The 57,671-nt window shown below is 60.7% G+C and carries 48 protein-coding genes (1 of these 48 only partly in view); 24 read left to right on the top strand and 24 right to left on the bottom strand.

Features of this window, described 5'->3' with window-relative positions:
* Both malF and malE read right to left on the bottom strand, forming a co-directional pair.
* Positions 1 to 1,485, bottom strand: partial view of a maltose ABC transporter permease MalF gene (malF, locus tag B2J69_RS12470; RefSeq protein WP_081139609.1) — the 5' portion only. The gene continues 48 nt to the left of window position 1, outside the view; only the first 1,485 of its 1,533 coding nucleotides appear in the window; the start codon lies at positions 1,483 to 1,485; the stop codon falls past the left edge of the window.
* 58 nt (positions 1,486 to 1,543) lie between these two features.
* A complete protein-coding gene (malE, locus tag B2J69_RS12465) occupies positions 1,544 to 2,734 on the bottom strand; it encodes a maltose/maltodextrin ABC transporter substrate-binding protein MalE (RefSeq protein WP_143806283.1) in 1,191 nt (396 codons plus the stop codon).
* Positions 2,735 to 3,096: 362 nt separating this feature from the next.
* Here malE and malK point away from each other — a divergent pair, with 362 nt between their 5' ends.
* From malK to malM, 3 genes are all read left to right on the top strand, one after another.
* Complete coding sequence (malK, locus tag B2J69_RS12460; RefSeq protein ID WP_081139607.1) at positions 3,097 to 4,206, top strand: maltose/maltodextrin ABC transporter ATP-binding protein MalK; 1,110 nt, start codon at positions 3,097 to 3,099, stop codon at positions 4,204 to 4,206.
* Positions 4,207 to 4,247: 41 nt separating this feature from the next.
* A complete protein-coding gene (locus B2J69_RS12455) occupies positions 4,248 to 5,549 on the top strand; it encodes a maltoporin (RefSeq protein ID WP_081139606.1) in 1,302 nt (433 codons plus the stop codon).
* Positions 5,550 to 5,666: 117 nt separating this feature from the next.
* Complete coding sequence (gene malM / locus B2J69_RS12450; RefSeq protein ID WP_081139605.1) at positions 5,667 to 6,572, top strand: maltose operon protein MalM; 906 nt, start codon at positions 5,667 to 5,669, stop codon at positions 6,570 to 6,572.
* Positions 6,573 to 6,858: 286 nt separating this feature from the next.
* Here malM and B2J69_RS12445 read toward each other — a convergent pair whose 3' ends face one another.
* The 3 genes from B2J69_RS12445 to malP form a co-directional block, all read right to left on the bottom strand.
* A complete protein-coding gene (locus B2J69_RS12445; protein ID WP_081139604.1) occupies positions 6,859 to 7,785 on the bottom strand; it encodes an Rpn family recombination-promoting nuclease/putative transposase in 927 nt (308 codons plus the stop codon).
* A 128-nt stretch (positions 7,786 to 7,913) separates the two neighbouring features.
* Positions 7,914 to 9,977, bottom strand: a complete 2,064-nt coding sequence (gene malQ, locus B2J69_RS12440; RefSeq protein WP_081139603.1) for a 4-alpha-glucanotransferase — start codon at positions 9,975 to 9,977, stop codon at positions 7,914 to 7,916.
* A gap of 8 nt (positions 9,978 to 9,985) precedes the next feature.
* Positions 9,986 to 12,388 carry a maltodextrin phosphorylase gene (gene malP, locus B2J69_RS12435; protein WP_081139602.1) on the bottom strand — a complete coding sequence of 801 codons (2,403 nt, stop codon included), beginning with the start codon at positions 12,386 to 12,388 and terminating at the stop codon, positions 9,986 to 9,988.
* A 280-nt stretch (positions 12,389 to 12,668) separates the two neighbouring features.
* Here malP and malT point away from each other — a divergent pair, with 280 nt between their 5' ends.
* Positions 12,669 to 15,371: an HTH-type transcriptional regulator MalT gene (gene malT / locus B2J69_RS12430; RefSeq protein WP_081139601.1), complete on the top strand. Its 2,703-nt coding sequence runs from the start codon at positions 12,669 to 12,671 to the stop codon at positions 15,369 to 15,371.
* A gap of 6 nt (positions 15,372 to 15,377) precedes the next feature.
* Here malT and B2J69_RS12425 read toward each other — a convergent pair whose 3' ends face one another.
* The 5 genes from B2J69_RS12425 to B2J69_RS12405 form a co-directional block, all read right to left on the bottom strand.
* Complete coding sequence (locus tag B2J69_RS12425) at positions 15,378 to 15,911, bottom strand: DUF1120 domain-containing protein (RefSeq protein WP_081139600.1); 534 nt, start codon at positions 15,909 to 15,911, stop codon at positions 15,378 to 15,380.
* Complete coding sequence (locus B2J69_RS12420; RefSeq protein ID WP_081139599.1) at positions 15,908 to 18,238, bottom strand: fimbria/pilus outer membrane usher protein; 2,331 nt, start codon at positions 18,236 to 18,238, stop codon at positions 15,908 to 15,910. The genes B2J69_RS12425 and B2J69_RS12420 overlap by 4 nt, the downstream gene beginning before the upstream one ends.
* A gap of 20 nt (positions 18,239 to 18,258) precedes the next feature.
* The gene (locus tag B2J69_RS12415; protein WP_081139598.1) at positions 18,259 to 18,942 is read right to left on the bottom strand and encodes a fimbria/pilus chaperone family protein; all 684 of its coding nucleotides are present in this window, start codon (positions 18,940 to 18,942) and stop codon (positions 18,259 to 18,261) included.
* A 52-nt stretch (positions 18,943 to 18,994) separates the two neighbouring features.
* On the bottom strand, positions 18,995 to 19,681 hold the full coding sequence (locus tag B2J69_RS12410; protein WP_158083434.1) for a DUF1120 domain-containing protein: 687 nt from the start codon (positions 19,679 to 19,681) through the stop codon (positions 18,995 to 18,997).
* Between the two features lie 449 nt (positions 19,682 to 20,130).
* On the bottom strand, positions 20,131 to 21,567 hold the full coding sequence (locus tag B2J69_RS12405) for a purine-cytosine permease family protein (protein ID WP_081139596.1): 1,437 nt from the start codon (positions 21,565 to 21,567) through the stop codon (positions 20,131 to 20,133).
* Positions 21,568 to 21,877: 310 nt separating this feature from the next.
* Between B2J69_RS12405 and rluF the strand changes: the two genes are divergently transcribed.
* Positions 21,878 to 22,741: a 23S rRNA pseudouridine(2604) synthase RluF gene (gene rluF / locus B2J69_RS12400; RefSeq protein WP_236722720.1), complete on the top strand. Its 864-nt coding sequence runs from the start codon at positions 21,878 to 21,880 to the stop codon at positions 22,739 to 22,741.
* Here the strand turns inward: rluF and B2J69_RS12395 are convergent.
* Entirely contained in the window at positions 22,738 to 23,556 is an 819-nt protein-coding gene (locus tag B2J69_RS12395; RefSeq protein ID WP_201789477.1) for an arginase family protein, read from the bottom strand. The genes rluF and B2J69_RS12395 overlap by 4 nt on opposite strands.
* 130 nt (positions 23,557 to 23,686) lie before the next feature.
* Here B2J69_RS12395 and B2J69_RS12390 point away from each other — a divergent pair, with 130 nt between their 5' ends.
* A complete protein-coding gene (locus tag B2J69_RS12390; protein WP_081139593.1) occupies positions 23,687 to 24,292 on the top strand; it encodes a TetR/AcrR family transcriptional regulator in 606 nt (201 codons plus the stop codon).
* A 95-nt stretch (positions 24,293 to 24,387) separates the two neighbouring features.
* A complete protein-coding gene (locus tag B2J69_RS12385; protein WP_081139592.1) occupies positions 24,388 to 25,068 on the top strand; it encodes a type 1 glutamine amidotransferase domain-containing protein in 681 nt (226 codons plus the stop codon).
* 70 nt (positions 25,069 to 25,138) lie between these two features.
* Here the strand turns inward: B2J69_RS12385 and B2J69_RS12380 are convergent, their stop codons facing one another.
* Complete coding sequence (locus B2J69_RS12380) at positions 25,139 to 26,089, bottom strand: Rpn family recombination-promoting nuclease/putative transposase (RefSeq protein WP_081139591.1); 951 nt, start codon at positions 26,087 to 26,089, stop codon at positions 25,139 to 25,141.
* Positions 26,090 to 26,282: 193 nt separating this feature from the next.
* On the opposite strand from B2J69_RS12380, the gene B2J69_RS12375 reads away from it, so the two are divergent.
* From B2J69_RS12375 to B2J69_RS12360, 4 genes are all read left to right on the top strand, one after another.
* Positions 26,283 to 26,846: a peroxiredoxin gene (locus B2J69_RS12375; protein WP_081139590.1), complete on the top strand. Its 564-nt coding sequence runs from the start codon at positions 26,283 to 26,285 to the stop codon at positions 26,844 to 26,846.
* A 23-nt stretch (positions 26,847 to 26,869) separates the two neighbouring features.
* Complete coding sequence (locus B2J69_RS12370) at positions 26,870 to 28,108, top strand: protein-disulfide reductase DsbD family protein (RefSeq protein WP_081139589.1); 1,239 nt, start codon at positions 26,870 to 26,872, stop codon at positions 28,106 to 28,108.
* 61 nt (positions 28,109 to 28,169) lie between these two features.
* Positions 28,170 to 28,724: a sigma-70 family RNA polymerase sigma factor gene (locus B2J69_RS12365; RefSeq protein ID WP_081139588.1), complete on the top strand. Its 555-nt coding sequence runs from the start codon at positions 28,170 to 28,172 to the stop codon at positions 28,722 to 28,724.
* Entirely contained in the window at positions 28,711 to 29,355 is a 645-nt protein-coding gene (locus B2J69_RS12360; protein WP_081139587.1) for an NrsF family protein, read from the top strand. The genes B2J69_RS12365 and B2J69_RS12360 overlap by 14 nt, the downstream gene beginning before the upstream one ends.
* Here the strand turns inward: B2J69_RS12360 and B2J69_RS12355 are convergent.
* Positions 29,352 to 30,560 (bottom strand): glycosyltransferase family 4 protein, encoded by a 1,209-nt coding sequence (locus B2J69_RS12355; RefSeq protein WP_236722719.1) that lies wholly within the window; start codon positions 30,558 to 30,560, stop codon positions 29,352 to 29,354. The genes B2J69_RS12360 and B2J69_RS12355 overlap by 4 nt on opposite strands.
* 282 nt (positions 30,561 to 30,842) lie before the next feature.
* On the opposite strand from B2J69_RS12355, the gene B2J69_RS12350 reads away from it, so the two are divergent.
* The 8 genes from B2J69_RS12350 (at position 30,843) to B2J69_RS12315 (ending at position 38,918) form a co-directional block, all read left to right on the top strand.
* Positions 30,843 to 32,051 (top strand): MFS transporter, encoded by a 1,209-nt coding sequence (locus tag B2J69_RS12350; protein WP_081139585.1) that lies wholly within the window; start codon positions 30,843 to 30,845, stop codon positions 32,049 to 32,051.
* A 4-nt stretch (positions 32,052 to 32,055) separates the two neighbouring features.
* On the top strand, positions 32,056 to 32,220 hold the full coding sequence (locus B2J69_RS12345; protein WP_081139584.1) for a DUF2256 domain-containing protein: 165 nt from the start codon (positions 32,056 to 32,058) through the stop codon (positions 32,218 to 32,220).
* 360 nt (positions 32,221 to 32,580) lie between these two features.
* Complete coding sequence (locus B2J69_RS12340; protein ID WP_081139683.1) at positions 32,581 to 33,792, top strand: SfnB family sulfur acquisition oxidoreductase; 1,212 nt, start codon at positions 32,581 to 32,583, stop codon at positions 33,790 to 33,792.
* 9 nt (positions 33,793 to 33,801) lie between these two features.
* Positions 33,802 to 34,992: an SfnB family sulfur acquisition oxidoreductase gene (locus B2J69_RS12335; RefSeq protein WP_081139583.1), complete on the top strand. Its 1,191-nt coding sequence runs from the start codon at positions 33,802 to 33,804 to the stop codon at positions 34,990 to 34,992.
* Entirely contained in the window at positions 34,989 to 36,347 is a 1,359-nt protein-coding gene (locus B2J69_RS12330) for an LLM class flavin-dependent oxidoreductase (RefSeq protein WP_081139582.1), read from the top strand. The genes B2J69_RS12335 and B2J69_RS12330 overlap by 4 nt, the downstream gene beginning before the upstream one ends.
* A gap of 24 nt (positions 36,348 to 36,371) precedes the next feature.
* Positions 36,372 to 37,181, top strand: coding sequence for a MetQ/NlpA family ABC transporter substrate-binding protein (locus tag B2J69_RS12325; protein WP_081139581.1), 810 nt, complete (start codon positions 36,372 to 36,374; stop codon positions 37,179 to 37,181).
* A gap of 2 nt (positions 37,182 to 37,183) precedes the next feature.
* Positions 37,184 to 38,284, top strand: coding sequence for a methionine ABC transporter ATP-binding protein (locus B2J69_RS12320; protein ID WP_081139580.1), 1,101 nt, complete (start codon positions 37,184 to 37,186; stop codon positions 38,282 to 38,284).
* Positions 38,268 to 38,918 carry a methionine ABC transporter permease gene (locus B2J69_RS12315; RefSeq protein ID WP_081139579.1) on the top strand — a complete coding sequence of 217 codons (651 nt, stop codon included), beginning with the start codon at positions 38,268 to 38,270 and terminating at the stop codon, positions 38,916 to 38,918. Before B2J69_RS12320 ends, B2J69_RS12315 begins: the two co-directional genes overlap by 17 nt.
* Positions 38,919 to 38,963: 45 nt before the next feature.
* Here the strand turns inward: B2J69_RS12315 and ssuD are convergent, their stop codons facing one another.
* From ssuD to B2J69_RS12300, 3 genes are all read right to left on the bottom strand, one after another.
* On the bottom strand, positions 38,964 to 40,121 hold the full coding sequence (gene ssuD, locus B2J69_RS12310; RefSeq protein WP_081139578.1) for an FMNH2-dependent alkanesulfonate monooxygenase: 1,158 nt from the start codon (positions 40,119 to 40,121) through the stop codon (positions 38,964 to 38,966).
* 206 nt (positions 40,122 to 40,327) lie between these two features.
* The gene (locus tag B2J69_RS12305) at positions 40,328 to 40,807 is read right to left on the bottom strand and encodes a nucleoside deaminase (RefSeq protein ID WP_081139577.1); all 480 of its coding nucleotides are present in this window, start codon (positions 40,805 to 40,807) and stop codon (positions 40,328 to 40,330) included.
* On the bottom strand, positions 40,800 to 42,101 hold the full coding sequence (locus B2J69_RS12300; RefSeq protein ID WP_236722718.1) for a nucleobase:cation symporter-2 family protein: 1,302 nt from the start codon (positions 42,099 to 42,101) through the stop codon (positions 40,800 to 40,802). The genes B2J69_RS12305 and B2J69_RS12300 overlap by 8 nt, the downstream gene beginning before the upstream one ends.
* A 142-nt stretch (positions 42,102 to 42,243) precedes the next feature.
* Between B2J69_RS12300 and B2J69_RS12295 the strand changes: the two genes are divergently transcribed.
* Together B2J69_RS12295 and B2J69_RS12290 are read left to right on the top strand one after the other, a co-directional pair.
* The gene (locus tag B2J69_RS12295; protein WP_236722717.1) at positions 42,244 to 43,134 is read left to right on the top strand and encodes a LysR family transcriptional regulator; all 891 of its coding nucleotides are present in this window, start codon (positions 42,244 to 42,246) and stop codon (positions 43,132 to 43,134) included.
* A gap of 199 nt (positions 43,135 to 43,333) precedes the next feature.
* Positions 43,334 to 44,608: an amino acid permease gene (locus tag B2J69_RS12290; protein WP_174580899.1), complete on the top strand. Its 1,275-nt coding sequence runs from the start codon at positions 43,334 to 43,336 to the stop codon at positions 44,606 to 44,608.
* 18 nt (positions 44,609 to 44,626) lie between these two features.
* Here the strand turns inward: B2J69_RS12290 and B2J69_RS12285 are convergent, their stop codons facing one another.
* On the bottom strand, positions 44,627 to 46,180 hold the full coding sequence (locus B2J69_RS12285; RefSeq protein ID WP_236722716.1) for a sensor domain-containing diguanylate cyclase: 1,554 nt from the start codon (positions 46,178 to 46,180) through the stop codon (positions 44,627 to 44,629).
* 263 nt (positions 46,181 to 46,443) lie between these two features.
* Between B2J69_RS12285 and B2J69_RS12280 the strand changes: the two genes are divergently transcribed.
* Positions 46,444 to 46,809 carry a hypothetical protein gene (locus B2J69_RS12280; protein ID WP_081139573.1) on the top strand — a complete coding sequence of 122 codons (366 nt, stop codon included), beginning with the start codon at positions 46,444 to 46,446 and terminating at the stop codon, positions 46,807 to 46,809.
* Between the two features lie 10 nt (positions 46,810 to 46,819).
* On the top strand, positions 46,820 to 48,913 hold the full coding sequence (locus B2J69_RS12275; protein ID WP_081139572.1) for a pyrroloquinoline quinone-dependent dehydrogenase: 2,094 nt from the start codon (positions 46,820 to 46,822) through the stop codon (positions 48,911 to 48,913).
* Between the two features lie 111 nt (positions 48,914 to 49,024).
* On the opposite strand, the gene B2J69_RS12270 is transcribed toward B2J69_RS12275, so the two are convergent.
* Positions 49,025 to 49,852: an SDR family oxidoreductase gene (locus B2J69_RS12270; RefSeq protein ID WP_081139571.1), complete on the bottom strand. Its 828-nt coding sequence runs from the start codon at positions 49,850 to 49,852 to the stop codon at positions 49,025 to 49,027.
* Positions 49,853 to 49,950: 98 nt separating this feature from the next.
* On the opposite strand from B2J69_RS12270, the gene B2J69_RS12265 reads away from it, so the two are divergent.
* On the top strand, positions 49,951 to 50,847 hold the full coding sequence (locus B2J69_RS12265) for a LysR family transcriptional regulator (RefSeq protein WP_081139570.1): 897 nt from the start codon (positions 49,951 to 49,953) through the stop codon (positions 50,845 to 50,847).
* A gap of 15 nt (positions 50,848 to 50,862) precedes the next feature.
* Here the strand turns inward: B2J69_RS12265 and B2J69_RS12260 are convergent, their stop codons facing one another.
* The 6 genes from B2J69_RS12260 to B2J69_RS12235 are packed head-to-tail and all read right to left on the bottom strand — an operon-like array spanning position 50,863 to position 57,640.
* Entirely contained in the window at positions 50,863 to 51,978 is a 1,116-nt protein-coding gene (locus B2J69_RS12260) for a mandelate racemase/muconate lactonizing enzyme family protein (RefSeq protein ID WP_081139569.1), read from the bottom strand.
* Positions 51,979 to 52,014: 36 nt separating this feature from the next.
* A complete protein-coding gene (locus tag B2J69_RS12255; protein ID WP_081139568.1) occupies positions 52,015 to 52,773 on the bottom strand; it encodes a GntR family transcriptional regulator in 759 nt (252 codons plus the stop codon).
* Positions 52,774 to 52,775: 2 nt separating this feature from the next.
* Positions 52,776 to 54,164, bottom strand: coding sequence for an allantoinase AllB (gene allB / locus B2J69_RS12250; RefSeq protein ID WP_081139567.1), 1,389 nt, complete (start codon positions 54,162 to 54,164; stop codon positions 52,776 to 52,778).
* Positions 54,161 to 55,087, bottom strand: a complete 927-nt coding sequence (locus B2J69_RS12245; protein WP_081139566.1) for an ABC transporter substrate-binding protein — start codon at positions 55,085 to 55,087, stop codon at positions 54,161 to 54,163. The genes allB and B2J69_RS12245 overlap by 4 nt, the downstream gene beginning before the upstream one ends.
* Positions 55,075 to 56,127, bottom strand: a complete 1,053-nt coding sequence (locus B2J69_RS12240) for an alpha-hydroxy acid oxidase (protein WP_094078506.1) — start codon at positions 56,125 to 56,127, stop codon at positions 55,075 to 55,077. Before B2J69_RS12240 ends, B2J69_RS12245 begins: the two co-directional genes overlap by 13 nt.
* Positions 56,114 to 57,640: an amino acid ABC transporter permease/ATP-binding protein gene (locus tag B2J69_RS12235; protein ID WP_081139564.1), complete on the bottom strand. Its 1,527-nt coding sequence runs from the start codon at positions 57,638 to 57,640 to the stop codon at positions 56,114 to 56,116. Before B2J69_RS12235 ends, B2J69_RS12240 begins: the two co-directional genes overlap by 14 nt.
* Between the last annotated feature and the right edge of the window lie 31 nt (positions 57,641 to 57,671).

The following is a 57,671-nucleotide window of genomic DNA, read 5'->3' as shown; positions in this document are numbered from 1 at the left end:
GCCCACCAGTAAGAAAATCAGCGTGGCGATCGCCGCCGCCAGCCCAAAGTCCTGGCCGCCGCCGCCCTCAAAGGCGATGCGCCACGTATAGTTCACCAGCAGATCGGTATAGCCCGCCGGCGTGGTGGTGCCGAGTCGATCGGGGCCGCCGTTGGTCAGCAGCTGCACCAGCACGAAGTTGTTAAAGTTGAAGGCGAAGCTGGCGATCATCAGCGGCATCAGCGGCTTTAACAGCAGCGGCAGGGTAATTAAAAAGAAATTCTGCAGCGGTCCGGCGCCATCCATCGCCGACGCCTCGTAGAGATCATCCGGGATCGCCTTCAGCAGCCCCATACAGAGGATCATCATATAGGGATAGCCCAGCCAGGTATTGACGATAACCAGCATGCCGCGCGCCAGCAGCGGATCGCTAAACCAGGCGGGCTGGAAGCCGAACAGCGCGTTGAGCAGCACGTTAATCTCGCCGAAGCTCTGGTTGAACAGCCCTTTAAAAATCAGTATCGAGATAAAGGCCGGCACGGCATAGGGCAGGATCAGCATCACGCGATAGATCGCTTTGCCTTTCAGCGCCTCCCACTGCACCAGACAGGCGAGCACCATGCCGACCGCGACGGTCAGCAGCACGCTCAGCAGCGAAAACAGCACCGTCCAGCCGAAAATTGCCAGGAAGGGTTTCTGGATCCCCTCATCGGCGAAGACGCGCAGAAAGTTCTTCCAGCCCGCATTAACCGTAAAGCCGGGGCTGAGCTGTTCGCCGCGCCAGCTGCCGTCGGCGTTGACGCCCTGGAAGAAGCCGGTTTGACCGTTCGCCTGATACAGCTCGCCGCTTTGCTGATTTTTCAACCGACCGTCGGCGGTAAGCTGATAGAGCGGCCGCGTGCCGGAGAACTGCCGCAGGGAACTCATCACCAGTTCGCGACCGTCCGGCAGCCGGGCGCGTATCTGGCTCAGCGCCTGTCGGTTGCCGGTGACCACCTTCAGCGTTGCGCGCTGCCCGCCCGGCGCCGCGCCGGGCGCCATAGTGAGCTGCTGCTCGCCGCCGAAGGCGAAGGGCGGGGAGACGTAGCTTTCGCCGTCGGCGGTTAACACCAGCTGCCAGCGATCGCCTGCGGGATAGAGCGAGAAGTTCAGGCCGACGCCGTCCTGATACTGACGGCTCAGCAGCACCTGCTGCGCGCGCGCCTGGGTGAGCTGGTTGGTGCTGCTGTAGTTGGTGAAGGCAATCGCCACGGTACAGGCGAGCGGAAAGAGCACAAACAGCGCCATGCCGGCCAGCCCGGGATAGACGTAGCGCCAGGCGTAGGCGCGCCGGTTAGCATAAATCCAGATGCCCGCCGCGCTGACAATCAGCGTCAGCAGCGCGAACAGATATTCGCCCTGCGCATACATCAGCACCAGAAGGTAGCCGACCAGCAGACAGCAGATCCCGACGAGGAGTCGCTTCAGCAGCGGGCTGACGCCTCCTTTTTTCGGTTTTCCTGACATGATTCGGTGTTCCTTAACAACAGGGAGAAGCCGGCGCGAACCGGCTTTGGAAGAGGCGTTACTTATTCAGGCGCGCCTGCGCGTCTTTCAGGGCGGCGTCAACGCTCTGACGGCCGCTCAGGGCGTTCAGCGTTGCGGTGCGCATCGCGTACCAGAACGCCGCCATCTGCGGGACATTCGGCATAATGTCGCCGCTGCGCGCGTTGCTCATGGTGGCGGCGATGCGCTCATCTTTTTCCAGCGTCTGCTGGAACGACTTCAGCGTTACCGCGCCCAGCGGTTTATCTTTGTTCACCGCGTCCAGCCCGGCGTCGGTCAGCAGGTAGTTCTCCAGAAACTCTTTCGCCAGCTCTTTGTTCGGGCTGGCCGCGTTGATGCCCGCGCTCAGCACGCCGACAAAGGTTTTTGCGGGTTTGCCATTCAGGGTCGGCAGCAGCGTGACGCCATAGTTGATACCGCTTTTATCGATATTGCTCCACGCCCAGGGACCGTTGATGGTCATCGCGGTCTGGCCCTTGTTGAACGCGGCTTCCGCGATTGAATAGTCGGTGTCAGCGTTGAGGATTTTGGCCTTAACCTGATCGACGAGGAACGTCATGCCCGCTTTCGCGCCGGCGTTATCGACGCCGACATCTTTAACATCGTAGCCGCTGCTGGTTTTCTTAAAGGCGTAGGCGCCGCCGGCGGCCAGCAGCGGCCAGGTGAAATAGGGCTCCTGCAGGTTAAACATAATGGCGCTTTTGCCTTTCGCGCGCAGCTGCTTGTCGATGGCCGCCATCTCTTCCCAGCTTTTCGGCGGGGTTGGCAGCAGATCTTTGTTATAGATCAGCGACAGCGACTCGACCGACACCGGGTAGCCGATCAGCTTGCCGTTGAAGCGCACCGCATCCCAGGTGAAAGGAAAAAGCTTCTCCTGAAAGCTCTTATCCGGCGAGATCTCCGCCAGCAGCCCCGACTGGGCATAGCCGCCAAAGCGGTCGTGCGCCCAGAAGATAATATCCGGGCCGTCGCCGGTGGCGGCCACCTGCGGATACTTCTCTTCCATTTTATCCGGGTGCTCGACCGTCACTTTAATGCCGGTGTCCTGCTCGAACTTTTTGCCGACCTCGGCGAGGCCGTTATAGCCTTTGTCGCCGTTGATCCAGATAACCAGTTTTCCCTCTTCGATTTTGGCGATTGCCGAGGCCGAAAACAGCATGGCCGTAAGGGCGGAAAGGGCAAAAATGCGTGCGCCGGTTTTCATTGTCATAACTCCATCCTGTTAGCGGAAACGGAAATCGTTGTCCCGCACAGTGTGGCGATCCGCTGCGGCTTCTCATCCTCCCGCCATCTACGCCTGGCGGCGCCATGCCGTGATCGCCGTTGCAAAACCGGGCCGTTTTCACGGTCTGGCGCACACTCCTGCCGCCGTAACTCTGCGCGGTTAGTCACAAAAAAGCGTTGAGGCGCGCCGCGCCGCCGCCGCGCGCCATCCCCTCCTCCTCCTCTCTCATCCCCCAGCTAAAGCCGCTGCGGCGGAGGATGCGCTCTGAATGAACCTTTCCCATAGTGGTCGCCGGAGTCTGCCCGCGGCGATGCGGGCAAGAACAGGCAAGCGGAGAGGAAAGCATCATGGCGAGCGTCGCGTTACGCAATGTCACCAAGGCCTGGGGCGACACCCTGGTCTCGAAAGACATCAATCTGGAAATCGGCGAAGGGGAGTTCGTGGTGTTCGTCGGCCCGTCGGGCTGCGGCAAGTCCACGCTGCTGCGTATGATCGCCGGTCTGGAGACCATTACCCGCGGCGAGCTGCTGATCGGCGGCCAGCGCATGAACGAGGTGCCGCCCGCCGAGCGCGGCATCGGCATGGTGTTTCAGTCCTATGCGCTCTATCCCCACCTTTCCGTGGCGGAAAACATGTCTTTCGGCCTGAAGCTGGCGGGCGCTAAGCGCGCCGAGATCCAGCAGCGCGTCAATCAGGTGGCGGAAGTGCTGCAGCTGGCGCACCTGCTCGATCGTCGACCGAAAGCGCTCTCCGGCGGCCAACGCCAGCGCGTGGCCATCGGCCGCACGCTGGTCGCCGAGCCGCGCGTCTTTCTGCTGGACGAGCCGCTTTCCAACCTGGACGCCGCACTGCGCGTGCAGATGCGCATTGAAATCTCGCGCCTGCATAAGCGCCTGAAGCGCACCATGATTTACGTCACCCACGATCAGATCGAAGCGATGACGCTGGCGGACAAGATCGTGGTGCTGGACGCCGGGCGCATCGCGCAGGTCGGCCGTCCGCTGGAGCTTTATCACTATCCCGCCAACCGCTTTGTCGCCGGTTTTATCGGCTCGCCGCGCATGAACTTTCTGCCGGTCAAGGTTACCGCCACCGCCATCGATCAGGTGCAGGTGCGTCTGCCCAACGATCAGCGCATCTGGCTGCCGGTCGAGAGCGCGGGCGTGCAGGTCGGCAGCAATATGTCGTTGGGCATTCGTCCCGAACATCTGCTCTCCAGCGATATCGCCGACGTCACGCTTGAAGGCGAGGTGCAGGTGGTCGAGCAGCTCGGCAATGAAACGCAAATCCATATCCAGATCCCCGCTATCCGTCAAAACCTGGTCTACCGCCAGGAGGACGTCGTGCTGGTAGAAGAGGGCGCCCTGATGGGCATTGGCCTGCCGCCGGAGCGCTGTCACCTGTTCCGCGAGGACGGGAGCGCCTGTCGCAGGCTGCATCAGGAGCCTGGTGTGTAGCCCTGCAAAACAATAAAAGCAATGACCTCAGGAGAAAGAAAATGTTAACTCTGCGCAAACTTCCCGTTGCTATCGCCATCGCGGCGGGCACCCTCTCGGCCCCGTCGATGGCGGTCGATTTTACCGGCTACGCCCGTTCCGGCATCGGCTGGACCGGCAGCGGCGGCGAACAACAGTGCTTTCAGGCCACCGGCGCGCAAAGCAAATACCGTCTGGGCAACGAATGCGAAACCTACGCCGAGCTGAAGCTGGGCCAGGAAGTGTGGAAAGAGGGCGACAAGAGCTTCTACTTCGACACCAACGTCGCCTACTCGGTCGCGCAACAGAATGACTGGGAAGCGACTTCGCCCGCCTTCCGCGAGGCGAACGTCAAAGGCAAAAACCTGATCGACGCGCTGCCAGGCTCCACCATCTGGGCCGGTAAACGCTTCTACCAGCGCCACGACGTGCATATGATCGACTTCTACTACTGGGATATCTCGGGTCCCGGCGCCGGTCTGGAGGATGTGGATCTTGGCTTCGGCAAACTCTCTTTCGCGGCGACGCGCTCCTCTGAAGCGGGCGGCTCTTACACCTTCTCCAGCGATCGCATCCGCGATTACGCCACCAGCACCGCCAACGACGTCTTCGACGTGCGCCTGGCCGGGCTGGAGACCAACCCGGACGGCGTGCTGGAACTCGGCGTCGACTATGGCCGCGCCAACGCGCGCGACGACTACCGCATCGAAGACGGCGCGTCGCGAGATGGCTGGATGTTCACGGCGGAGCACACCCAGAGCATGCTCAAGGGCTATAACAAGTTTGTGCTGCAGTACGCCACCGACGCGCTGACGTCGCAGGGCAAAGGGCTACCCCAAGGCACCAATATTAACAACAACGGCAAGATGTACCGCGTGCTCGATCACGGCGCTATTTCCCTCGCCGATCGCTGGGATCTGATGTACGTGGCGATGTACCAGAACACCGATCTGGATAACAACCGCGGCACCGAGTGGTACACCGTCGGCGTGCGTCCGATGTACAAATGGACGCCGATCATGAGCACCCTGCTGGAAGTGGGCTACGACAACGTCAAGTCGCAGCAGGTCAGCGAACGCAACGGCCAGTACAAAATCACGCTGGCGCAGCAGTGGCAGGCGGGCGACAGCATCTGGTCGCGTCCGGCGCTGCGTCTGTTCGCCACCTACGCCAAATGGGATGAGAAGTGGGGCTACAGCAAAGACGCCTCTGGCGATCTGACCTCGCTGGCCGCCGCAGACAGCACCGGCAACGGCCTCTTCACCAGCAGCCGCGGCGACAACGATGAGTGGAGCTTCGGCGCGCAGATGGAGATCTGGTGGTAAGCCGCCAGCGCCTGTAACCCAAACAGACGCCGTGCGTTGCGCGTACGGCGCTTTTTGGGCAGCCGCGGCCATTGCCTGGCCTGAGCGGCTGCCTGACAGCCTGTTGAGACCCTGATAATGAAAAAGAAAACCTTGTCCGCGCTCTGCCTGAGCGCCGCGCTGCTGGCCAGCCTCGCCTTGCCCGCATACGCTGATATCAACCTGGTGCCGCAGGATCTCTCCGCCGCGCCGACCATTCCCACCGCGAGCCTGCAGCGCCTGAGCTGGCAGCCTGTCGATACCTCGCGCGTCCAGAGTACCCTGCTCACGCAGGGCGGCACGCAGCTTAACGTCGCGGGCATTAGCGGGCCGGTTGCCGCCTACAGTTTGCCGGCCAACCAGGGCGAGCTGACGGTAACGCTAAGCAGCGAGGTAGCGCACAATCAGGTGTTCGCCCCCAACGTGCTGGTGCTCGACGAGAATTTGCGTCCCGCCGCCTGGTTCCCGAGCCGCTTTTTCAGCTATCAGCAGCCGGGCGTGATGAGCGCCGATCGCCTGGAAGGGGTGATGAAGCTGACGCCTGCGCTCGGCCAGCAGAAAATTTACCTGCTGGTGTTCACCACGGCGCAGGACCTCAGCCAGACCACCACGCTGGTGGATCCGGCGAAAGCCTACGCCAGAGGCACCGGCCATGCGGTGCCCGATATTCCCGATCCGATCGCGCGCCACGGGCTGGAGGGCAAGATTAAGCTGAAAGTCTCTACCAGCTCTGCGTCGTCGATTCTGGTCGGTCCGCTGTTTGGCTCCTCAGGTCCGACGCCGGTCACGGTCGGCAACACCCAGCCGGTTGCGCAGGCGGCGGCCCGCACCGCGCCAGCAGCGCCGCTGGTGGACGACACAGAGAGTTACTTTAATCAGAGCATTCGTCAGGCGGTGGATCAGGGCAATATCGACAAGGCCCTCAAGCTGCTGGACGAGGCGGAACGACTGGGTTCGACGTCGGCGCGCAAAACCTTTATCAGCAGTGTTAAAGGCAAGGGGTGAAGCCGCCCCGACAGTGCTGAGTTGCCCCACCTGGTGCGCTACGGCGCACCTTTTTTATCTTGATATCAGGAAAAGGGTGCTTAAAGGAGTGGTATCACTAATATTGATGAGGGATGTGCTCAAGGTCGTCGATATAAAGGCTTGTCATCAGCATAACGGAATGGCGGTCAACGCCTTTTTCAGCATGGAACGAGCGATTTTCAGAATAGCTTCACGTTCCTCTTCTGTACGACCTTTCACAAGGGCTTCAGCGCGACCCGCACTGCTGGGCGATTGTCATTGCAGATTAATGGCGAATTTGCGCCAGGTCATCAGCAGACAGGCCGGTGACGTCAAGCACAGATTCAGGGGGCATTCCCATTTTTAGCAGGCTGCGGGCGATTTTCAGGGCCGCATCGCGCTCACCTTTCTCTTTACCGCGTTGCTCACCGAGCTGAATTCCCTTCTCGATGCCCTTCTGCTCAAGCTGCTGTGCAATGGTCATGAGTGCGTCTCCATGTTGCGGCACACGCTGTGCCAGTTCGCGAACAAAGGCTTCGTAATCAGCTGACTCGCCTGCCTGCAGTAAATAGTGTATCAGCGCCGTTACCTGGGGTGAAGAAAGATAATCGGCCATCAGCAATGTGGCCAGCCGATCGGTAAGGGTCGCAATGTCGCGCTGATGAATATGTTTCTGCAGCAGCGTCAGCGCCGCCATACTGCGATGGGTCATGATCTCGTCATCCGAAATGACCGTCACGTCTACCAGCGGAAAGGCGCCGCTGTAAAGGCGTTCTGCCTGCGCCGGATCGTTGAACTCGTCGAGCCAGCGCGTCGAATAAGGGTAGGGGCTGCGTTTGCCGGTATAGAACAGCACCGGTATCACCAGCGGCAGCTTTTTATGGCCCGCCCCGAGGTGACGCTGCATCGCGGCGACCGCATAGCGGATCAGGCGAAAAGCCATATGTCTGTCAGGCGTGGACTGGTGTTCAATCAGGACGTGGATATAGCCGTCGCCCGCTGTGGTTTTCAGGCTGTAGAGCACGTCGCTGAAATACTGGCGCAGGTCGTCTTCGACGAACGAGCCGGACTCCAGCTTCAGGGTGCTGAGATCGCAAATAGCGCGCAGCTCTGCCGGCAAATGCAGCTGCATAAAATCCCGCGCGACGTTCGGTTGCGTCAGGAACTGACGAAAAGTGGCATCATGGGGCGTAGGGGTGTTTTTCTTTTTCATCGGCTTAGTCTCTGAAATCTGCGGCAATAATACCACAGCTACAGGGGCGATTTACCGGTGTAGGGTGTCAACATGGAAGCCAGCGCGCATCATCGTCAGCCCGCGCGCGGCGGGCTAACGCCTCTCTTCTATTTCATCCCCTTCCTGCCGCGATCGACCGCCGCCAGCAGCGTCTCGACCGCCGGATCGCTGAACATCTCCTCCAGCGTCGCGCTGAGCTTGCGGCGCCAGTTAGGATAAGCATCGGTGGTGCCAGGCACGTTTACCGGCGTCGCCATATCCAGCCACTCTTCCGGCTGCAGCCCAAGCAGCGCGCTCTGTGTGCCCGCCAGATAGCCCAGAATCGCCAGGCTGAGCGCGCGGGTCATCCGTGCGCCGCCGCGCTGATAGCGCTGCCGCGCCGGCAGCGCGCCGCTACGCAGCAGGGTGCGCAGCAGCGCTGTCCTCGCCGCCTGCCGGTCGCGATACAGCCCCGCCAGCACCGCCTTGTCTGGATAGAGGCCCAGCGCGCTGCCCAGACGCAGATCGTCGCTGCGCCACCAGCCGCGCAGCGTCGGCATATCGTGCGTGGTGGTGACCGCCATCGCCTGGCGCGGCCACTGCGCCGGCGCGCGAAAGGCCTGCTGCGACGCCTGCTCGAAATAGAGCACCTTATAGGAGTAAACGCCCGCGTCGCGCAGCTTGTCGACGATCGCCGCCGGCACGGTGCCTAAATCTTCGCCTATCACCATGCAGCGGTGGCGCTGGCTCTCCAGCGCCAGGATCGCCAGCAGCGCGTCCAGCGGATAATGCACATAGGCGCCTTCCGCCGCGCTTTCACCCTGCGGGATCCACCAGAGGCGCAGCAGCGCCATCACATGGTCGATGCGCAGCGCGCCGCAGTCCTGCATGCTGGCGCGCAGCAGGGTGATCCAGGGGTCGAAGGCGCGCGCCGCCATCACCTGCGGGTCCATCGGCGGCAGCCCCCAGTTCTGTCCTAAGGGGCCTAGAATATCGGGCGGCGCGCCGACGCTCGCCTCAAGGCAGTAAAGTTCCCGCTCGCGCCAGGTCTCGGCGCCGTCGCGCGCCACGCCCACCGCCAGATCCCGGTAGAGGCCGATCGCCATCTGCTGCTGCTGACAGCGCTGCCAGCACGCCGCGAACTGCTGCGCCGCCAGCCACTGTAGCCAGAGATAAAAACGCACCTTATCACTCTGCTCGATGCGAAATGCCAGCACGGCGGCGCTGTCAGGGCGCTGAAAGGCCTCCGGCCAGCTTTGCCAGCCGTGGCACGCTCTGCTCTGCGCGCGGCGCTCAGCATGCAGCGCGTCGAATACGCCCTGAAACAGCAGGCTGTCGCCGCCCGCCTCAATAAAGGCGTCAAACGCCGTCACCTCCGCGTCTTCCGCGTCGCGCTGCTGGAACTGCCGCCAGGCCAGCCGCAGCCCCGCCAGCTTCAGGCGCGTCACGGCGGGGTAATCGACCCACTCCGCGCGCCGCGCCGCCTGCAGCGCCTGTTGCGTCGCCTCTAACCGCCACCAGGCCTGCGCCGCCTCGCTGTGCTGAAAATCCGCCACCGCGCCGACGTCGATGTAGAGAATATTGAGCCAGCGGCGCGACGAAGGGCTGTAGGGGCTGGCACTTTCCGGCTCGGCGGGAAACAGGGCGTGCAGCGGATTGAGCCCGACGAAGGCGCCGCCGTGCCGCGCCGTCTCAACGATCATCCGTTGCAGGTCGCCAAAGTCGCCGATGCCCCAGTTGTTCGCCGATCGCAGCGTATAGAGCTGGATGCAGCTGCCCCACAGCGAATCGCCCGCCAGCAGCGCGGGCGGCTCATAGCAGCGGCGCGGCGCGACGATAATGCAGCAGCTGTCGCGCTGCGTCTCATGCTCCAGCGTCAGCTGATGGTAGCCGTCCGGCAAAGCGGGCAGGGCTATCGTCTCGCCCGGCGCGCAGCGGCCAGACCAGCGCTCGCCCGTCTCGCTGGTCAGCTGCCAGTCAGCCGGCGCGAAAAGCACGGGGGAGAGCATTAGCGGCTCGCCCTGGTGAAAAACAACCGCCGCCGGCAGCGGCGACGCGCCGTCTGAAGAGGGAGGCATCAGCCCCAGCAGGCGATCGCGCGTCAGCGCCGAGACCTGCTGCGGCCGCCCGTGGGCGTCGATATAGTCGGGCGCAATCAGCCCGGCGCGCTCAAGATGGGTATTCGGTTTCATAGGCGTCCTCAGCGCGCGGCCTGCCAGATACGTTGCTGATAGTCGCGAATGGCGCGATCGGCGCTGAACATGCCGCAGCGCGCGGTGTTCAGGATGGCGGCGCGCGTCCAGGCTTCCGGGTCGGCCCACAGCGCCTCCACCTGCTGCTGGGCGTTGAGATAGTGGCGGAAATCCGCCAGCACCAGATAAGGATCGCCGCCTTCCGCACCAAGGCTCTGCACCAGCGCCGCGAAAGCCGTGCGGTCGCCGTTGCTGAAGGTGCCATCCTCCAGCGCGGTCAGCGCACGATCCAGCTGCGCGTCTTTTTTGCGCCACGTCGCTGGCGCGTAGCCTGCCTGCTTCAGCGCGCTGACCTGCTCAACGGTATGGCCGAAAATAAAGATATTCTCCTCGCCGACCTGCTCGGCGATCTCCACATTAGCGCCGTCCAGCGTGCCAATCGTCAGCGCGCCGTTAAGCGCCAGCTTCATATTACCGGTGCCGGAGGCCTCTTTGCCCGCCGTGGAGATCTGCTCGGAAAGGTCAGCGGCGGGGATCAGCCGCTCCGCCACCGAGACGTTGTAATCAGGAATAAACACGATCTTAAGGCGATCGCCGACGCGCGCATCGGCGTTGACCACGGCAGCAACCTGGTTGATGGCGTAGATGATATTCTTCGCCAGCGCATAGCCCGGCGCGGCTTTGGCGCCAAACAGCATCACGCGCGGCGTCAGGTTCGCCTGCGGATCGCTTACCAGGGTCTGCCACAGGGCGATGATATGCAGCAGCATCAGGTGCTGGCGCTTGTATTCGTGCAGGCGCTTGATCTGCACGTCGAACAGGGCGTCGGGCTGGACGCGGATGCCGCTTTTTTCCTCGATCCAGCGCGTCAGGGCACGCTTATTCTGCTGCTTGATGGCACGATACTCGGCGCGAAAGGCCGCGTCATCCGCCAGCGGCGCCAGCTCGCTCAGCGCATCGAGATCGTTAAGCCAGGGGCGCTGCAGCCGACTGTCAATCAGCGCGGTCAGCGCCGGGTTGCATTGCGCTATCCAGCGACGCGGCGTAATGCCGTTGGTCACGTTATGAAACTTCTCCGGCCACAGCGCGTGATACTCCGGGAAAAGATCCTGCACCACCAGCGTCGAGTGCAGCGCGGCAACGCCATTGACCGCGAAGCCGCTGACCACGCAGAGGTTTGCCATGCGCAGCTGCTGATTGTGCACCACCGCCAGCTTCGCCCAGATCGCCTCGTTGCCGGGCCAGCGCGCCTCGACTACTTTTTTCAGCTGCGCGTTCAGGGTGTTGATAATCTGCAGATGGCGCGGCAGCAACGTGCGCACCAGGCGCAGATCCCAGCACTCCAGCGCCTCCGGCATCAGCGTATGGTTGGTGTAGGCGAAGGTGCGCTGCGTGATGCGCCACGCCTGTTCCCATGACAGCTGATGCTCGTCGAGCAGCAGGCGCAGCAGCTCCGGGATCGCCAGCGTCGGATGGGTGTCGTTAAGCTGGATCACTTCATAGTCGGGCAGCGTCTCAATGGCGCGCCCCGCCTGGTGATGACGGCGCAGGATATCGGCCAGGGTGCAGGCGCACTGGAAATATTGCTGCATCAGGCGCAGTTTTTTTCCTGCCAGATGATTGTCGTTGGGGTAGAGCACCTTCGTCAGCTTTTCCGCGTCGATGCCCTGCTGTTCGGCGCGCAGGAAATCGCCGTTGTTGAAGCGCTGTAAATTAAAGGGATGGGCGTGTTTCGCCTGCCAGAGGCGCAGCGGCTGCGTCACGCCGTTGCGATAACCGACCACCGGCAGATCCCAGGCTTCACCCTGCAGCAGAAAGGCGGGTTCCCAGCGCGCAACGCCGTTCTCCTCGATGACTTTTCCGCCCAGCCCGACCTGCACGTTCAGCGCGGCATTGTGGCGAAACCAGGGGTAGCGATCGCGTCCCCAGTCGTCCGGCTCCTCCTGCTGCGCCCCCGCAACGAAATGCTGGCGAAACAGGCCGTACTGATAGTTCAGGCCGTAGCCGATGGCGGGCTGGCCGGTGGTGGCCATGGCGTCGAGAAAGCAGGCCGCCAGCCGGCCTAAGCCGCCGTTGCCGAGCGCCGGATCGGTCTCCCGCTCCAGCACCTCGCTCAGGGCAACGCCATGGACGGCGAGCGCGTCGCTGACCGCCTGAAACCAGCCCAGATTAAGCAGGTTATTCCCGGTCAGCCGCCCGGTGAGGAACTCCATAGAGAGGTAGTTGACGTGGCGCTGTGGCCCGGATGCGGGCTGCGCCGGCTGCTCCGCCAGCTGTTCGGCCAGTGCGCCGCTCAGGGCGTGCCACCACTGCTGCTGAGTCATCTGCTGCGCGTCGCGCAGGCCGAAGCGCTGCCACTGGCGCGTCAGCGCGGCGTTGAAACGGGCAGTATCGAAGGATTGCGGGTTCATATGCTGGGCTTCCTGTCAGAACGAAAAGGGATGACGGCCAGTGTGCCGATCCCCTTTACCAGGCTCCTCCTCCTGCATCAAATTCAGCAGGGAGGATAACGAGGGCGCAGAAGCCAGGGTAAATCTGAAATCGGAGCAGGAGTGTGATTACACTCGCTTTTGTTAAGCCTGACTTACAGGTTCGCTTGCAATACGTTAACGAATCGCTGAACGTGTATGACGATTAATTACGAAGCGTAAAAAAATGATGCGCTGAACGTTAATGGAGAAGCGTGCGCCCATGTTGATTCCCTCGAAGCTGAGTCGTCCCGTCCGCCTTGAAAGCACCGTCACCCGCGCTCGGCTGCTGCAAAAACTCACCGCAGCGGGCAATTACCGGCTGGTATTGATCACCAGCCCGGCCGGCTACGGCAAAACCACGCTGGTGTCGCAGTGGGCGGCGGATAAAAAAGAGCTGGGCTGGTATTCATTAGACGAGGGCGATAATCAGCCGGAGCGCTTCGCCGATTATCTTATCGCGGCGCTGCAGCAGGCGACGCAGGGCGGCTGCAGCCGCAGCGAGACGCTGGCGCAGAAGCGGCAGTACGTCAATCTTAACGCGCTGTTCGCCCAGCTGTTTATCGAGCTGACCGAATGGCATCAGCCGCTCTGGCTGATTGTTGACGACTATCACCACATCACCAATCCCGCCATCCATGAGGCGATGCGTTTTTTCCTGCGCCACCAGCCCAACAACCTGACGCTGGTGGTGCTGTCGCGCAATCTGCCGCAGCTCGGCATCGCCAATCTGCGCGTGCGCGAGCAGCTGCTTGAGCTGGGCAGCCAGCAGCTCGCCTTTACTCATCAGGAGGCGAAGCAGTTTTTCGACTGTCGGCTCAGCGCGCCAATCGCCTCCGAAGAGAGCGGGCAGCTGTGCGACGACGTGGCGGGCTGGGCGACCGCGCTACAGCTGATTGCGCTCTCGGCGCGTCAGGGCGCGGGATCGGCGCAGGACTCCGCGCGCCGGCTCTCCGGCATCAACGCCAGCCATCTCGCCGACTATCTGGTGGAGGAGGTGCTGGATAACGTCGATGACGCGACGCGCCACTTTTTGCTGAAAAGCGCGCTGCTGCGCTCGATGAATGACGATCTCGTCGCCTGCGTGACGGGCGAAGCCAACGGCCGCATGCGGCTGGAGGAGATTGAGCGGCAGGGGCTGTTTTTGCAGCGCATGGACGATTCGGGACAGTGGTTCAGCTATCACCCGCTGTTCGGCTCTTTTTTGCGCCAGCGCTGCCAGTGGGAGCTGGCGGCCGAGCTGCCGGCGGTGCATCGCGCGGCGGCGCAAGGCTGGATGGCGCAGGGATTCCCCGGCGAGGCGATCCACCATGCGCTCGCCTCGGGCGACGCCGCGATGCTGTGCGAGGTGCTGCTGGAGCACGCCTGGACGCTGTTCAATCAGAGCGAGCTGGCGCTGCTGGAGCAATCCCTTAAGGCGCTGCCCTGGACGATGCTGCTGGCGAACCCCAGACTGGTGCTGCTGCAGGCCTGGCTGATGCAGAGCCAGCACCGCTTTTCCGAGGTCAACCGCCTGTTGACGACCTTCGAGCAGGCGTGCAGCTGCGAGATCGACGCGGCGCTGCAGGGCGAATTCAACGCCGTGCGCGCGCAGGTGGCGATCAATGACGGCAACGCCGACGAGGCGGAGCAGCTTGCCCGGCTGGCGCTGGCGACCCTGCCGGAAAGCCGCCGCTACAGCCGCATCGTCGCCACCTCGGTGCATGGCGAGGTGATGCACTGCAAAGGCGAGCTGGCCCGTTCGCTGGCGCTGATGCGTCAGACCGAACAGATGGCGCGGCGCGACGACGCCTGGCACTACGCGCTCTGGAGCCTGATCCAGCAAAGCGAGATCCTGTTCGCGCAGGGTTTCCTGCAGGCGGCGTGGGAGATTCAGGAGAAAGCCTTTGTGCTGGTGGGCGAGCAGCATCTGGCGCAGTTTCCGCTGCACGAATTTCTGCTGCGCATCCGCGCGCAGCTGATGTGGGCCTGGGGACGGCTGGACGAGGCGGAGCAGGCGGCGCGCGAAGGCATAAAAGTGCTGAAAGGCTATCCGCCGCAGCAGCAGATCCAGTGCCTGGGGCTGCTGGTGCAGTGTTCGCTGGCGCGCGGCAATATCGACAACGCGCGCAGCTACCTGAACCGGCTGGAGAACCTGCTGAACAACGGCAGCCTGCACAGCGACTGGATCGCCAACGCCGACAAAGTCCGGGTGATCTACTGGCAGATGACGGGCGACGTGCAGAGCGCCAGCCACTGGATGCGCCACACCGCGAAACCTGAATTCGCCAATAACCACTTTTTACAGGGGCAGTGGCGCAACATCGCGCGCGCCCAGATTCTGCAGGGCGACCTCACCCAGGCGGAAGTGGTGCTGGAGGAGCTGAACGAGAATGCGCGCGCGCTGCGCCTGATGAGCGATATGAACCGCAATCTGCTGCTGCTTAATCAGATCTACTGGCAAACCGGGCGTAAAGCCGAGGCGCAGCGCGCGCTGATCGAGGCGCTGAAGCTGGCGCGCGGCACCGGCTTTATCAGCCACTTCGTGATTGAGGGCGAGATCATGGCGCAGCAGCTGCGGCAGCTTATCCAGCTCAACACGCTGGAGGAGCTGGACAGCCATCGCGCGCGGCGCATCCTCAATGAGATCAACAAATATCATCGCCATAAATTCGCCCATTTCGACGAAGGGTTCGTGAGCCGGTTGCTCAACCATCCCGACGTACCGGAGCTGATCCGCACCAGCCCGCTCACCCAGCGCGAGTGGCAGGTGCTGGGGTTAATCTACTCCGGCTACAGCAACGACCAGATCGCCGGCGAACTCGACGTGGCCGCCACCACCATCAAAACCCACATCCGCAACCTCTATCAGAAGCTGGGCGTCACTCATCGCGCCGAGGCGATGCATCAGGCGCAGTCGATGCTGAAAATGATGGGCTATGTCTAGCCGCGCTTAGCGGGCGGGTCGCACCCTGAAGCTGCCGCTCAGCGTCCAGCGCGTCTGCTCGCTGACGCGCGTGGCGGGGTTCGGCATCCAGCTGATCACCCGTACTTTGCCGCGCAGAAAGGTGCCTGTCGCCGCGCCCTCGCCTTGCCCAAACGTCAGGGTCTCGCCGGGCGTGAAGGCCATCGCGGACGCCTCTTTGCCGAGGCTGACAATCTCTGCTGGACGATCGTCGATAAACACATCGTGCAACACCAGTCTGGTTCGGCCAGCCGTGCCAAAGCGATAGCTGGCGCGCTCTGCCGCAGGCGCAATAAACTGCAGCGCCAGCGCTGAGGGCGCATCGCACTGCACGGCGATATCGATATCCTGCGCCTCGCCCGCGCGCAGTTCGTCTGCGGCAAACCCATTCTCCACGCGCGCCAGCAGCTCGCCGCGCGTCACCGGCGCGTAGCTTATCTGCGCCTCGCTGAGCCGGATCGCGCACTCTGCGCGGGCAGCGCTCGCCGTCAGCGACAGAACAACAAACAGGAAAGGTTTCATATCACGCATCTCGCAGAAAGGGGGGTATAGAGGCTGCCGGGACGATCAACCCAGGGCGTCGTCAGCGCTATCGCGCAGCGCGCGCCGCCAGGCCGATGGGCGTAGAGCGGGCCGGCGGGCAGATCGTCAATAAAAAGGGTGCCGTCCTCGCTCACAAAGGCGACCAGCGCACCGCGGCTGTTTTCCACCGCGCTGCCTGGTTCGGGCCTCTCCTCGGGGGGAAAGGTCAGCAGGGCGCGGCGCACGCGCCAGGCGGGGAGATCAAGCTGCACGGCGGCGCCGCGAAACGGCGTCAGTTCGGCAATGCCGCCGGGGATCTGCACATTGCCCGGCAGGCTGTGCGGGTTAATTTGCACGCTGTTTTTGCGCCAGGGCGTTAAGGAGGCGATGGCATAACCGTGGCGGTCGCTCCAGACGGTGCCGGCTGGCGTGCGGATCTCGACGTCGGGCTGGGCGCGGTGCAGCGAGATAATGCTGAAGGTGTCGCCTACGCTGTGCGGAGTAAAGGTGACGCCTGCGCTGTGCACCACCGCGCCACCGCGCGCGCCAAAGGAGAAACGACTGCCTGTCGCGCTGCGCGCCACGCCGCCGCTCAGCTGGCTGTATTTGCTGCTCCAGCTGGCGCTACTGGCGAGCGAGGGCGCCTGCTGCGCGCTCTGTTCGCTCGACAGGCTCCACGCAAAGGCCGGGCTGACTGTTTGATCGTAGCCGGCGCCCATGCGCATCGCGCCGTTATTGCGCGTCATCCAGCCGCGCAGGTTGCTGTCGCGCCCCAGCGGCAGCGAAAAATTAAGATAGGCGTAGCGATCCTCATGCTGCTGGCGCGCCACGGTAAGACGATTTTTTTGCACGCCCAGATTGAGGTTCACTCGGGCGAAGGTGCGGCTCCAGGCCAGCGTATAGCCCCGCGTATGATTCCCGCGCCAGCTCTGCGTATCCGACGCCGTCAGCGATAAAAGACCCAGCGCGGCCCGGTTCAGGCTGAATCCTGCCGCCAGTTGCGATCTTATCTGTGCATCGCCGCTCTGCTCGCCGTCGGCGCGCCAGCCGCTGTCGATGGTGCGATAGCCACGGCTGCGCCAGCTGGCGGAGGTTGTCAGCGACAGCTGTTGATCCAGCGGATAGCTCAGCGCAGCCTGATGCGTTGCGCCCAGTTTTTTGCCGCCTGTCTGGGCGACGATCTGCGACAGGCTGGCCGTCAGCTTTCCGGCGAGGCGCAGCCGGGCTTGCCAGGCGGCGGCCAGATAGCCTTCGCCTGCCAGGCCGCCCGCTCTGAGCGCGATGCGCTGCGTCTGCAGCAACCCGGTCGAGGCGAGCATCAGCGGCGCGCGTTCGCGGCTCAGACGCAGCCGACCGGCGGCAAAGGCGCTACTGCTCTCGGGCAGGGCGCTTTCGGGCTGGGCCTGAAGGCGCGGAATGTTCTGCTGCTGGCGATTGCCGCTCTCATCAAAAGTCACCAGCGTAAAGTCATCCTGCTGACTGAGCGCGGGAAGACCGCCCAGCCGGTTAATACCAGCGGAGACCTGATAGCTTTTCAGCAGGATTTTTCCCTGCCACACCTCGGCGCTTCCCGCACGCGGCAGCGAAACCGTCAGGCTCAGCCGATCGCTCGCGGCATGCTCGGGCAGCATCTGCACGCCGGTCAGGGTAATGCCCGGAAACAGCGCATCGCCGGTGACGATCTCGCCCACCTGCAGCACGGCGTCCCTGCCGGGAAAAGAGCGCTGAGCGTAGCGATAAAGGTGCGAGAACCGCGCCTCGCCGTCGAAGGTGGTGTAGCTTTGACCGCTGCGCACGATCCACTGATGAAAATTGGCGCCCAGCTCGGCCGTCAGCGTCTGGGAATGGCGATATTTTCCGCCCTGAGCCTGGACGTCATAGCGGCGGAAATCATAGTTAGCCATCAGCGCGCTGCCACCAGTGGCATACAGCGTCTCCTGGCGCAGCGCATCGGCGGGAATATGCAGCAGCAGCGTGCTGCGCTCGACCTGTTCGACGATGCGGATGCCGCTCTCTGCTATTGGTTGCAAACAGCTGGAATGCACGGAAGCGAAACGCCGCGCATCGATGCCCAGCGTGCGCAACAGGGGCGCGCTCCAGCAGGGCGAACCAGCCTCGTCGAACAGCAGCGGAAAGATGCCGCTGTTCCTGCCGTTAGCAATAATGCTGACCGGATGTTTTCCCGGCAGAAAATGCGCGCCCGACGCCAGCAGATCCGCGATGCTGGCGTCGTAGCCCCGTGCGGCCAGCATCTCGCGGTCATATTTTTCTGCTGCCTGCGCGCCAACAGCGAACGCCAGGGCGCCCAGCAAGAACAGGCGATTCATTGCGCTGGTCGCGGCGGCAATTACAGGTCAAGCTGCCAGGGCGAGGTCAGAATGCCGAACCGGGTGACCGGATGCAGCTGGAGGCTGCGCACGTCGCTGCTGGCGGAGAGAGGAAGCGTCAGGGTCTCCTGCGGCAGAATATAAGTTTTCGGCAGCGTCACACGTTGGTTGCCCGGCAGCGCCTCAGCCTGGGTGGTCAGCCGCACCAGCCAGGGGGTAGGGTTTTCAAGCACGATTGCCCCCTGCGCGCGCCGTGCTTTAAGCCCTTTCCACGGCGTGGTATTGACCGGCAACGACGCCGGGGAAAGGATCACCGGAATATTCTGGCCAATCGTCACGCGCACGCGATTTTTATCGCCGTCCTCGGCGGGCACGGCGATAAAATTAATGCGCTGCAGCGTCTGATGGGTCAGTTTGATACCCTCTTTCAGCAGCACGCGCACCTGCTGCTTTTTTCCTGGCTCGACGCGCGCCAGCTGCGGCGTAATAATTAATCTGTTTTCACCCTCTTCTGGAATAGTTTGCAGGCTGCTGTGCAGCAACGCGGTGCTCTCTTCGGTATTTTCCACATTAATGGTCGCCTCCCGCACTTTATCGTCGATAAATAACACCGGATGTTCTGGTTTCATGCCAGCAGCAAATGCATTTACCGAGGATGCGGCAAATAAAAGCGTAATAAGCGTTAATTTGGTCAGGGTTTTCATAGGATAACTTTTAAATGCGCAGGCCGGCTGGCCTGCGTGCGGAAAATAAGGATTATAAATAGACCAGTGAGAAGGTAACGTTGCCGTCAATATTCACCGTTTCGCCGCCAGGATATTTATCCGCTCTTTTCAGAATAATGCCCGGACGCAGCGTATAGCTGACGCTGGTTGCCGCGGCGGGTACCGTCGAACCGGCGTCGGAGGCCAGCGCGAAGTAGCTGTTTTTCGCCACCGGAAAAGGCGAGGTCAGGGAGATAGCGTGCGTGCTCCATGCCGCCTTGTCATCGCTGGTCAACAGGTTGCTGCTGACCGCGCCGTTGAGCGCGGCGTTGCTTACCACCAGCAGCATAACGCCAATTTTATTACTGTCGCTGTCGGTACCCAGCCCGAAGAGACTGGTGTCGTCAAGCGAGGTGATGGTAGCCATCGCCGCCTCCATTTCGGCGCCGGTCATGGCGCTGGACGCACGATTGTCCGTGGTCTGAATCGCCAGCGCGGTGGCGGCGTCGCAGTTCACGTTAAGATTGACCGCGCTGCCCGTTTTTTCGTTGTGCATCGCCGTCAGGGTAGCAGCGGATATCGAGCCAAAGTCGAATTTTTCCGCGCTCAGCGAGACATCGCAGGAGGTCGGGGAAATGGTGCCCGTGACGCTAAATGTCGCTGAATCTGCCGCATGACTGATAGAGCTTAGGGTGCCCAGCGCCAGCGCGACAGAGGAAGATAATAAAATTTTATGCACAGGAACTCCCTCCCTTATAAAATTATTCTATTAACGGGATAACGCTTTATTTTTGTGCTCACCGAGTGTTAATTCGCGACTCATTATCAATAGCTGATCGTCTGGCTGTATGTGCCGCTAGCTTACTCAGAAATTCCACAGCGTGACCTTATTCACAGCATCTGTTCAGATGACAGAGGCATAATAGCATTCTCCAGAAACTGAACAATGCAGTAAGAACTGACGCTGGTTTCATTTGCAAAGAGAGATGAGAGGAGGGTTAATTTTTTATAAGTTACTCGCGGTTTATTATATTGCTCGGCAATTTCTCTAATTAAGAACTACAAAATAAAAACCTCCTCGTAATCTTTAATCTAATTAACGGTGATAAAACAGACAGATCCGACAACAGGCTGGAAATTGGCGTTAATTCCAGCCTGTTATTTGCCCATAGCGCGCTGTTGGCGCGCTTAACGATCCGACGCTGGGTAGCGCGTGGCGCTCAGGGTTCCCCGGCGGTCGAAACGTCGCATGCCCAGCCATAACAGCGCCGTAGCAAACCAGCCGATTACCCATGAGATATCGTTGCCGGCGAAGATCCACGTCAGCGATCCGTGATGCAGCGGGTTGTCGATAAATGGCAACTGGATCAGCACGCCGACAAAATAGGTAACGATACCCGGCCAGTTCCAGCGCCCGTAGCGTCCGTCAGGCTGCGAGAGCGCAGGAATGTCGATATGGCCTTTGGTGACCAGATAAAAATCGGTCAGGCTGATGGCGCTCCACGGCACGAAAAACGCCAGCAGAAACAGCAAAAAGTGGGTAAACGCCTTGAGGAACGCAGGTTCGCTGATCAGCGCAATGGCGCAGCCGATCGCCACCATCAGCACCACAAAGCTAATGCGTCCGCGCTGGCTCAGGGCGGTCTGCCGGTTAAAGCCAGAAACAATGGTGGTTAGCGACATAAAGCTGCCGTAGGCGTTGAGCGTGGTAAAGGTAATCTTGCCGAAGCAGATGGCGAAATAGATCACCATCGCCATGGTGGCGCTGCTGCCTAAACCCACGATATAGCCCACTTCATTGCCGGAGAAGGCGCTGCCTGCAATAGCCGCGACGATGACGCCGAGCGTCATTGAGGCCTGCGTCCCCAGCACGGTGCCGAAAAACACCGCGCTAAACAGCCGCTTCGCGGAAACCTCTTCCGGCAGGTAGCGCGAATAGTCCGAGACATAGGGGCAGAAGGCGATCTGCCAGGAAGAAGAGAGCGAGACGGCAAGAAGAAAGGTCGAAAGGGTGAAATGCCGGTTCTGCCAGACCTGCGCCAGATCGTGGGTCGACAGCAGCGTCACAAACAGATAGAGGAAAGCCAGCACGCCGATGACGCTCGCCACCTTGCCCAGCTTGTGGATCACCCGATAGCCCAGCACCGCAATCACGACGATAATCAGGCTGAACAGGATCATCCCGGCACTGTTGTTGATATGCAGCAGCTTCGCCATCGCCTGGCCGGCCAGCACCGTGCCGCTGGCGGAAAAGCCGATATACATAATGCACACCAGCACCAGCGGGATCACCGCACCGTATACGCCGAACTGGATGCGGCTGGTGATCATCTGCGGCAGGCCCAGACGCGGTCCCTGTATAGCATGCAGCGCCATCACCGCCGCGCCGATAATCTGGCCGACCAGCAGCCCAACGATCGACCACACCACATCCCCGCCCAGCACCACGGCGAGCGCGCCGGTGACGATTGCGGTGATCTGCAGATTGCCGCCAAACCAGAGCGTAAACTGGCTGAACGGATGGCCGTGGCGCTCGCGATGGGGAATAAAATCAATCGATCGGGTTTCGGAAAGCGGTTTGCTTTCAGCTGCCGAACGCTCTGTTGCCGGAAATTCCGCTGACATGGTGGCCTCGCTTACGCTGAATTGTTAATAATTATCTGCCCTTGATTCACAACCGTGACAACACATGTATATACATGTACGGATGTTGTCATGCAGCGGTAAAAGTTACAAGGCGACGGGTCATCGGAAATTGTGATGGCGTCGGCAAGCCTGCTATTGGGAAAGCGAGAAAAGCCGGCGGGAATATGCTACATAAGCGCAGTCTGCCGTCATGTTAAACGCGGCAGGCAGAGAGAACGGGCTAACCTGCAGGAAGCGCAGGATTTACCCGCCAGATTATTGTATAGTCCGCGCTTTTTGGAGGTTTCCCTTGCTTAACGCATCCACACGCCTGAACAAATACATCAGCGAGAGCGGTATCTGTTCGCGCCGCGACGCCGATCGCTATATCGAACAGGGCAACGTGTTTATCAACGGCAAACGCGCCGCCGTCGGCGCGCAGGTCTTTCCGGGTGACAGCGTCAAGGTAAACGGCCAGCTGATTGAGCCTCGCAGCGAGGAAAATCTGGTGCTGATCGCGCTCAACAAGCCGGTCGGCATTATTACCACCATGGAAGAGGGCGAGCGCGACAACATCCGCGACTTCGTCAACCACAGCGAACGCATCTTCCCTATTGGTCGCCTGGATAAAGACTCGCAGGGGCTGATCTTCCTCACCAACAACGGCGATCTGGTTAACAAAATCCTGCGCGCCGGCAATAACCACGAGAAAGAGTATGTGGTCACCGTGGATAAGCCGATCACCGACGAGTTTATCGTTGGCATGGGCGCCGGCGTGCCGATGCTCGGCACGGTAACCAGGAAGTGCAAAGTGGTAAAAGAGTCCGCTTTCGTGTTTCGCATTACGCTGGTGCAGGGGCTGAACCGACAGATCCGCCGCATGTGCAAGCACTTCGGCTTTGAGGTAACGAAGCTGGAGCGCACGCGCATTATGAACGTGAATCTGAAGGGCATTCCGCTGGGCGAATGGCGCGATCTGACCGATGACGAGCTGGCCGAGTTGTTTAAGCTGATCGAGAACTCCTCTTCCGAAGAGAAACCTGCGAAGAAAAAAACGCCGGCGAAGAGCAGCGCGGTGAAAAAGCCGGCTATCAGCGCGCCGAAGAAAAGCGACGATCGCGCCGGCAATCGCAAACGCTTTACCCAGCCCGGACGCAAGAAGAAAGGGCGCTAAACGTCTCGCAGCAGCGGCATTAGCGCCTCTGTCAGGGGGCCGGGCGAGACGGGCGTGCCGCCCGGCTGCCAGACGTGCTGAAACTCTGCGATCTCAATGCCGATAAATTCGCTGCGCGTCAGCGCTGCGCAGCAGGCGGAGAGCTGCGCCAGGGTCAGGCCGCCGTCGACGCGGTAATCAGTCGGTACAATACCGGGTTCCAGCACGTCGCAGTCCAGATGCAGGTAAACTGGCCGACCGGCTACGGCCGCCTCTAGTCGCACTGCCACATCGGGGCCGGGCGCGATCACCGGGATCTGATGTCGGGCGATTAGTGCCTGTTCAAAGGGATCGAGATCGCGCTGGCCCACCAGCACCAGCTGCGCAAAACGCAGCCCGCTGCCCAGACCGGATGCCCAGAGCCCCGTGGGTCCGGCCAGCGCCAGCCCACCGAGAAAGCCAGAGGTCGACGATTCAGGCGTGTTGAGATCGCCATGGGCGTCGAACCACACCACACAGGCGTCAGGGCGGTGCTGCGCCAGCGCGGGCAGCGTGGCCAGCGAGACGGCGCAGCGGCTGGTGGCGGCGACCGACACCGCGCCGGAACGGAAAAGCAGGTCGGCATGGGCGCGCATCGCCTGCAGATCCGGCAGCGCGACCCTTAGCGCCTCGCGCCAGCCCATCGGCGTCGCGGCAGCGGGAGAGCCGATAATCACCGGCGTTTCGCCGCCGCGCTGCGCCAGCAGCGTGCCGACAGCACGCGCGCCAGGCCGCGCCAGATCGTTATGATCGCCTGCGCATCCCTGATAAATCGTATAGATAACGTTTTTTTTCACGGGGAATGTCATAGTTAGCCTGTTGATTATTAAACGGTTTAATTTTTCATCCTGAGACGTGATAAGCTTGACGCAAAAAAATGCCGTTAAATTCTAGACGACCGGTCTAATTAGGGTTATCTTACCTCTCATGAACACAGTCACTAACAAACACAGAGAAGACATTCGCGAGCATATCCTCGCTACCGGCCAGCGTATCATGGCCAGCAAGGGATACTCGGCTGTCGGACTCAATGAAATTCTGACCGAAGCGGGCGTGCCGAAAGGCTCTTTCTATCACTACTTCGGTTCGAAAGATGCCTTTGGCGTCGCCATGCTGGAAAGTTATTTCGACGACTATCTGGCGAATATGGATAAGACGCTGGCTCAGCCCAACTGTACGATGCAGCAACGCCTGATGCATTACTGGCAGCAGTGGCAGGAGACGCAGTCCTTTCAGGATTGCCAGGGTAAATGCCTGGCCGTCAAGCTGGGCGCCGAGGTAGCCGATCTCTCCGAGGCGATGCGGCATACGCTGGAAAAAGGCACCGCCGGGATTGTGATGCGCCTGACGGATGCGATTGAAGCGGGCGTAGCGGAAGGTTCTCTGCATATTCAGCAGGCACCTGGCGTGGTGGCGGAAAATCTTTATCAACTCTGGCTAGGCGCCAGCGTGATGGTAAAAATTGTGCGCAACAAGCAGCCTTTTGCTTCCGCCATGCAGCTAACGCAGCAGCATCTTAACGCTGCCTCTTAACGAGGCAGCCAGCCGGAAACGGCTTTTTTTAGCGGCACAATCTAGACGACTGGTCTACTATTAATCACGACATACTCACTATGCGGAGAACGACGATGAAAGTACTGATGGTTTTAACCTCACACGACAAGCTGGGCGATACCGGACGTAAAACGGGTTTCTGGCTGGAAGAGCTGGCCGCCCCTTATTACGCTTTCAAAGATGCGGGCGCTGAGATTACTCTGGCGTCGCCGCAAGGCGGAAATCCGCCGCTGGACCCGAAAAGCAACGAGCCTGACTTTCAGACCGAGCTGACGCACCGCTTCGAAGCGGACGAGGAGGCTAAGGCGCAGCTCGCCACGACGGTGCGTCTGGATAGCGTTTCCGCCGCTGATTTTGACACCGTGTTCTATCCGGGCGGTCATGGCCCGTTATGGGATCTGGCGGAGGACTCGCACTCCATCTCGCTGATTGAAGCCTTTATCGCAGCCGGTAAGCCTGTGGCGCTGGTCTGTCATGCGCCCGGCGTGCTGCGTCATGTCAAAACCGCTGAAGGCCGTCCGCTGGTTGAGGGCAAAAAAGTCACCGGCTTCGCCAACAGCGAAGAAGAGGGCGTCGGCCTGACCCATATCGTGCCGTTCCTGGTGGAAGACGAGCTGATCGCTAAAGGCGGCCTCTATTCCAAAGGCGCAGACTGGGGTTCGTATGTGGTGCAGGACGGCCAGCTGATCACCGGCCAGAATCCGGGCTCCTCGGCGGCCACGGCGGCACAGCTGCTGAAGCAGTTAAGCAAGTAACCGCGCGTCAGATGGGCGGGAAAGTGCAGCATAACGCTCGGCCGGCTACCCGCAGGTAGCCGGCATCCGCTTAATGACTGATCTGCTTCAGATCGTCTTCCGACAGGCCCGTCATCTTCTTCACCGAGGCGACGTCCATGCCGTTTTTCAGCAGGTTACGCGCAATTTTCAGGCTGGCTTCCAGCTCTCCAAGCTGGCGGCCCTGCACAAGACCTTGCTCAAGTCCTTGTTCCAGCCCCTGTTCCAGCCCTTTTTTCAGGCCTATCTGCTCAAGCTGTTGTGCAAGGGTCATCAGTTCATCCTCATGTTGCGGCACGCGCTGTGCCAGTTCATGGAGCATCGCTTTTACATCCGGCGTTTCACCGGCCTGAAGCATATAGTTTATCAGCGCCATCACCTGTTGTCCGGTCATAAATTCCGTCAGCATCAGCGTCACCAGCTGGTCGAGCAGCGTCTGCAGGTCGCGCTGACGAATATGCTTCTGCAGCAGCGTTAAGGCCGCCATGCTGCGGTGCTGCATAATCTCTTCGTCTGGAATCGCCGTCACGTCCACCAGCGGAAAGTGGCCGCCATAGAGTTCAGCCGCGCGTTCTTTCTCGCGGAACAGGTCCAGCCAGTTCAGCGACCAGGGGTAGGGGCTACGCTTGCCCTGATAGAACAGAACCGGGATCACCAGCGGCAACGTTTTATGCCCGGCGTCAAGATGGCGCTGCATTGCCGCCACTGCATAGCGCATCAGACGAAACGCCATCAGCCTGTCCGGTGAACTCTGGTGCTCGATCAGAACGTGCACATAGCCGTCTCCTTTGGCGGTTTTCAGCGAGTAGAGCACATCGCTGTAGTAAGGACGCAGATCATCCTCGACGAAGCTGCCGGACTCCAGCTTCAGCGTCGCCAGGTCGCAAATCGCCAGCAGCGCAGGCGGCAGATGCAGCGTCATAAAATCGCGAGCGGTATCCGGGTGCGAGAGAAAGGTTTTGAACACCGCGTCATGCGGCGTGGGCGTAGGGTTGTTCTTCATCCTGATGTGGCCTCCGCTGACGGTAATCCCTTCGGCGGATAGTATCACAGCCCCGCGCGCCAGCCCTGTCCCAGCGCAATATTACTGCCAGCGAAAAAAAATATCCCGGCAGCGAAACCTTTTTGCCACCGCGAACGAAACTCTTATTACGTTCATCAGGCAACCTGCCCGATCGTCAATGGAGAGAAGAAGTATGCGTATGAAACAGAATCTGAAAACGCTGACGGCAGCCACGCTGCTCGCCCTGAGCCTGCCGCTGACCAGCGCCTTCGCCGCGCTGCAGGTGGGCGAGAAAGCGCCCGATTTCAAACTCGACGCCGCTCTGGCGGGTAAAGCGACCACCTTCTCTCTGCAACAGGCGTTGCAAAAAGGGCCGGTGGTGCTCTATTTCTTCCCGGCGGCCTTTAGCGCGGGCTGCACGCTGGAAGCGCACGACTTCGCCGAAGCTACCGAGGAGTTCAGCAAGCAGGGCGCGACGGTGATCGGCGTGACCGCTGGCAACACCGATCAGATTGCGAAGTTCTCGCAGCTGGAGTGCCGCGATAAGTTCACCGTAGCGGCCGATCCAGGCGCGAAAGTGGCGGCGGAATATAAAAGCACCATGGATTTCAAAGGCAAGACGCTCTCCGATCGCACCTCTTACGTGATCGCCCCGGATGGAAAAATCCTGCTCAGCTACACCGATAAAAACCCGGACGCGCATATCCAGAAAGCGATGGATGCAGTGAAAAAATATCGCCAGGCCAATCCGGCTTAACCTTTTATCCGAGCGAGTCTCTTATGCTGACAGCCATTGCCGCCGCCTTTCTGGGCGGCCTCATTCTTAATCTGATGCCGTGCGTCTTCCCGGTGATCTCGCTGAAGGCGCTAAGCCTGATCCGCCATCACGATAAACCGGCCGAGGCGCGCGCCGAGGGCGTGGCGTTTCTGCTTGGCGTGGTGATCACCATGCTGGCGCTGGTGGCGGTGCTGCTGCTGGCGCGCGCCGGCGGCGCGTCGGTCGGCTGGGGCTTTCAGCTGCAGTCTCCGCTGGTGATCGCGCTGCTGATTCTGGTGATGCTGGCGTCGGCGCTGAACCTTTTCGGCCTGTTTGAGGTTGGCCTGACGCTCCAGCGAGTCGGCGAAGTGGGCGGCGGGCGCGGTGGACTGCTGGGCTCGGCGCTGACCGGCGCGCTGGCTATCATCGTGGCGACGCCCTGCAGCGCGCCGTTTATGGCCAGCGCCGTGGGCTATGCGCTGACGCAGCCGCCGGCGGTCAGCGTGGTGATCTTTTTCGCGCTGGCGCTCGGCTTCGCCGCGCCCTTTACCCTTATCTCCTTTTTCCCGCTGCTGGCGCGCGTGCTGCCCGCGCCTGGCGCCTGGATGCTGACCCTGAAGCAGGGGCTGGCGTTTCCCATGCTGGGCGCCGTCGGCTGGCTGATCTGGGTGCTGGAGCGTCAGGCGGGTTCGGCTGCGCTGGCAGCGATACTGGGCTGCTGTCTGCTGCTGAGTTTTGCGGCCTGGCTCTACGGTATGGCGCAGAAACGCCGTATGATGGGGCAGCGTCACTGGGTGCTGCATCTTGCGACCGCCGTTTTTGTGCTGTTGATCGTGCCGCCGCTGCTTAACCTGAAGAGCGCCGCGCCCGCTGCCGAAGAGGCGGAAAGCGCCGAGGCCGCCGCCGCTGTCGCCTGGACGCCGCAGAACGTCGACGCCATTAAAGGGCAGGGCAAACCGATTCTGGTGAACTTTACCGCGTCGTGGTGCATTACCTGTCAGGTGAATGACCGCACCTCGCTGTCGACCCAGGCGGTGAAGTCGGCGATGGCGCGCACCAGCACCATCTACATGGTGGCGGACTCGACGAAGTACAATCCAGATGTCGAACAGGCGCTGAGCGACTTTGGCCGTGGCGGCCTGCCGCTCTACGTGGTCTATCCCGCCAACGGCGGCAAACCGGTAGTGCTGCCACAGGTCCTGACGCCGCGCATCGTGATTTCCGCGCTGGAGCAGGCGACGGAAAAGGGGAAAAAAACGTGAACAGGGTAATGAGTGAATAACGAGGCGATCCGCCGCATCGCCCGCGCTTTTCAGACGGGCAATGCCGGCGACTGACGCGCGCGCGCAGCACTGGCCAGCGTTAATGGCCCGTGCGCAGGCCGGCGATCAAGCGGCCTACAACCAGCTGCTAAAAGCGATGGTGCCCGCCATCCGCGCTTTCGTACGCCAAAAAATCGCCGACGACGCGCTGGTAGAGGACGTGATTCAGGAGACGCTGCTGGCTATTCATCGCGTGCGCCACACCTACGATCCGCGCCGCCCGGTGCTGCCGTGGGTGGCGGCCATTGCCTCGGCCAGAGCGATTGATGCGCTGCGTCAGCGCGGTCGCAATCAGGAAGTGCAGGATGAGGATGCGCTGAACGTCCACCCCGCAGAGCCTGCGGAGTTCAACGCCGGTCAGGATGAATTAACCGACTGTCTGGGCAGCCTGCCGGCGCGGCAGCGAGAGATTGTCGAGTCGGTCCATCTGCGCGAACAGAGCCTGGCGCAGGCGGCGGCGGAAAATAATCTTTCTCTCGCCGCGGTGAAGTCGCTTTTGCATCGCGCGATGCTCAACCTTCGTAAATATGGAAGCGGTAAACATGAGAAATCATGACCCCCTTATCGATCGGCTTAGCGCCTCGGCGCGGCCGGTGAGACGCATCTGGCCCACCCGCTGGCGCGTCGCCGGCTGGGTCGCCGCCGTGCTGCCGTGCGGCGCACTCAGCAGCTGGGCCTGGCACAGCCGCTATACCGACTGGTCGCAGCCTGGCGCGCTACCCGCCATGATGGCGCTGCTGCTCTCATTTATCCTTGGGATCGGCGCGATCTCCGGCGCCTTCAGGCTTAGCATCGCCGGCCATACGCCGCCTAAAACCGGATGGCTCTGGCTGCTGGCGCTGGTCTGGCTAGCGTTGAATCTGGGAAATCTCTCCTTTTCCCATCCGGCCGCCGGCGCGGGCCGCTTTGGCGAAGGCATTCACTGCTATCTGTTTATGCTCTCCGCCAGCCTGCCCATGATGGTGATTTCTGTTGTCAGCCTTTACCGCACGCGCTCGCTCAGGCCGGGCAAAAGCCTGGCGCTGGCGGGATGCGGCATCGCTTGTATGTCATCGATGCTGCTGTCGCTCTGCCACGACACCCACCTGCACGCCATCGATTTTCTGATGCATCTCGCGGCGGGCCTGACCATTATCGCCCTGACGATGCTGGCGGGGCGTCGCTGGATCTCGCTGGCGTATCCTTAAGCCTGGCTGGCGTGACGGTCAGCCACCTCATCAGCGAGCGCATAGATGGCGTTAAGCTGCTCCTGGAAGCGAACCGGATGATGGTGCGTCAGGATGCGTTCTACGGCGCAGCGGGAACGGGAGGCCACAGACGCGCTGTCAGCGATGATCGCCACAACGTACGCCTTAAGCTGCGTCACCAGCAAACGTCTCAGGGCTGACTTCTCCTCGGCCGATCGTATCGAAAGTTCAAACATATCGTTCAGGGGACAGGCAATAGTCCAGCCCGCCTCAGCAGGATTAATTTCGGGCAGCGCACGCACGTTAGTGGAAATAACCGGGCAGCCGCACGCCTGCATTTCCAGCACCGAAAAGCCATAGGTATCCTGCCAGCTGGGTAACAGCCCCACATGAGCGCGCTTAAATAACGCAATCATCTCGTCATTAGGACGAGAAGCGGTGTGTTTGAAAAAGGGATGCGCGCTTAACAGGCTTTCAATCTGCTGAAAAAAGGAGGCGTCATCCTGATAGTTGCCGTGGGCGAAATTGTATCGATGGTTAAGGTTGCCTGTTAAATTCACTTCCACGCTGTCGGCATCAATTAATCCTTCATCAGCCAGTTCGCTGAACGCCAGCACCACCTCCGCGCCGCCTTTACGATAAAATTCATTGCCGACGAAGGTAAAAATCACCTTGTCCTCTTGCTGCCGTGGGCCGTCATACAGCACCGGCTGGGGTGGATGAAGCGTGTGGAGTTTGGGCACGATGGCCGCCGCCTCGTCTGGAAACGCGGCCAGCAGTTTGAGCTGAATCTGCCTTGCCGCCTCCGACATCGCGACTATCGCCACACACTGCGGCGCGGCGACCAGCCTGAGCTGTTTACTTAATTCCGGATTGCTGAACTTAGGCAAGCCCGGCACGGGGAGCACCCTGGGCAGCTCGGTTTCAAAAGTAGACACCCAGGGTTTGCGCGTGCTGGCCACCTCGTTGAACAGATGAATAATCTGGCTATCTTCAGGCATTAACAGGCCAAAGGGACGAAAGATAAACAGTTTGTTTGAGCGGGCGAACGTCTGTTTTATTTTGTTAAGATAGAGCCAGAGGTTTTTATATCTGAAATTAATATAGGCGTGCTGTTTATTCACAATGATATTGCGTTTTTCGGGATAACCTTGCCCGCTTACGATTATTTTCATACAGCCCCCTGATAAATAAACCAGAAGCAACAGGTCAGCGAGAGAAAAGCGTTTAACAGAAGCTGATTATATAACCGCTGCGACATCGCCGTACTTTTTAAAATGTAACTAACCAGGAATATAAGAAAATCCCGCACTCAGTTTAGTTTTATTTATATAATATCCACGCCTTAACCGGGAATAATAAATCATCCAATCTATTAACTTATTTTATATATTTGACTGGCGTTAGCGGTCGGTCATTTTCCGTGCCAGGATTAAACGCAGCGGGAACCGCAGCGGGCGGCTCTTAACACAATGACGAGGAGCATGATGAAGCTGCGATCGCTGCAGGCGCTCTGCCTGGTGAACTTCTTTATGGCGGATGTGCGGGATGGTTTAGGGCCTTTTTTAGGCATCTTTCTCACGCAACATCACTGGCGCGCAGACGCCATCGGCTGGGTAATGTCTGCCGGCGGTCTGGCTGGGCTGGCGGCGACGTTCCCCGCAGGGTTGATAACGGACGCCACCCACGCGAAACGGCGGTTGCTGCTCGCCGGCTCGCTGACGATTACTCTTGCAACTTTACTGCTCTGGTTTTTTCCCGACTCGTGGATCGCGCTTTTTTCGCAGATCCTGACCGGCATCGCGGCCGCGTTTATCGCGCCGGTACTGACGGGCATCACGCTCGGCCTGACCGGGCCGGAGCAGTTTAGCCGTCAGATGGGGAAAAATGAGGCCTTTAACCATGGCGGCAATATGACAGCGGCGGCGATCGCCGGCATTGCGGTGGGATACTGGGGCCTGGGCGCGGTTTTTATCCTGATGACCGCTATGGCGCTGTGCGCGGCGCTTTGCGTACTGGCTATTCAGCCGGGCGAGATTAACCATCGTCTCGCTCGCGGATTAAGCGACGACGAAGCGGCGCATAACGTGCCGCGGCTGACGTCAGCGATGCGTCATCCCGCTATTATCATCAGCGGTCTGACGCTGCTGCTGTTTCATCTGGGCAATGCCGCGCTCTTACCGATGCTGAGTATGCGAGCCGCCGCCCACGATGACGCGGCCACCGTCGGCGTCTATGCCGCCGCGACCGTGGTCATTTCGCAGTGCGTCATGATCCCGGTCGCGCTGTTCGCCGCCAGCCGCGCGCAAAAATCGGGATACAGGCTGCTGATTACGGCGGCGCTGCTGGTGTTGCCGCTGCGCGCCGCGCTCGCTTCGCTATACGCTGGCCCCTTTGCCATGATCCCGGTGCAGATACTCGACGGGCTGGCCGCTGGCCTGCTGGGCGTTGCGGTGCCGGGCTATATTGTTAGCGTACTGGCGGGCAGCGGGCACACCAATGCCGGGCAGAGCGTTATTATGCTGCTGCAGGGCGCGGGAGCCGCGATAAGCCCGGCGCTGGCAGGCACCCTTGCCGCCCGTTACTCCTACAGTATCGCTTTTGCCGTGCTGGGTATAATCGCCCTGGCGGCGCTGATCATATGGTGGAGCGGGAGCCGGCTCAGCGTCAGGGCGTCGCCAGAGAGAGGAGGGTAGAAAGATGAGTGGTTTTAAAGGAAACAAACAGGCTCTGCCGGCGCGCTACTGCAAATACTGCCACAAGCCGATGAGCTGGCGAAAAAAATGGGAGAAGTGCTGGGAGGAAGTGCAGTACTGCTCTGAGCGCTGTCGCCGTGAGGCAAAGCGACAAAGCCGCACGATATAAAGTAGCGCAATGTGTGAAACGCTATGGAATAAATAACAACCTGCAACGTTATCAGACGGCGTCGCGGGTTGTTATTCATTAAGGCGCAGGCTCATTTTAATAAAACAAAAAAGCAATGCCATTTTAATCATAAGCCGCCATTTCCCTCTTCTTTCTCTTAATTTTTGCTGAAATAACACACCTGCTTTCAGTGCAGAAGCCAGATAGCACAAAAACAGATTTTCTTTGCGCTATTTGTAATATCCACGCTATTTACCTGAATTGAATTAGCGGCTTATTATCCCGTCACTTCACACTTTATTGCGACAGACAAATAAGCGTTTGTTTATTTTGATTGTCCTCTCTTTTACGGGAAAAACCATGAAACCACACGTCGACGATCCCGACATAAGTCAGGCAGCCGTGCTGACCGATAATCAAAAAGCGCTCGACGCGGCGCGTTTTCTGGCTGAACAGGCCAAAGCTGGCGCGCGGATTCGCGATCAACAGCGCGTTTATCCAGAAGAATTGCTGGAGCAGTTTACGCAATGCGGTTTGGGCAGCATTAGCGTACCGCGCCGCTTTGGCGGCGGCGGACTGAGCTATCAAACCGTGGCGGAAGTATTCCGCCTGATTTCAGCCAGCGATCCTTCGCTGGGACAAATCCCGCAAAACCATTTTGGGCTGATTCAGTTCATCCTGGGCGAAGGCTCACCTGCGCAGCAGCAAAACCTGCTGCAGGCGGTGGTGAGCGGGAAGCGGCTCGGCAACGGCGGACCGGAAAAAAACAGCCGCCATACGCGCGATGTGCAGGCCAGGCTGACCGCCACGCCGCAGGGAATACGCCTGAACGGCGAGAAATTCTACTCAACCGGCGCGCTGTTCGCTGACATTCTGGTCACCACCGCGCAGCAGGAAAACGGCCAGCCGGCAATGGCGTTTATACCGCTGCCCGCTGAAGGCGTGCAGATTATCGATGACTGGTCTGGCATGGGACAGCGCACCACTGCCAGCGGCACCGTGCGGCTGGCCAACGTGGCCGTCGATCCCGACTGGCTGATCCCGTTGCCCTCTGAAGAGAAGCCCACGCTGCGCGGCGCCGTATCGCAACTCATTCAGGCTGCCATTGACGCGGGTATCGCGCAGGGCGCGCTGGACGATGCGCTGGAGTTTGTCCGCAGCAGCTCTCGTCCCTGGGTTGACGCTAACGTCGAACGTAATGCTGACGATCCCTACATTCTTGCCGATGTCGGCCGCATTAGCACCGAACTGAGCGCCGCCAATGCGCTGCTCGCGCGCGCCGCCAGGGTGCTTGACGCTATCGATCCGCTCGCCATTACCGCAGAAAACAGCGCGCGCGCCTCCATCGCCGTGGCGGAAGCGAAGGTGCTGACGACCGACATCGCGCTGCGCGCCAGCGAAAAGCTGCTGGAGTGGGGCGGCAGCCGCGCCACGCTGCTGCAGCACGGGCTGGATCGCCACTGGCGCAACGCGCGCACGCATACGCTCCACGACCCGGTGCGCTGGAAGACCCATGCCATCGGCGACTATTACCTTAACGCGACCCGACCGCCGCGCCACGCCTGGATTTAAGGAGAGAGCATGACTCAGGTCCAACCAAAACAGCCTGCCGCGCGCATTGAGAGCGAACAGCAGGCGCTGGATGTGGCGCAACAGCTGGCGCAGCAGTTTCGCGCGGGCGCGGCGCAGCGCGATCGTGAGCGTCTGCTGCCGGACAGCGAACTGCGCCAGCTTTTTCAGTCTGGATTAGGCGCGATCACCGTGCCTCGCGATTACGGCGGCATCGCGCTCTCCACCGCCACGCTAGCGGCGATCGTCACCACGCTCAGCGAGGCGGACGCGGCGATTGGCCAGGTGCCGCAAAATCATTTTTACGCGCTGGAAGTGCTGCGCGTTAACGGCAGCGACGCACAGCAGCGACGGCTCTATGGTGAAGTGCTGGCGGGCGTGCACCTGGGCAACGCGCTGGCGGAATTTCACTCACGCGCGGCGCATCAGCGCAGCACGGCGATCCGCGACGGGCATCTCAACGGGACAAAATTTTATGCCACCGGCGCGCTCTTTGCCGATCGCATTCCTACGGCGGCGCGTAATGAAGAGGACAAAGAAGAACTGGTGTTTGTGCCGCGTCATCAGCCCGGCGTGACGGTAACGGATGACTGGAGCGGTTTCGGCCAGCGCACCACCGGCAGCGGCAGCGTCGCATTCGAGCAGGTGCCGGTTGCGGCTGAAGACAGAGTGCCGTTTCAGACCGCGTTTGAACGTCCCACCGCCCTCGGGCCCTTTGCGCAAATTCTCCATGCGGCGATCGACCAGGGCATTGCGCGGGCCGCCTTTAACGACATGCTCGACTTCCTGCGTCAGCGCGCGCGCCCCTGGCCAGACAGCGGCGTGGAGCGCGCCAGCGACGACCCGTTAACGCTTGACCGCACAGGGCGTCTGGCGGCTCGCCTGGCGGCAGGCGACGCGCTGCTGGAACAGGCTGGCGCGGCGGTTGACGTCGCGCAGCACTCTCCCAGCGAGGAGAGCGTCGCGCGGGCCTCTATCGAGGTGGCGAAAGCGCGCGCCTGGACCACCGACATTGCGCTTGAAGCGGGCAATCTGCTGTTCGAGCTTGCCGGCTCGCGCGCCAGCCTGCGCGAATACAACCTGGATCGTCACTGGCGCAACGCCCGCACCCATACGCTGCACGACCCGGTGCGCTGGAAATATCCCGCTATCGGCAATTACGTGTTGAATGGCGTCCTGCCGCCGCGCCGGGGCACCTTATGAGCGGCAAACAGGTTCTGCTTAACGCGTTTAATATGAACTGCGTCGGTCATATTCATCACGGCATGTGGACGCACCCGCAGGATCGCTCGGTGGAGTTTAACACCCTGAGCTACTGGACGGATTTAGCGCGCCTGCTGGAGCGCGGGCTGTTTGACGGCATCTTTATCGCCGACATTCTGGGGGTGTATGACGTCTATCAACAGGGCATCGAACTCACCGCGCGCGAGTCCATTCAGCTGCCGGTCAACGATCCGCTGATGCTGGTGTCGGCGATGGCGGGCGTGACGCAGCATCTTGGCTTTAGCGTCACCGCCAACCTGAGCTACGAGGCGCCGTTTCCCTTCGCCCGACGTCTGTCGACGCTCGATCATCTGACCCAGGGCCGCATCGGCTGGAACATCGTCACCGGCTATCTCGACAGCGCCGCCCGCGCGATGGGCAATACTCAGCTACTCGCCCATGACCGACGCTACGATCAGGCCGATGAGTTTCTCGACGTGAGCTATCAGCTGTGGGAAGGCAGCTGGCAGGAGGATGCGCTGGTGGTCGATCGGCGGCGTCGGCTATATGCCGATGCCAGCAAGATCCATGCGATTAACCATCAGGGCGAATTTTATCAGGTTGAGGGCTATCACCTCAGCAGTCCCTCGCCGCAGCGCACGCCGCTGCTGTTCCAGGCCGGCTCGTCCGCGCGCGGCCTGCGCTTTGCCGCACGTCATGCCGAATGCACCTTCGTTAACGCCAGCACGCCCAGCGCGATGCGCCAGCAGACGCAGCGGCTGCGTCATGCGGCGGTCGAGGCGGGACGCCATGCCAGCGATCTGCGCATTTTTATGGGCGTCGGCGTGATCGTGGCGCCGAGCGAGCGCGAAGCGCAGGAGAAGTACCGCAGCTATCTGGAATATGCCAGCCCGGAAGCGGGCATCGCGCATTTTTCCAGTTCGATTGGCGTCGACCTCGCGGCCTTCGATTTAGATACGCCGATCGAGACCGGCGAAACGCGCGCCATCGAATCGGTCAGCAAAGCCTATAGCGGCTGGACGCGACGTCGGCTGCTGGAGCAGCACGCCATGGGCAGCCGCTACCCGTTGATTATCGGCAATCCCTCGCAGGTGGCGGACGCGTTGCTGCACTGGATGGATGAAGGCGATATCGACGGCTTTAATCTGACGCGCATCCTCAACCCGCAAAGCTACCGCGATTTCATCGAACTGGTGGTGCCGGAGCTACAGCAGCGCGGCCGCTATAAAACGGCTTATCAGCCGGGTTCGCTGCGCAAAAAAATCTTCCAGTATGACCGCCTGCCTGACCGCCATCCTGCGGCGCGCTGGCGGCATGCTGCAGGCCCGCGTTGATGCATTTAACCTCAAGGAATAACCATGACATTTTCTAAGCCACTCCGCGCCGCGCTGGGCGGCGCCCTGCTGACGCTCTGCACGGCAGCCGCCGCCGCCGACTATTCAGGCCCGCTTAAGGTGGGCACCACGGCGGCGTTTGCGCCGCCGCTGGAAACCGCCGTCGCCGAAGCGAAAAAAAGCGGGCTGGCTGTTGAGCTGGTGGAGTTCACCGACTGGACCGCGCCCAACGTCAGCGTGGAAAATGGTGACATCGACGTCAACCTGTTCCAGCACAAGCCTTTCCTCGAGAACGCCAATCAGTCAGGTGGTTTCCACCTGGTGGCCTACGCGCCCGCCATCATCAACAACATCGGGCTTTACTCGAAAAAGCACAGCGCCATCGACCAGGTGCCGCAGGGAGGAACCGTCGCTATCGCCAACGATCCGATCAACGGCGCGCGCGGCTTACTGCTGCTGCAGAAAGCGGGATTGATTACCCTCAAGCCGGGCGCCGGGCTGAAGTCCACGGTAGACGATATCGTCAGCAACCCGAAGGATCTCAAAATCATCGAGGTCGAAGCGGTGCAGCTTTCTCGCTCGCTGGAAGAGGTCGACCTGGCCCAGGGCTATCCGCACTATCTGCGACTGGCCAAAACCATCGATCCGGAAAAAGCGCTGTTGTTTGATGGGCTGGAGCACCCTGAATATGTGATTCAGTTTGTCATCCGCCAGGGACATCAGGACGATCCGCGACTGGCGAAATTTGTCGATATTTATCAGCATTCGCCGGCGGTGCGCGCCAGCCTCGACAGCTTCTACGGCAAACTCTATCAGCCAGGCTGGAGTCAGTAATCATGGTCAGCCTGATCGTGCCTGACGCGCGGGCGGCCGCGCCTGCCGTGGCGACACACGCCGGCGGAAAAACCCACGTGACGATTGACGCCCTGAGTAAACGCTATTCGGGTCAGCAGGTGGATGCGCTGCATAACGTCAGCCTGACCATCCAGCACGGCGAGATTTTCGGCATTATCGGCCGCAGCGGCGCGGGCAAATCCACGCTGATCCGCTGTCTCAACCGGCTGGAGGATCCCAGCGCCGGACGCGTGGTGATTGATGGCATTGATATCAGCGCGCTCAGCGCGCGGCAGCTGGTGGCGTGGCGACGCCGCACCGGCATGATTTTTCAGCATTTCAACCTGCTCTCCGCCAAAACGGTGCGGCAAAACATTGAGCTGCCGCTGAAAGTGGCTGGCGTGCCTGCGGCCGCGCGCGCGCGCAAAGTTGATGAGCTGCTGGCGCTGGTCGGACTGGAGGCGCGCCAGCACGCCTGGCCCGCTCAGCTCTCCGGCGGACAGAAACAGCGCGTCGGCATCGCCCGCGCGCTGGTTCACGATCCCGAACTGCTGCTGTGCGATGAGGCCACCTCGGCGCTTGATCCCGAGACCACGCGCGCCATTCTCGCCCTGCTGAAAAAGATCAACCAGCAGCGTCACATCACGATTGTATTGATTACCCATGAGATGGATGTGGTGCACGATCTCTGCCACACCGTCGCGGTTATCGACCAGGGAAACATCATTGAGCGCGGGCCCGTCTGGCAGGTTTACAGCGATCCGCGCGAGGAGACCACGCGCCAGCTGCTCAACCCTGATTTTCAGAGCGTGCCGGAACAGATTGTCCCGCGCCTCAGCGCACAGCGACAAAACAGTTATTCGCGCCCGCTGGTGCGTTTGCGCTACAACGGACAGGGCGCGCACCCCGATCTTGGCGTCCTGGGCGCGCAGGCGCCGGGAGAGATCACGGTGCTCTACAGCGCGATCGAATGGGTGCAAAACAAGCCTATCGGCCAGCTGCTGCTGCTGCTCGATGCAAAACATGAGGCGCAATTCGCCGAGCGTCAGCTGGCGAACTTTGCCGACAGACTGGAGGTATTAGGTTATGTCACTGGCTCTTGATCGCCTGTGGAACGCCCTGCTGGACACGCTGCTGATGGTCGGCGTCTCCTCTTTGCTGGCGTTCGCGCTGGGGCTGCCGATGGCGGTAATTTTAGTGGTGAGCGGGCGGGACGATCTCTTTCCCAGCCCGACGGTGCATCGCGTTCTCGGCTGGATGGTGAATCTGTTCCGCTCGATTCCCTTCCTGATTTTGATGGTCGCCCTGATCCCTTTCACCCGCTGGGTGGTCGGCACCACCTACGGCGTCTGGGCGGCCGTGGTGCCGCTCACCCTGGCGGCGACCCCTTTTTTCGCCCGCATCGCCGAAGTCAGCCTGCGCGAAGTGGATAAAGGGCTGACCGAAGCGGCGCAGGCGATGGGCTTCCATCGCCTGCATATTATCTGGCACGTTTTGCTGCCGGAGGCGCGGCCCGGCATCGTGAGCGGCTTTACCATTACGCTGGTGACGATGATCAACGCATCAGCGATGGCAGGCGCTATCGGCGCGGGAGGGCTGGGCGATCTGGCCTATCGCTATGGCTATCAACGCTTCGATATGCAGGTGATGGTAACGGTAATCGTGGTGCTGGTGGCGCTGGTAACGCTGCTGCAGTTTTGCGGCGATCGCCTGTCGCGCCGGCTGAATCACCGTTAACGCCGGCGGGCTGGCGATCGCCGGCCCGCCGGCACGCTCTCCAGGCTACCTTTTGCCTGTTTCGCCGCTGGCGAGGATTTCGCCAAAGGGGCCGGTGTTAACGACGCGCTGTTTTTTCGTGGCGTGAGAAGCATGCGGCAGCAGCGGCATGACCAGCTCGGCAAAGCGGTGCGCCTCTTCCAGATGCGGATAGCCGGAAAAGATAAAGTTTTCAATCCCTAGCGCCTGATATTCGCGGATGCGATCCGCCACCTGCTGCGGATTGCCCACCAGCGCGGTGCCGGCACCGCCGCGCGCCAGCCCGACGCCCGCCCACAGGTTTGGTCCAATACGCAATCCCTCGCGCGACCCACTGTGCAACGCGCTCATCCGCGCCTGGCCTGCTGAGTCCATACGCGCAAAGATCTTTTGCGCGGCGGCAATGGTCTCATCGTCAAGATGGGCAATCAGGCGATCCGCCGCCGCCCAGGCCTCTTCTTCCGTCTCACGCACGATCACATGCAACCGAATACCGTAGGAGAGCGTGCGCCCTTTCTTCTGTGCCCGCTGGCGCACCACAGCCAGCTTTTCAGCCACCTGTTCGACCGGCTCGCCCCACGTCAGATAGGTATCGATCTGATTTGCCGCCACCTCGATAGCGTCCTCAGAGGAGCCGCCGAAATAAAGCGGCGGCCCGTTCTCCTGCACCGGCGGAAAGGTGATTTCGGCGCCTTCAACGCGGATATGCTCGCCGGCGTAATCGACCTTTTCGCCTTTAAGCAGGCGCGAGTAGACGTCAAGAAACTCGCGGGTGACCTGATAGCGTTCGGCATGGCTGAGAAAAATGCCGTCGCCCCGGTTTTCTACCGGATCGCCGCCGGTCACCACGTTAATCAGCAGACGGCCTTCTGACAGGCGATCCAGCGTGGCGGCCATGCGTGCCGCCAGGGCTGGCGGTTGCAGGCCTGGACGCACAGCCACCAGATAGCGCAGATTTTTGGTCATGGGCGCCAGCGCCGAGGCGATTATCCAGGCATCTTCACAGCTTTTTCCCGTCGGGATCAGCACGCCATAGTAGCCCAGCTGATCGGCCGCCAGGGCAACCTGCTGCAAATAGGGTAAATCCACCGCTCTTGCGCCCTGCGTGGTGCCCAGGTAGCGGCCATCGCCGTGGGTGGGTAAAAACCAGAAGAGATTAATGTTGTGCTGCGCTGACGTGCTCATTAGCCAACCCTCTTATAACGTTATTCATAATTTACATATAGAATTAAACTCTTTTGTTATATGCAGAGTTACAGAGAACGCGTCAGGGTGCAAATAACATTTTGTATGGCAATTCAATAAGAAATCTTAGCGGCAGGATGGTAAGGAGCGGCTAAACAGATCCGGCGCGCGTCACGCTGGCGCCGGTACCAGCGTAACGCTGAACATTATTTTCTCGTCTGCCAAAATGCCTGCTGCAGCCGCAGCGTCTCCTCTTCGACCTCCTCAACCGGCCCGACCAGCGTGATATTTTTCTGCCCGTGCGCAAAAACGGTGGCGGCGGAGAGCGTCATGGTCGGATTCTCATGATGATTTCCCGTGCATTCCAGCAGGCGCGTTTCGCTCATGCCATACACCACGCGGCCAATATTCGCCCAGTAGATCGTGCCCGCGCACATGCAGCAGGGCTCGACGGCCGTATAGAGCGTGCACGTCCAGAGGTAGTCAGCGGTAAAATTACTGGCCGCGATGCGGGCCAGCGTCGACTCGGCATGATTAACGGTGTCGATATTACACTGGGTTAACAGGACGGTTTCGTTATCGGGCGCCACCAGCACCGCGCCGAAAGGGTGATTGCCCAGGGCGATGGCGCGTTTGCCCACGTCGTTAGAGAGTCGCAAAAATTGAATATCCGTCGCCTTACGCATCTCTTTTCTCCTTTTTCGCGTTCAGTAAGCTATTCAGCACCACGGCCGTAAAACCGCCCATAAAAATGCCGCTGCTAAAAATCAGCCTCAGCGAGGCGGGCAGGGCATGAAACAGCGCCGGGAAGGCCATGGGGATCACGCCAACGCTGATGGATACCGCCACAATCAGCATCGTGTTGTCATTATCAAAGCTGACCTCTTTCAGCTGCTGAATGCCGGCCGCCAGCGTCATGCCAAACATCAGCACGCCAACGCCGCCCAGAACCGGACGCGGAATAGCGGCAATAATCGCGCCCAGCTTAGGAAACAGCCCGAGTAACACCAGTATCACGCCCGCGGCAGCCAGCACAGAACGGCTGGTGATGCGCGTCAGCATAATCAGCCCGGCATTCTGCGAGAACGCGTTGTAAGGAAAGCTGTTAAGGCAGCCTCCCACCAGGGTAGAGAGGCCGTCAGCGCGCAGGGTGTCGGCAAGGCGCTGCGGCGTGGTGGCGCGCCCCATCAGCTTGTCTATCAGCAGGACATTGCCTGTGGTCTCTGTCATCACGATGATCATCGCCAGACAGGCGACAAAAACAGGCACGGGTGAAAACACCGGCAGGCCAAAAGAGAAGGGCATGCTGATACCGAGCCAGGCGGCGTGCGTGACGGCGGAGAAATCGGTCATGCCTGCGGCAAAAGCGATCAGGGTGCCCGCCAGCATACCCGCCAGGATGCTGAAGTTGCGCATCACGCCCCGCGTTTTGCTGTAGAAAAGCAGGGTGATCGCCAGCGTTGCCAGCGCCAGCAGCAGCTGAGACGGGCTGGCAAAGTCAGGGGCATCCGGGTTTCCCCCGCCGATCCAGATAGCGGCGGCGGGCATCAGAGAGATGCCGATAATGGTGATCACGCAGCCGATAACGATGGGCGGAAAAAAGCGGATCAGCCGGCTAAAGAGCGGCGCGACGATCACGGTAAACAGCCCGCAGGCGATGGCGGCGCCGAACACCGTGGTAATGCCATACTGCTGACCAATCATCGCCATCGGCGCCAGCACGATAAACGAGCACCCCTGAATGAGCGGCAGCCGTCCGCCAAAGCGGCCGAGGCCCACCGACTGCAATAGCGTGGCGAGTCCCGAGGTCAACAGACAGGCGTTGACCAGCGTGACCGTCTGCGCCCCGTTTAAGCCCATGACCGACGCCAGAATCAACGGCACCGTTACCGTCCCCGCGTACATCACCAGAACATGCTGTAAGCCCAGCGACGCAATGCGTCTGACGCTTAGCGCACGGTCCTGCTTTTTATCTGCCATCAACGTTTCCATAAATCCCCCTCATCACACGGTTAACCCGCAGGAAACTCACTCTATAAGTAAAAAAGTGATACAAGTAAGCGAGCTGTTTTCAGAAAAACTGAAAGGTAGGGGAATAGTGAAATATTCATTGGAACAACTTATGGCGTTTGAGCAGGTGGCCAAATCGGGCTCTTTCTCAGCGGCCGCACGTCAGATGAGAAAATCGCAGTCCTCGGTGAACATGGCGATGAGCAATCTGGAGCTGGAACTCAACCTGAGCCTGTTCGAACGAACGCCGCGGCAGGTGCGGCTTACGCCGGAAGGCGAGGTGCTGCGGGAGTATGTCAAAACCATACTGGAAAGATGCCAGGCGTTTGATCAACGCGTGGCCGCCTTCAACCAGCAGATTGAAAGCCATGTCAGCCTCGCCATTGAACTGCCCTATGTCACCATTGCGCCCGTACTATATGAATTCTCTATGACCTTTCCTGAGGTCGATATCCATATCAAAGAGCCGTTTCGCGGCGATGTCGAGGCGATGGTGAAAAACGGCGAGGTCGATTTAGGCATTGCGCTTTCTCATTCCATTGACAGCGAGAAAATTGAGTTCGCCCAGCTGGGAAAAGTGGTCATGGTGCATGTGGTAAGCGCCGCACATCCTCTTGCGCAGCGCATTCCCGTGTCGTTTGCGGATCTGCACAGCTGGCGGCATATCACCTTTGGCTCCCAGGAGAAAAAAATTGCCACCACGGAATATCTCGACAGCCCTATGCTCTGGCGCGTGGAGAGCTACAGCGCGATGCTGGAGGCGGCGCTGGCCGGGCTGGGTTGGGCGTCGCTTCCGCGGGAATTCGTCGATCGCGAACTGCGCGCAGGCACGCTAGTGGAGCTGCGACAGAAAGAGTATCCCCATACCGACTGGATTGTGGGCATTGATCTGCTCTGGTCTAAACAGGCGCAGGCGGGGAAGGCGCAAACCTGGCTGCGCGACCGTTTGGTGAAGCATAAAATTTTCGAGCAGGATAAGGCGGGCAACAGAACCACGCTCTAGCGGCATCGCCTCTCTGGCGTCGCAACCTCTCCAGAACGACAACGTTATGCCCTTTAATAGGCGAAATCATTTGGCCTGTTCGCCGTTTTACCAGACAATCTGCCGCCTTGTTATCTGTCTGGCCTGGCACCCGACCAGACAACAGTCATGCATTTCGGCACGCCAACATCTGAATAATTCGTCACGCAAAGTCTAAATAATGAATATTGAAGCAAGAACTGAAAACGCAGTAGCAAACCGACCCTCGTGGTCATGGAAAGATACCATCTGGATGATGGGTGTCTACGGCACGACGGTGGGCGCAGGGACGCTTTTTCTGCCGGTGGAAGTGGGAACGCGCGGACCGCTGGTATTTTTTATCATGCTGCTGCTGGGCTTACCGCTCTCGCTGATCCCGCATGTGCTGATCTGCCGCATCTTTATGCGGGATAACCAGACAGACAACGCCGCTCTTCCGCTGTTTGGCAAATTCTTTGGCCCCAAAGGGCGCCAGGGCATCAAGATCTTTTTCTGCGTCGCCCATTTTCCGGTGACGCTGGTTTACGTGGTGTCGCTGGTCAACGCGCTAGACAACTACTTTACCGCGCACCTGCACTTCGCCGCGCTGAACCGCGCGGTGCTCGCGTTTATTGCGGTGTCGCTGCTGTTTATTGTGCTTAGCAAAGGCCGTGACCGCGTTGTCAGCACCATGAGCACGCTGGCTATTCCTTTTGCGCTCTCTCTGCTGCTGATCGCCCTGATGCAGATCCCGGCATGGCATCTTGCCAATCTCACCCACGCCATCCGCGAAACCACCGACGCGCCGGCCGGCCAGTCTCTTAAAGCGCTCTGGCTGGCGCTGCCGCTGATCACTTTCTCTTTTTGCTCGGCGCCGATGCTTTCGCCTTTATCCTCCTACTATCTGGAAAAAGGCAACGGCGGCGAGAGGAAAGCGGTAGGCGTCGTCCGTCTGGCCTATTGCGCCATTTTCTTCAGCATTATCTTCTTCGTGCTGAGCTGTATGCTGAGTATGCCGCGCGAAGCCTTTGTGGCGGCCAAAGCGCAAAACCTGAATGTGCTGTCGGTGATGGCCGGGAACGGCGGCGCCGATCTGTTATTTCTCGTGGCGCCTTTTATCGCCATTGTGGCGATGACGAAATCGTTTCTCGGGGTTTGTCTGCCGGTTGCTGAAACCTTCGCGACGCTGATCGGCGACGCGGCTGGCGTGAAGGATGGGGCAGGGCGTAAGCGGGCAAAAGCCGTTGCCTTTGCGCTGATGTTCGCAGTGTCGCTGGCGGTGGCCTACTGGAATCCCGACGTTATCGCGCTGATCGAAACCGTATGCGGGCCACTTATCGCCATCTTCCTGTTCGTTATTCCCGCCTGGCTGGTGTATACGCGAACTGAACTGCAGACGCTGAGAGGCCCAATGGCCCTGATCGTTATTATCGGCGGCCTGCTTACCGTGTCAGCGCTGATCTACGGCATGCTATAAACTGCGCCTCCGCGCGCTTCAGGCCGGGCCGTTGGCCCGGTTTCGCCCGTTGCGCTTGGCCTGATAGAGCGCGCGGTCGGCCTCTTTCTTCAGCTGCTCCGCTTCGGCGGGTTTTCCTTCGGAGACCAGCGCCCCGTAGCCCGCGCTGATGGTGACGATCCCCTCCGGCACCTCCGTGCTCTCATGCGCGATGCCCAGATCCATCACCGCTCGCACCGCCCGTTCCGCGACGATTTTCGCCTCGGAGGCCGCGGTATTCGGCATGATAATCGCGAACTCTTCGCCGCCATAGCGCGCCACCACGTCGCCGTGAAAGTGCACGCTGTTTTTCAGCGCCCAGGCGACATCCTGCAAACATTCGTCGCCGGCCACATGGCCGTAGGTGTCGTTAAAACGCTTAAAACAGTCGATGTCGATCATCACCAGCGAGATCGGGTCGCCGGTTTTGAGCGAGCGCAGCAGCCCCTGTTCAAGCAGCGCGTCGAACTGCCTTCTGTTGGCGAGGCCGGTTAAGCCATCCACCAGCGCCAGCGACTGCAGGGTGTGATTGATATTGGTCAGCTCGTCGCGCACATAGGTCAACTCAATCTGATTCCTGACGTTGGTGCCGACCTGGCGCAGCAGCAGGAACCCCATACCGGCGATGGCGAGCAGTAAGGCGAGGTTAAGCAGCACGTTGATCAGGTTCGCGGCCATCCATTCCCGGCGAATATTATCGAGATCGTAACCAGCGGTGACGATCAGCGGATAACGCTCAAGCCGGGCGTAGCCAAAGACGCGCACGATGCCGTCGAGCGACGAACGCCACGTCGCATTTCCGCTGGAGGCGGCCTTCAGCTCGGTTTTAAACAGCGGGCTGGTGGAGAGGGTTCTGCCGATCACATTGTCAGGAAAAGGACGGATATATAAGGCAGAGGCGTCGGCGAGGATCAGGCCCAGCGTGTCTTTGTTGCCCAGCGCGAAATAGCTGTAGTGCTGGCGAAAATAGTCGACCCGCACGGTCGCCAGCGCGACGCCGGCAAAATGCCCCTGGCTGTCGTTAAGGCGAACGGAAACCGGGATCACCAGATCGCCGGTAGAGCGGCTGCGGATCACCCGACCGATTAGCAGGTTGGTGTCGTTATGGGTGCGATGCCAGATAAAGTAGGCGCGGTCGGCGTTGCTGGCGTTGGTCGGGACAAAGTTGCCGGAAGAGGCGATCCAGTGCCCCTGCACGTCATAAACGAACAGCCCATGCAGCTGCGGCAGCTTACCCTGCTGCTCTTTTAGCTGGCGCAAAAACTCAGGCGTGGCGGCGTAATCGTTGCCGCGCTGCCTGAGCTGACGAACCGCATCCGCCAGGGTGATGTCCACCTGCAGAAACGCATCCTCAGCCTGTTTCGCCAGCGAAACCGAGAGGTTGCGCGCATCGTCGTTTTTCTCGCCGACTGTTTGCTGCCAGGAGTTCCATAAAGACCAGCCGTTAATGGCGATCACGAACAGGCTGGTGACCAGCAGAAACACCGCCATGTTCTTGCCAAGCGGCGTCGTTAACAGAGAGACGCCGGAAGCGCCCAGATTTTTTTTACGCATATAAAAGGGGCATCAATGTAAACGGCAAGTAAACAGAAGGGCATAATACATTAATTATGCTCAGGTCATAACGCTTACTGGCGCGCTGAGCGGGACGGTTTGCTGCTGACTGAGGCCGTGCTGAGGCGCACGTGAATTTATCCGGCGTCCGGCAACGGATGAATAATCCTCATCTATACTTCTCCGCGTTTGTCTGCATCCGCGCGCCGCGCGGCCAGACCATTCGAGGTTTATCTTTTCATTCACTCAGGGGATTTGCTGGTATGCCGCACTCTCAACCTTCACGCCTCGGCACTCTGCTACTGCTGCTGGCGGCCGCGATCGGCTTTGCGCTGGCGCTCTATGCCTGGCTGACGCCGCTGACCGGCGTTACCGGCACCATCGGCGCGCTGGGCGTCGCTATCGCCAGCGTGGTGCTGGCCGTGCTGACGCTGATTCTCCGCGCCTCTTCAGGACGCGGCGCGCGCATTTTCTGGGGCATCGTGACCCTGTTCGTGCTGGTCGGCATTGGTTTTGCCGCCCTGCTGCTGCATCAGGGCGTGATTACCGCCGCGATGCTGCTCGGCCTGATTGGTCTGATCCTTATTGGTCGTCGTCCCGCCCGCCACCCCCAACACGCCAGAGCCTGAGGAATAGCCCGTGCATAACGAGAAACATACTCCGCTGATAACAGTCAGCCTGACGGCGCTCGCGCTGCTGATGACGCCGCTCGCCGTTCAGGCGCAGGATAAAGCGACTGAAGCCTCTCAGGGCACGCAGGAGAAGCTGAACGTGGATGCCGCCGATCAGCAGGCGCCTGGCACAACTCATACCACCAACGAGGCCTCTTCCTCGCATGAGGGTCAGAAGGTGGATTCAGCAGCCGGCGTCGCGTCGCCGCTGGTGCCGCAAACCGCGACCTGGGACAGCTTCCACGGCCAGCTCAACGCGCAGAAGTACAGCCCGCTGAAGCAGATCACCGCGGAAAACGTCGGCAAGCTGGAGAAGGTCTGGGAATTCCATACTGGCGATGTGTCCGACGGCAAAGGCAAAACGCCGGCGACCGTCTGGTCCGCCACGCCGGTGTTCGCCAACGAGACGATTTACATCGGCACCCCGTTTGACCGGCTGATTGCGCTCGATCCCGGCACCGGTAAAGAGAAATGGCACTACGACACCAAAGCCCCGCGCGAAGCGCTGACGCAGCCGGTGCTGAAAAATCGCGGCGTCTCCTACTGGCAGGCGAAAAATCCCGTTGCTGGCCAGGCCTGTCAGAAAATCGTCTATATGGGCACCGTTGACGGCAAACTCTATGCGCTGGACGCCGACTCCGGCAAGCCGTGCGAGAAATTTGCCGATCATGGGGTGCTTAACGTCGAGCAGTGGAACACCCTGAATGCGAAATTTCCGCTGTCGCTGCTGCAGCCGCCTACCGTGGTCGGCAATCACCTGATCCTGGGCTGGGCCGGCAAAGACTGGGCCTACGCCGAAGCGCCTCCTGGCACCGTCTTCTCCCTGAATGCCGAAACCGGCGCGCGCGAATGGACCTTCGACGCGATCCCGGCCGACATCAGACAGAAAACCGGCACTGCCAACGTCTGGACCCATATGTCCGCCGACGAAGCGCATGGATTAGTCTATCTGCCGGTCTCTTCGCCTTCGCCTAACTACTGGGGCGGCAACCGCGTCGATGCGATCCCGCTTGGCACCTCAACCACGGCGCTGGACATCAACACCGGCAAAGTGGTCTGGTCACGTCAGTGGGTGCATCACGACGTCTGGGATTACGATATCAACTCGGCGCCGACGCTGATGGACATTACCGTCAACGGCAAGCCGATCCCGGCGCTGGTTCAGGCCACCAAACAGGGCTTCCTGTTTGTGGTGAACCGCCTGACCGGCGAGGATGTTTGGCCGATAGAAGAGCGTCCGGTTCCGCAGGGCGACGGCTCGGTGCAGGGCGAGAAGCTTTCACCTACCCAGTCTTTCCCGACCAAACCGGCACCGCTGCTGGATCAGTCGAAAAAGCCGGCGATCTGGAAGCTGGCGGACATCGTCGGCGCCGGCCAGTGTTCGCGGCTGTGGGACAAGCTGACCTATGAAGGGATGTACACGCCGCCGACCACCAAAGGCGAAGGTGCGTTAACCTATCCCGACAGCGCCGGCGGCGTGCAGTGGGGCGGCGTGGCCTTCGATCCACAGAACCAGATTGCGGTGGTGAACACCTCGCACATCGTGCAGTACGTTAAGCTCTACAGCCGCGAAGATTATGACAAGGCGGACAAGAATGCGGGCAATGAAAGCGGTTTTGCGCCGCAGGATGGCGCGCCCTACGGTATGCGCCTGAACGTGGCGAATAACTGGCTCGGCATGCCGTGCTGGCAGCCGCCGTTTGGCGAAATCGTGGCGCTGGATATGCACACCGGCGACGTGAAATGGCGGCGTCCGGTGGGTGCCTCGCAGCAGTACGGCTTCTTTATGCCGGAAAGCTGGGGATCGCCGACTATCGGCGGCCCGGCGGTCACCGCTGGCGGCGTGATTTTCATCGGCGCGTCGATGGACGCGAAGGTGCGCGCCTACTCGCTGGAAAGCGGGGAAGAGCTTTGGTCCGATCAGGTAGAGGCGCCTGCAGTCGCCAACCCGTCCATCTATGAATACAAAGGGCGCCAGTATGTCGCCTTTGTGGCGGGCGGGAATACCATCCTGAAAGATCAGGTGGGCGACCAGGTGGTGGTCTACGCGCTGCCTGAATAACGCCTCTGTTACGCCAATGTGAAAGCGCGGCGCGCGCTGCCGAGCCGCCACTCAGACACCCGCAGCGGATAAACCGCTGCGGGTGTTTTCATATCCCGGCCGCTGCGCGCTTCACTGCACATCGGTTGAACAGGCTCGCTGCTCGCACGCCTCCAGCGCATCCAGCCGCTCCCTGAGCGCCTGGCGAATGTGGAAAAAGGCGGTGCTGCCCAGCGGCAGCCTGAACGGCGGCTTCTCTTCATCCGCACAGGCAATCATGGCATCCACGGTTTTCCCCGCGTCGCCGGTGATTTTGAACGCTCCTGAGGTTAACGCCTGGCGCATTTTGCCGGCAGCGGTCTGCTCATAGCAGGGCATCGCCTCTGCCTGGTCAAGGCCGGCGGCAAACTGAGTGCCGGTGGGGCCGGGCTCTGCCAGGATAAAATCGATGCCAAACTCAGCCACCTCCTGCGCCACCGCCTCGATAAAACCCTCGATCCCCCATTTCGAGGCGTGATAGAGGCTGAAGCAGGGGTAGGCGATTTGTCCGCCTTCGGAGGAAACCTGCATGATGCGCCCGCCGTCCTGCGCGCGCAGAAAAGGCAGCACGGCGCGGATAAGCTGTATCGAGCCGGTAAGGTTGGTGGCGAGCTGGCGCGCTATCTGCGCATCGCTGACCTCCTCCGCCGCGCCGAACAGGCCATATCCGGCATTGCTGACCACCACGTCGATGTGTCCCGCCCAGGCAAAAGCGGCCGCGACCGTCGCGCGCAGCTGCGCGCTATCCGTGACATCCAGCGTCAGCAGGTGCAGCCGCTGAGGATAGCGGCCGTGCAGCGCGTGCAGCGTTTCAGGCTGGCGCAGGGTGGCGACGACGCGATCGCCTCTGGCCAGCAGCCGTTCCGTCATCAGTCGGCCGAGGCCACTGGAGGTACCGGTAATTAACCATGTCTTGCTCATAAAAGGCTCCTGTCAGTGAAGATATAAGCAGCATAGGTCGCCTTTGCTGTTAGATTAATACCCCTGTATTCGCATGCATTAGTGAAGAAAAGCCATCAATGAAAAGACCCTCGTGGAACGAGCTGCAGATATTTCTGACGCTGGCGGAACAGAAAAACTTTCGCCGCGCCGCCGATCTGCTGGGGATGAAGCCCTCCAGCCTGAGCCATGCGCTGAAATCGCTGGAGGCGCAGCTGCAGGTGACGCTGTTTAACCGCACCACCCGCAGCGTCGCGCTGACCGAGGCGGGCAAGGCGTTTTACCGGCGCGTTTTGCCCCTGCAGCAGGAGATGGACGATGTGCTGAGCAGCGTTACGGCCATGGGCAGCGAGCAGGGCGGCACGCTGCGCATTAACGGCAGCGACGCCGCGCTGGCGCTGCTGATGGAAAAGGTGCTTTTTGACTTTATGGCGCGTTATCCCGGCATCGAACTGGATCTGGTGGTCGACAACCGGCTGAGTGATATTGTCGCCGAGGGATTTGATGCCGGAATACGGCTGTACGAAGACATTCCGCAGGATATGGTCGCCGTCAGACTCAGCGGTCCGGTTCGCTTTTTGACCGTCGCCTCGCCAGCCTATCTGGAGCAGGCGCCGCCGCTGTCGACACCGCAACAGCTGATGCAGCACCGCTGTATCCGCCAGCGCCTGCCAAGCGGCAAACGCTACGCCTGGGAGTACGCCCGCGGCGATGAAGCGCTGTCGCTGGCGGTGCCCGGCCGCCTGATGCTGAATAACAGCGTCCTGATGGCGCAGGCCGCCAGCCGCGGGCAGGGCGTGGCCTATCTGCCTGAGCTTTATGCGCGCGACTATCTGGCTGCGGGCACGCTGATACAGGTGCTGGACGACTGGAGCGTCGCCTCGCAGGGGCTGTTTCTCTATTTTCCCCACAACCGGCATCTCTCGCAGGCGATGCAGGTTTTTCTGGAAAGCGTCCGCGCGCAGCGCCTCGCCTGAGCGCCTGTCGCTTCGCTACCCACGCACGAGAAACTTCTCGATCACCGCCTCATCAGGCTCTACGCCCAGGCCAGGCTCGGTCGGCAACCATGCGTAGCCGTCGGCGATGCGCACCGGGTTTTTCGCCAGCGAGCGGCTGATTTCCCCTGGCTCAACGCAATACTCCATCACCAGCGCGTTCTCAATGGCGCACAGAAAATGCAGTGACGCGGCGGTATTGATGTCGGTGGTGAAGTTGTGGTTGCACACTTTGCGCCCACGGCTGTGCGCGTAGCTGGCGATCTCCATCGCCTGGGTAAAGCCGGTGCGCGTCAGATCGATTTGCACGATATCGATGCCGCCCTCATCGATCAGACGCTGGAAGCCCACCACGGAACACTCTTGCTCGCCCGCGGCAATATGCTGCTGACACGCGGCGGACACCTGGCCGTAACCGGCGTAGTTATCGGGATGCAGCGGCTCTTCGATCCAGAACAGGTTGAGATGCTGATAGCGCTGACTGCGGCGCACGGTGGTTTTCGCATCCCAGACATGACCGACATCCAGCATCAGATCGATGCTGTCGCCCATGGCGGCGCGCAGCGCCTCAAGATAGCGCAGATCCAGCGCCTCATCGGTGCCAAACGGCTCCCAGCCAAATTTCACGCCGCTATGACCGGTGTCGATGGCGTGCTTCGCGCGCGCCACCGTCTCGTCCACGCTGTACTGGAACATGTTGGAGGAGTAGACGCGCATCTTATCGCGCAGCGCACCGCCCAGCAGTTCGACAATCGGCTTGCCGAGGGCTTTGCCTTTGATGTCCCACAGGGCGATATCAATGCCGGCCATCGCCTGCAGCACCGCGCCGCTGCGGCCGTAGTAGATGGTGGCCCGGTGCATTTTCTTCCACAGCCGGCCGGTCTCCAGCGGGTTTTCGCCGATCAACAGCGACTTTAGCCCGGTGACCATGGTGTGCGAATAGGGCGCGTCAATAATGGCCCTGGTGACATAGGGGCTGCCGTCAACTTCACCCCAGCCGATAACGCCCGCGTCGGTGGTGATTTTAATAAGCAGCGCATCCTGAGAGCTGTCTGTACGCTGCTCAATAACCGGCAGACGCAGATAAAACGCCTCAACGTTGGTGATCTTCATTGTGGTTTTCCTGGTAGAAAGGCAATCAACAAGGCATCAGTCCTCAGCGGAACGCTGCTGCCGGCGCTGGGTAATTAAGGTTTCGTAGTCCACATCCAGAGCCTGAATGCGGATATGGTTTTCAATCTCGTCGGTCATCTGCGCAATATCGCCCTCGGCGAACACGTTGATCAGCCGCTGATGTTCTTCAATGATGTCGCTCATTGATTTGCCCAGGGTGGAGAGGCCAAAAATCACCGTGAGCTGGCGGGCAATCGACTCCCACAGGTTGCTGAGCACCGGGTTGTGAGCAAAGCTGCACAGCGTGCGGTGAAAGTCGGTGTCCGCCGAGGCGAAGCCATAGACATCATCGCTTTGCATCATGCATTGCATCTGCGCCACGCCCTGATAGAGCCGCGTAAGCTGCCCGGCGCCATTGCGCCCGGCTTCAATGGCGCGGCGGCAGGCCAGCGTCTCCAGCGGGACGCGCACGTCGATAATCTGCTCCAGCCGCTGATGGGAGATCTCCATCAGTCGGATGCCTTTGTACGGCTCGCTGGTGACGATGCCCTGGCTCTCCAGAATGCGCAGCGCTTCGCGGATCGGCACGCGGCTCATGCCGAGTCGGGTGACCAGATCTGGCTCGACAATGCGGTCGCCGGGCAAAATCAGGCCTCGCGACGCGGCGCTAAGAATGGCGTCGACGGCATGATCGACTAACGTGCGCGGACGCGCCTGCCAGCGCGCGTCGCCGGCGTTTTCTGGCGCCGACGAGGCGCTGCTTTTGCGACGAAGGGTTGCGGGTTTTCCTGCCATGGTTATTGTCCTGTTGCTGCCTGTCGCGTCACGAACTGACCGAAGCCGGGTTCAACCTGTATGCGATCATCCTGGTACACCGTGACGCCACGAATAAGTGTGCGCACCACTTTACCCTGACAGCGCATCCCTTCAAATGCGCTCCACTTGCCCAGCCCCTGAAACTTCCCGCCTTCCACCGTCCAGCTTTGCTGCGCGTCGTAAAATACCAGGTCGGCATCAAAGCCGGGCGCAATCGCCCCTTTTTTTCCCCACAGCTGGAAGGCTTTGGCCGGGCCGCTGGCGGTCATACGGGCAAACTCGGTCAGCGGCAGGCCGCGATCGAGATGCGCCGCGCTAAAAAACATCGGGCTCAGGGTTTCCACGCCGGTTAGCCCCATGCCCGCTTCCCAGATGCTGGTTTCACCCGCCTGTTTTTGCGCGGGCGTATAGGGGCAATGGTCGGACGCGATGATGTCGATATCGCCGCGCAGCAGCACCTGCCACAGCGCGTTGACCACCGGCCGCGGGCGAATCGGTGGACCACAGCGCGCGTTAGGGCCAATGCGCACCAGATCTTCCTCGTCCAGCAGCAAATAGTGCGGACAGGTTTCGAAGCTGGCGCGAACGCGCCCTTTTGCAGCAACGATGGTTTCCGCGGCGCGAGCGGAGCTAACGTGCACGATGTGGCAGCGGGCGCCGGTCTCTTCTGCCACGGCCAGCACGCGTCCCACCGCTTCAATTTCGGCAATTTCCGGGCCAGCCTGCGCGTGCGCACGCATGTCTTTGCGTCCGGCGCGGCGCAGTTCGCGACCGGCGCCAGTGAGGATGTCGTGGTTTTCAGCATGAACGCCAATCAGGCCGTCAAAGGTTGCCAGCTCGCGCATCGCACGCAGCAGACCATCGTCATCCAGGCGCGGCAAACCTTTCTCGTCGGTCGCTTCGCCGCTGGCCGCGCCGCTGCACAGAAAAGCTTTAAACGCCAGCGCGCCTGCCTGATCCAGCGCGGCCAGCTGCTGCAGGTTCTGGCCATCGAGGCCGGCCCACATGGCGTAATCCACCGAGCAGTTTTCCGCCAGCCAGCGCTGCTTGGCGGTAAAGTTTTCCAGCGTGGTGGCGGGCGGCAGCGAGTGCGGCATTTCAACGATGGTGGTAACGCCGTGGGCCGCCGCGCCGCGCGTTCCCTCGCGCAGCTCCTGCTGCGGGAAGTCATGGGAACCGGTGAAATGGGTATGCACATCAATAGCGCCGGGCAGAATAATCAGGCCCTGCGCATCCACGATTTCATCCACGCCGTCAGTCATGGCGCCTGGTGCCAGCACGCCGCTGATTTTGCCGTGTTCAATCAGTAAATCGGCTGCCTCGGCGCGGGTTTCCATCACCACAAGGCCATTAATAATCAATGTTTTCATCTTTCTACTCCTGCCTGCGTCACCAGCGCGTCATAGGGCACGGGCTGGGAAGGATCGAGCCAGCCGATATCACGCAGCAGCTGGCTGAAGTGGTTGAACTCGGCCTGCGGGATCTGGCTGTCCGGGGCAAAAACCTGGGATTGCTGATAGGCGGCTAATCCGGCGATGAGCGCCTCTGGCGGGTAACCGGGATAGTAGCGCTGAACGTGCATTGCCAGCTCGATGGCCTCATGCGACGCCATCCACGCCAGCGCCTGATTCACGGCGCGTGAGAAGGCGGCAAACGCCTCGCGCTTTGCCGCCAGCACGTCGGCACGGGCGATATAGGCGCTCCAGGGAACCTTGCCGCACAGGGTGGCGAGGCTGGCAACGCTGCGTAACTCGCCGGCGGCAATGGCGGGCGCCAGCATATGCATGGCATGCAGCGCATAATCGACGTCGCCAGCGGCAACAGCAGCGAAATCCTGCGCACGATCGCCGCTTCCTGCGATCACCTCAACCTGATGTTGCAAACCGTGCTGCGCCAGCAGCCAGCGAAAGGTGAGCGTGGCGGTGCCGACGTTGCCGACATCCAGCACGCGCTTACCGCGTAAATTATGCAGCTTAAAATCAGGCTGCGCCTGCGCGGCGGCGAGGAACCAGGGGTTGGCCGCCACCGAGGCGCAAAAGCACTGCAGTTCCGCGCCGTGCTGCTGAAAATGCTTCATCACCACCATGGGTCCGCCCAGCGTCAGGTCGGCATCGCGGCGCAACACGGCAGGCACCTGACCGCCCTGCACGGTATGACCACCCGAGGCGCTGGTGGTGAAGGTCACCTGCAGCTGCTCGGCGGCAAAGAAGCCGAGGCTGTCGGCCAGATAATGGGCGCAGTAATAGATACGTGATTCGCTGGCATCGCCCTGATTGAAGGTTAACCGATGCATCCGTTGTCCACCTCGCTGATAAAAGTGCGGTTGAGCGCCGCCATCTCGCTGACGCCGCACCAGTGGCTAATGGCGCTCACCTCATTGATCCAGCCGGAAAGCAGATCGAACACCGCGCTTTCGCCGCCGGCGCACAGGGCGCTGACGACCGGCCGCACGCTGAGTGATAATGTGGCGCCCAGGCAGCGCGCCACCACCGCATCGCTGCCGCAGCGCACGCCGCCGTCCAGCAGCAGCGGCAGCGGCGTAGCGGCCTGTAAATCCGCAAGCTGATCCACCGGCGTTGCCCAGCGCGCGCTCTGACGCAAGCCAATATTGGAGACGATGATGCCGCTGACGCCATGCTGCGCCGCTTGCGCCGCGTCCTCAGCATGCAAAATGCCTTTCAGCCACAGCGGCAGACGGCGCGCGGCACAGTGTGCGGCCACCTCGCTAATCTGCTGCCAGCGCCACACCGGAAAGGCGGGCAGGGCGGCCACGCCCGGCTCTGAGCCGCCGATGGTGCGCCAGCCGCGCTGTTTTAATGCGTCGCCAACCGAGAATCCGCCAGGCTGCAAACCCGCTACGGGATGGACCGGCGCCAGCACGGTCAGGACGATATGCTGCATCCCGGCCTGCGCCGCCCGATCGATTAACGCCTTAATACGGCCCACGTCGCCCGCGGCGCGCAGCTGCAGCCAGCAGCGTTCATACGCCGCCCCTATCTGCTCCAGCGGTGTCACGGTCTCTTCGGAGATCACCAGCGGCAGCTGCAAACGCCTGCAGGCGCGCGCGATGGGCAGTAAGCCCTCTTCATGGAAGAGGCGATCGCCTGCAAACGCGCCTACGCCCAGCGGCGCCGACCAGCATTGACTGAGCAGCGCGGTCTGCGTGCTGATGGTGGTATTGCCCTGCAAAATGCGCGGCAACAGGCGATAGCGACGCAGCGCCTGCTGATTAGCGTCAGGTTCGTCAGCTAACGCATCGGCTGGCTGACCCTGCATATAACGAAACAGGGCATCGCCAAGACGTTCGCGCGCCTGTTTATCATGCATGGACATGCTGGGCCTCCGTGGCGTTTTCATGTTCGAGGAAGGTGGCGAAAGCGGGCGTTTTCGGGTTCTGCAAAATCGCCGGCGGCCCTTCTTCAATCAGGGTGCCGTTCTGCAGGAACACCACGCGATCCGCCACGCCTGCCGCAAAGGCAATATCATGGGTGCTGATGATCATGGTGATGCCGGTTTGCGCCAGGTTACGCATGGTCTGATTCACTTCGCGCACCAGCTCGGGGTCGAGCGCTGAGGTCGGTTCGTCGAACAGCAAAATTTGTGGCTCCGCCGCCAGCGCACGGGCAATGCCGACGCGCTGTTTTTGGCCGCCCGATAGCTCATGAGGCAGAGACGCCGCGAAATCCTGCAGTCCCACCATTTTCAGTGCGCGCATCGCTTTGGCGCGAGCGATCTCTGGCTGAGCGCCCTGTACACGCAGCAGAATACTCATTACGTTTTCCAGCGCGGTCAGGTGATCGAACAGCGCGAAGTGTTGAAACACGATGCCAATGCCGGATTTAGCGCGGTTAGCCGGTAAGTGCCGCGCCGCCAGCGCGCGGCCGTGTTCGTCGCTGCCCATAAAGTGGCCTTCGGTCTGGATGGTGCCACTGCTGCGCGGGGTAAGCGCCAGAATCGATTTCAGCAGGGTGCTTTTACCTGAACCGGAGCGGCCCAGCAGCACCACCACTTCACCGCGACGCACGGTAAGCGACAGAGACTTCAGCACCGCCTTACCGGCGTACTCCACGCACAGCTTGTCCACCTCCAGCACCGGCGCGGCGGTTTGCGTGTCCCAGCGGCGCTTCGGCAGCTGCATCACCATCACCTCGGCATCCGACGGCAGCGTTGCCAGACGCGCACGGGCACGACGCGCCCGCTCATCAAGGTTATAGAATTTCTCCAGCCACCACTGACCGCCAGCCAGCAGCGTAGAGAGGATCAGATAGATGCCGCCGGAGGCCACCAGCACCGGAATAAAGAGGAAGTTTTGCGATACGATCGCCTGGCCGCGCATGGTCAGTTCGTTGACGCCCACGACAGAGGCCAGCGAGGTGGACTTCAACAGGCCAACCGTTTCATTGCCCATCGTCGGCAGAATGGCGCGCAGCGCCTGAGGGATCACCACATGGATCATCTCTTTGGTGCGCGAATAGCCAAACGCCTGCGCCGCCATGCTTTGATCGCGATCGGTGGCCATAATGCCGCCGCGGATGATTTCCGCGCAGAAGGCGGTTTCATTGATCATCAGCGCCAGCAGTGCGCTGGTGAAAGGGCTGAAACGCAGGCCGAACTCGGGCAGGACGTTGTAAAGCAGGATCAGCTGTAGCAGCACCGGCGTGCCGCGTAGCAGGTAAATGTAGGTTTTTACCGGCACGCGAATAAACCAGTGCTTTGAGGTACTGGCCAACGCCAGGAAAAAGCCAATCAAAATGCCGCCCGCCAGCGCCCCGACCAGCAGCTGCAGGGCGATGACGGCGCCTTCCCACAGGTAGGGAAAGGTCAGGTACTTAAGAAAATCATCCAAAGCGTTATCTCCCTCAACGTCATCAGCTGGG

Source organism: Pantoea latae (genome assembly GCF_002077695.1).
Taxonomy (GTDB): Bacteria; Pseudomonadota; Gammaproteobacteria; order Enterobacterales; family Enterobacteriaceae; genus Pantoea; species Pantoea latae.
The sequence above is the reverse complement of the archived record's forward strand: the minus strand, read 5'-3'. Positions and strand labels throughout refer to the sequence as shown.

Excerpts from the sequence above, each read along its gene's own strand:
- B2J69_RS12445 (WP_081139604.1), bottom strand. The coding sequence starts at position 7,785 with ATGAAAAAGAAAAACACCCCTACGCCCCATGATGCCACTTTTCGTCAG.
- B2J69_RS12285 (WP_236722716.1), bottom strand. The coding sequence starts at position 46,180 with ATGCGTAAAAAAAATCTGGGCGCTTCCGGCGTCTCTCTGTTAACGACG.
- B2J69_RS12245 (WP_081139566.1), bottom strand. The coding sequence starts at position 55,087 with ATGCATCGGTTAACCTTCAATCAGGGCGATGCCAGCGAATCACGTATC.
- malP (WP_081139602.1), bottom strand. The coding sequence starts at position 12,388 with ATGAACCCGCAATCCTTCGATACTGCCCGTTTCAACGCCGCGCTGACG.
- malQ (WP_081139603.1), bottom strand. The coding sequence starts at position 9,977 with ATGAAACCGAATACCCATCTTGAGCGCGCCGGGCTGATTGCGCCCGAC.
- B2J69_RS12365 (WP_081139588.1), top strand. The coding sequence starts at position 28,170 with ATGCCGGCGACTGACGCGCGCGCGCAGCACTGGCCAGCGTTAATGGCC.
- B2J69_RS12270 (WP_081139571.1), bottom strand. The coding sequence starts at position 49,852 with ATGAGCAAGACATGGTTAATTACCGGTACCTCCAGTGGCCTCGGCCGA.
- B2J69_RS12375 (WP_081139590.1), top strand. The coding sequence starts at position 26,283 with ATGCGTATGAAACAGAATCTGAAAACGCTGACGGCAGCCACGCTGCTC.
- ssuD (WP_081139578.1), bottom strand. The coding sequence starts at position 40,121 with ATGAGCACGTCAGCGCAGCACAACATTAATCTCTTCTGGTTTTTACCC.
- B2J69_RS12350 (WP_081139585.1), top strand. The coding sequence starts at position 30,843 with ATGAAGCTGCGATCGCTGCAGGCGCTCTGCCTGGTGAACTTCTTTATG.
- B2J69_RS12265 (WP_081139570.1), top strand. The coding sequence starts at position 49,951 with ATGAAAAGACCCTCGTGGAACGAGCTGCAGATATTTCTGACGCTGGCG.
- B2J69_RS12385 (WP_081139592.1), top strand. The coding sequence starts at position 24,388 with ATGAAAGTACTGATGGTTTTAACCTCACACGACAAGCTGGGCGATACC.
- B2J69_RS12305 (WP_081139577.1), bottom strand. The coding sequence starts at position 40,807 with ATGCGTAAGGCGACGGATATTCAATTTTTGCGACTCTCTAACGACGTG.
- B2J69_RS12320 (WP_081139580.1), top strand. The coding sequence starts at position 37,184 with ATGGTCAGCCTGATCGTGCCTGACGCGCGGGCGGCCGCGCCTGCCGTG.
- B2J69_RS12380 (WP_081139591.1), bottom strand. The coding sequence starts at position 26,089 with ATGAAGAACAACCCTACGCCCACGCCGCATGACGCGGTGTTCAAAACC.
- B2J69_RS12360 (WP_081139587.1), top strand. The coding sequence starts at position 28,711 with ATGAGAAATCATGACCCCCTTATCGATCGGCTTAGCGCCTCGGCGCGG.
- B2J69_RS12300 (WP_236722718.1), bottom strand. The coding sequence starts at position 42,101 with ATGGCAGATAAAAAGCAGGACCGTGCGCTAAGCGTCAGACGCATTGCG.
- B2J69_RS12290 (WP_174580899.1), top strand. The coding sequence starts at position 43,334 with ATGAATATTGAAGCAAGAACTGAAAACGCAGTAGCAAACCGACCCTCG.
- B2J69_RS12370 (WP_081139589.1), top strand. The coding sequence starts at position 26,870 with ATGCTGACAGCCATTGCCGCCGCCTTTCTGGGCGGCCTCATTCTTAAT.
- B2J69_RS12330 (WP_081139582.1), top strand. The coding sequence starts at position 34,989 with ATGAGCGGCAAACAGGTTCTGCTTAACGCGTTTAATATGAACTGCGTC.
- B2J69_RS12390 (WP_081139593.1), top strand. The coding sequence starts at position 23,687 with ATGAACACAGTCACTAACAAACACAGAGAAGACATTCGCGAGCATATC.
- malT (WP_081139601.1), top strand. The coding sequence starts at position 12,669 with ATGTTGATTCCCTCGAAGCTGAGTCGTCCCGTCCGCCTTGAAAGCACC.
- B2J69_RS12240 (WP_094078506.1), bottom strand. The coding sequence starts at position 56,127 with ATGTCCATGCATGATAAACAGGCGCGCGAACGTCTTGGCGATGCCCTG.
- B2J69_RS12420 (WP_081139599.1), bottom strand. The coding sequence starts at position 18,238 with ATGAATCGCCTGTTCTTGCTGGGCGCCCTGGCGTTCGCTGTTGGCGCG.
- B2J69_RS12325 (WP_081139581.1), top strand. The coding sequence starts at position 36,372 with ATGACATTTTCTAAGCCACTCCGCGCCGCGCTGGGCGGCGCCCTGCTG.
- B2J69_RS12455 (WP_081139606.1), top strand. The coding sequence starts at position 4,248 with ATGTTAACTCTGCGCAAACTTCCCGTTGCTATCGCCATCGCGGCGGGC.
- B2J69_RS12260 (WP_081139569.1), bottom strand. The coding sequence starts at position 51,978 with ATGAAGATCACCAACGTTGAGGCGTTTTATCTGCGTCTGCCGGTTATT.
- B2J69_RS12340 (WP_081139683.1), top strand. The coding sequence starts at position 32,581 with ATGAAACCACACGTCGACGATCCCGACATAAGTCAGGCAGCCGTGCTG.
- B2J69_RS12345 (WP_081139584.1), top strand. The coding sequence starts at position 32,056 with ATGAGTGGTTTTAAAGGAAACAAACAGGCTCTGCCGGCGCGCTACTGC.
- B2J69_RS12255 (WP_081139568.1), bottom strand. The coding sequence starts at position 52,773 with ATGGCAGGAAAACCCGCAACCCTTCGTCGCAAAAGCAGCGCCTCGTCG.
- B2J69_RS12415 (WP_081139598.1), bottom strand. The coding sequence starts at position 18,942 with ATGAAAACCCTGACCAAATTAACGCTTATTACGCTTTTATTTGCCGCA.
- allB (WP_081139567.1), bottom strand. The coding sequence starts at position 54,164 with ATGAAAACATTGATTATTAATGGCCTTGTGGTGATGGAAACCCGCGCC.
- B2J69_RS12405 (WP_081139596.1), bottom strand. The coding sequence starts at position 21,567 with ATGTCAGCGGAATTTCCGGCAACAGAGCGTTCGGCAGCTGAAAGCAAA.
- B2J69_RS12295 (WP_236722717.1), top strand. The coding sequence starts at position 42,244 with ATGGCGTTTGAGCAGGTGGCCAAATCGGGCTCTTTCTCAGCGGCCGCA.
- B2J69_RS12315 (WP_081139579.1), top strand. The coding sequence starts at position 38,268 with ATGTCACTGGCTCTTGATCGCCTGTGGAACGCCCTGCTGGACACGCTG.
- B2J69_RS12335 (WP_081139583.1), top strand. The coding sequence starts at position 33,802 with ATGACTCAGGTCCAACCAAAACAGCCTGCCGCGCGCATTGAGAGCGAA.
- B2J69_RS12425 (WP_081139600.1), bottom strand. The coding sequence starts at position 15,911 with ATGAAACCTTTCCTGTTTGTTGTTCTGTCGCTGACGGCGAGCGCTGCC.
- B2J69_RS12280 (WP_081139573.1), top strand. The coding sequence starts at position 46,444 with ATGCCGCACTCTCAACCTTCACGCCTCGGCACTCTGCTACTGCTGCTG.
- malE (WP_143806283.1), bottom strand. The coding sequence starts at position 2,734 with ATGACAATGAAAACCGGCGCACGCATTTTTGCCCTTTCCGCCCTTACG.
- malK (WP_081139607.1), top strand. The coding sequence starts at position 3,097 with ATGGCGAGCGTCGCGTTACGCAATGTCACCAAGGCCTGGGGCGACACC.
- malM (WP_081139605.1), top strand. The coding sequence starts at position 5,667 with ATGAAAAAGAAAACCTTGTCCGCGCTCTGCCTGAGCGCCGCGCTGCTG.